This is a genomic window from Streptomyces flavofungini (assembly GCF_014650815.1).
In the GTDB taxonomy this organism is placed as follows: Bacteria; Actinomycetota; Actinomycetes; order Streptomycetales; family Streptomycetaceae; genus Streptomyces; species Streptomyces flavofungini.
Genome location: NZ_BMVR01000015.1, coordinates 173,015 through 230,685 on the forward strand (window position 1 = coordinate 173,015; position 57,671 = coordinate 230,685).

Consider the following 57,671-nt stretch of genomic DNA (forward strand, 5'->3'; position numbering starts at 1 on the left):
CCCCGCCCTGGAGGCGGAGCTGTTCGACGGCTCCGCCGCGCTCGACGTGGTGTGGCTGGGCCGGCGCTCCATCGTGGGGATCGAGCCGGGGCGCCGCCTGATCGCGTCCGGCCGGATCTCCATAGACCGCGGCCGCAGAGTGCTCTTCAACCCCAAGTACGAACTCAGACCGCTCGGACGGGAGTAACCGGTGACGTCAGTCGACAAGCCGACCGACCAGGCCGTGGGCGACCGCCCGCAGGACGCGGCCGCCGCGCAGGCGGCCCAGGACGCCGAGACCAGGGCGCTGACCCAGGCCGCGCTGTTCGACGCCTTCGGCGGCATCCGGGGCACGGTCGAGACGATGGTGCCGGGCTTGCTGTTCGTGCTCATCTACACGATCAACAAGGACCTGCACCTGTCGGCCATCGCCGCCCTGGCCGTGGCGCTGATCCTGGTCGTGGTCCGCCTCGTCCGGCGCGACACCGTCAAGCACGCCTTCAGCGGCGTCTTCGGCGTCGCCTTCGGCGTGGCCTTCGCCATGTTCACGGGCAACGCCAAGGACTTCTATCTGCCCGGCATGATCTACGGCACCGGCCTCGGCGCGGCCTTCTTCCTCTCCGCGCTCGTCGGCTATCCGCTGCTCGGGCTGCTGCTCGGCCCGGTCTTCCGCGAGAACCTGTCCTGGCGCACCCGTAACCCCGGCCGCAAGAAGGCCTACACGAAGGCGTCGCTGGCCTGGGGCCTGATCTTCCTCGCCAAGTACGCCATCCTCTTCCCGCTGTACTGGTGGGCCGACACCGAGCAGCTCGGCTGGGTCCTGATCGCCCTCAAGCTGCCCCCGATGGTCCTCGCCGTGTACTTCACCTGGGTGTTCCTGGCGAAGGCGCCGCCGCCGATCGATGTGTTCGCGGAGATGGAGGCGGCGGAGAAAGCCGAGAAGGCGGCCGCTGAGCAGCGGCAGCGCCAGGGTTAGCCCTGTCCCGCGTGCGCGTCCCGTGCGGGTGGGACAGTCCGCCGCCGATCGCGCTGCGCGCTCGTTCTCAAACGCCGGACGGGCTGGATACGTGCGGGGGCGGGCTCAGAGGCACCCAGCGGGGCGAGGCGTTTCGGGCCAGAGGGTGCCGGGCTCCTGGTGGCCCCGAGGGAAGGCTGGGCGGGAGATAGCCCGTCCGGCGCTTGAGGACGAGGCCCGCCAGGGCCGATACGGCGGTCACGCAGGTGGGGGGCGCCCGGAAAGATCCGGGCGCCCCCCACCTGCGTAGAGCCCAGGGGCTAGCCGGCGCGGCGAGCCGACAGCAGGTCCTCCAGCTGCTCCTCCCGCGCCTGCGCGGCCACGAAGAGGAGCTCGTCACCCGCTTCGAGCGAGTCGTCCGGCGTCGGCGCGAGAACGCGCGTACCGCGGATGATGGTGACGAGGGACGTGTCCTCGGGCCACTGGACGTCACCGACGCGGGTGCCCGCGAGGGTGGACTCCGGCGGCAGCGTCAGCTCGACGAGGTTCGCGTCGCCGTGGCTGAAGCGCAGCAGCCGTACCAGGTCGCCGACGCTGACGGCCTCCTCGACGAGCGCGGACATCAGCCGCGGCGTGGACACCGCGACGTCGACGCCCCAGGACTCGTTGAAGAGCCACTCGTTCTTGGGGTTGTTGACGCGCGCGACGACCCGCGGCACGCCGTACTCGGTCTTGGCGAGCAGCGAGACGACGAGGTTGACCTTGTCGTCGCCGGTCGCGGCGATGACGACGTTGCAGCGCTGCAGCGCGGCCTCGTCCAGCGAGGTGATCTCGCAGGCGTCGGCGAGCAGCCACTCGGCCTGCGGGACGCGCTCGACGGAGATGGCCGTCGGCGCCTTGTCGACGAGCAGCACCTCGTGCCCGTTCTCCAGGAGCTCACCGGCGATGGAACGGCCCACCGCGCCCGCTCCGGCAATGGCGACCCTCATCAGTGACCGCCTTCCTCGGGGCCTTCGGCGAACGCGGCCTCGACCTTCTCGACCTCGTCGGTGCGCATCATCACGTGCACCAGATCGCCTTCCTGGAGCACCGTCTGCGACGTCGGCAGGACCGCCTCGCCGAGCCGGGTGAGGAACGCGACGCGCACGCCGGTCTCCTCCTGCAGCTGGCTGATCTTGTGCCCGATCCAGGCGGCGGACGCGTGCACCTCGGCGAGCTGTACGCCGCCGGTGGGGTCGCGCCACAGCGGCTCCGCGCCGGACGGAAGGAGGCGGCGCAGCATCTGGTCGGCGGTCCAGCGGACCGTGGCGACCGTGGGGATGCCGAGACGCTGGTAGACCTCGGCGCGGCGCGGGTCGTAGATACGGGCCGCGACGTTCTCGATGCCGAACATCTCGCGGGCCACGCGGGCGGCGATGATGTTCGAGTTGTCGCCGCTGGAGACGGCGGCGAAGGCACCGGCGTCCTCGATGCCGGCCTCGCGCAGGGTGTCCTGGTCGAAGCCGACGCCGGTCACACGGCGGCCGCCGAAGCCGGAGCCCAGACGGCGGAATGCGGTGGGGTCCTGGTCGACGACGGCGACCGTGTGCCCCTGCTGTTCCAGGGTCTGCGCGAGAGCGGAACCGACTCTCCCGCAGCCCATGATGACGATGTGCACGTCGTTACCCCGCGCTCCTCATGGCCCTCGTGACCTGCGTAAATGCCCTACTCATGACTCTCGCCCTCGAATGTTCCCCGTGCTTGCTCGAGTCCACGTTAACGGCTTCTTCACCCGGGTCGGATGCCGCGGGACGGTCCGGGGCCGCGGGCGGGCCCGGAGCAGGGCCGTGGGCCCGCTCAGGACGAGGCCGCGGGCGCGCTCACTCGACGGCGCGCAGCATGCTCTCCATGGCCTGGACCCGGACGTTCAGCTCGGTGAGCTGGGTCCGTATGGCTTCCTGCTGGGCCGCGACCGAGTCCAGCGACTTGCGGTAGCCCTCCATCGCCTGCGCGTACTCGACGTCGCGTTCGCGGCTGCGCTGCGTCTGGAACTTGGCCACGATCACGATTGCGCCGGCAAGGATCAGGAAGAAGGCGATCGGGATGATCGCGTCGCTCATTGGGGCGTCCCCTTTGGTGAGTGCTTTCCGGCTTCGCCCGTCCCGTCCGGCGGGGCGTCCGCCCCGCCGAGGCGGGCAGCCGCGAGAATCGTATCCACGTTCAACTGCACGTCAAAGGGTGCGAGTTCGAAGTACTTCAGGGCCTTGCCGTCGTCGGACAGCTCCAGCCTGCCGATCACGAGACCGGCTTTCTCCAGGCGTTCCAGATGCATGTACAGGAGCGGCCGGGAGACGCCGAGGCGGCGGGCGAGTTCGCTGACGTACAAGGGTCCGCCGGCGAGCTCCGTGATGATCCGGATGCGCTGGGCGTGGCCCACGGCCGCCAGAAAGGCCAGCAGCTCCTCGCTGTTCATGGCCTGCATGGCCCGCCTTCGCGCCGTCCCGATACCCGTCGGCCAAGGCTTACGCATGGCTTGAACCACTGTCAAACCCTCCGTCGATCGGACTCTTCCGTTCCTGCGTGCCTGCTCACGCGTGCCGACTCGCTCCGGTGCGTGCGAGGTGGCCTGCCCGCTCTCGCTCGATCCTGACAGTTGACGTCTTCGACCTTCACCTGTCAGTCTCAACTTACACATGAAGGACGGGAGAGTCGCTATGGCAGCGAGGGGGCCGGACATGAGGCGCGGCACAAGGCGGTCGATGACGGTGCGGGTGGCGCGCTGGAGCGCGCTGCACCCGTGGCGGGCGATCGTCGGCTGGTTCGTGTTCGTGGTGCTGTGCCTGGCGGCGGGCATCACGGCCGGGATGAACCAGGCGACATCGGCGGACTTCCGCGTCGGCGAGGCCGGACGTGCGGAGGGACTGGCGGCGCGGGGCGACCTCCAGATCAAACCGCTGGAGCAGATCCTGATCAGCGCCCGGCCGGGCCGGCGCCTCGAAGGCCGCACCGCCGAGGCGGCCGACGCGGCCGTCCGGGACGTCACCCGGCGCATGAAGGCCCTGCCCGAGGTCGACGAGGTCGCCGCGCCGGTCCGCTCGAAGGACGGCCGGGTGCTGCGGGTGCCCGTCACCCTGAAGGGACCGGAGCAGGAGGGCAAGAAGAACGTCGTCCCGCTCCAGGCCGAGACCGAGAAGGTGAAGAAGGCCCACCCGGACGTCGTGGTGGAGGAGACCGGCGCCGCGTCCGTCAGCAAGGGCGTCAACGACCAGCGCGGCAAGGACCTCGCGTTCTCCGAGACGATCACGCTGCCCGTCACGCTGATCACGCTGGCCCTGGTGTTCGGCTCGGTCCTGATGGTCGGCGTACCGCTGCTGCTCGCCATCACCTCGATCATGGCGACCATGGGCCTGGCGATGCTCGCCTCGCACCTGCTGCCCGACACCGGCGTCGGGATGAACATGATCCTGCTCATCGGCATGGCCGTCGGCGTCGACTACACGCTCTTCTACCTCAAGCGCGAACGCGAGGAACGGGCCCGCGCGGGCGGCAGGCTCTCCGCGGAGGCGCTGGTCGAGGCCGCCGCCGCGACCGCGGGCCGGGCCATCGTGATCTCCGGGCTCGCCGTGATCGTCTCCACCGCCGCGCTCTACCTGGCCGGTGACGTCATCTTCGACTCCCTGGCCACCGGCACCATCCTGGTCGTCGCCGTCGCCGTGGTCAGCTCCGTGACCGTGCTGCCCGCCATGCTCGTCAAGCTCGGCAGCCGCGCCGAGCGCCGCGCGGACAAGCGCCGCGCCGCGGGCAAGCCCGTGAAGTCCGACGCCGACAAGAAGCCGGGCCGCGTCTGGAACGCCCTGCTCACCCCCGCCCGCAAGCGCCCCGCGCTCACCCTGTGCCTGGCCGTCCTCGTCCTGCTCGGCCTCGCGGCGCCCGCCGTGACCATGAAGCTCAAGGACCCGGCCCGGGACAGCTTCTCCCGCGAGATCCCCGCCATGCAGGGCTACGACCGGCTGCTCCACGCCTTCCCCGACCTGCGCATCCGCTACCAGGTCGTGGTCGCCGCCGAGCCCGGCCGGGCCGGTCAGGTCAAGGACGCCCTGCGCGACCTCGACCGCAGGGCCGCGGCCGACCCGCTCCTCGCCCGCCACGACCGCCCCGTCATCAAGACCTCCGCCGACGGCCGCGTCAGCACCCTGGACCTCGGCGCCCGCCACGCCACGTACTCCGACGAGGCCGCCGAGGCCCTCGACCACATCCGCGACGACTACCTACCCGCGACCGTCGGCAAGCTCGACGGCGTCGAGAGCGGCGTCAGCGGTGACGTGCCGCGCGGCGTGGACTATGTGGACCACCAGAACCAGAAGCTGCCGCTGGTCCTCGGACTGCTGCTCCTGATGACGTTCGCGATGACGGTGTACGCGTTCCGGTCCGTCGTCCTCGGACTGCTCGGCGTCGGCCTCAACCTGCTGTCCGCCGCGTCCGCGCTGGGGCTGCTCGTGCTCGTCTTCCAGGGGGAGTGGGCCGAGGACCTGCTGTCCTTCGTCTCCCTGCACGGCATCTCCTCGCGCGTGCCGCTGTTCCTCTTCGTGATCCTCTTCGGGCTCTCGATGGACTACCAGGTGTTCGTGGTCAGCCGGATCCGCGAGGCCGCCCTGAACGGCGTGCCCACCCGGCAGGCCGTGATCGACGGGATCGCGGCGTCCGCCAAGGTCGTCACCAGCGCGGCCATCGTCATGGTCACCGTCTTCGCCAGCTTCGTGATGCTGCACATCCTGGAGATGAAGCAGATGGGCTTCGTCCTCGCGGTGGCCGTCCTGCTCGACGCGTTCGTGATCCGCGTCATGATCCTGCCGGCGGCGCTGCTGCTGCTCGGCCGGGCGACGTGGTGGCCGTCGAAGGCGGTGGCGAAGGCCGAGGAGCGGATCACTCGCGGGTACGCGGCTCCGCTGGACGAGAGCGCGGAACCGCAGGTGGCGGGGGCGGGAACGGCCCCCGGGAGGTGAGCGGGCGCGCGGCGAGCGGCCGCGCGCGATGAGCGGGTGGGTCGGGCGGTGCCAGCACACCGGCCTACCCATCCGCCCGTCGCTTGAACATTTCTTTAATCTTCTGGCAAGCAGCTCTTGACAGGTCCGGGGTACTGGGTGGGCGACAGGCTGACGCAGCGCTTACGATCCTCTGCGTGTCCAAACTGACCGACGTGCCCAAACGGATCCTCATCGGGCGCGCACTGCGCAGCGACCGGCTCGGAGAAACGCTCCTGCCGAAGCGCATCGCCCTCCCCGTGTTCGCGTCCGACCCGCTGTCCTCCGTCGCGTACGCGCCCGGCGAGGTGCTGCTCGTCCTGTCCGTCGCGGGCGTGTCGGCCTACCACTTCAGCCCCTGGATCGCCGTCGCGGTCGTCGTGCTGATGTTCACCGTCGTCGCCTCGTACCGGCAGAACGTGCACGCGTACCCGAGCGGCGGCGGTGACTACGAGGTCGCGAACACCAACCTCGGCCCCAAGGCCGGACTGACCGTCGCGAGCGCGCTGCTCGTCGACTACGTCCTGACCGTGGCCGTGTCGATCTCCTCGGGCATCGAGAACCTGGGCTCGGCGGTCCCGTTCGTCGTGGAGCACAAGGTGCTCTGCGCGGTCGCCGTCATCGTGCTCCTCACCCTCATGAACCTGCGCGGCGTGAAGGAGTCCGGCAAGCTCTTCGCGATCCCGACGTACGTCTTCGTGGCGGGCGTCTTCATCATGATCGCGTGGGGCGCCTTCCGGGGCTTCGTCCTCGACGACACCATGAAGGCCCCGACCGCCGACTTCGAGATCAAGGCCGAGCACGAGGGCCTCGCCGGCTTCGCCATGGTCTTCCTGCTGCTGCGCGCCTTCTCCTCCGGCTGTGCCGCGCTCACCGGCGTCGAGGCGATCAGCAACGGCGTCCCCGCCTTCCGCAAGCCCAAGTCGAAGAACGCCGCGTCGACCCTCGCCCTGATGGGCGCGCTCGCCGTCACCATGTTCTGCGGCATCATCGGCCTCGCCATGGCGACCAACGTCCACATGGCCGAGAAGCCCGCCCACGACCTCCTCGACAACGGCGTCCCGCTCGGCGGCGACTACGTCCAGAACCCGGTGATCTCCCAGGTCGCCGAGGCGGTCTTCGGCAACGGCAGCTTCCTCTTCATGGTCCTGGCCGCGGCCACCGCGCTGGTCCTGTTCCTCGCCGCCAACACGGCGTACAACGGCTTCCCGCTGCTCGGCTCGATCCTCGCGCAGGACCGCTACCTGCCGCGCCAGCTGCACACCCGCGGCGACCGCCTCGCCTTCTCCAACGGCATCGTGCTGCTCGCGGGCGCCGCGGCCATGCTCGTCTGGATCTACGGCGCGGACTCCACCCGCCTGATCCAGCTCTACATCGTCGGCGTCTTCGTCTCCTTCACGCTCAGCCAGATCGGCATGGTCCGGCACTGGAACCGCCATCTGTCCACCGAGCGGGACCCGGGCAAGCGCCGCCACATGATCCGCTCCCGCGCGATCAACACCTTCGGCGCCTTCTTCACCGGCCTGGTCCTGATCGTCGTCCTCGTCACGAAGTTCACGCACGGCGCGTGGGTGGCGCTCCTCGGCATGGTCATCTTCTACGCGACGATGTCCGCGATCCGCCGCCACTACGACCGGGTGGCCGACGAGATCGCGGCGGCCGACGGCCCCTCCGACGACAGCGTGCGCCCCTCCCGCGTGCACTCCATCGTCCTCGTCTCCAAGATCCACAAGCCGACGCTGCGGGCCCTCGCGTTCGCCAAGCTGATGCGCACGGACACCCTGGAGGCGCTGAGCGTCAACGTCGACGCGGCCGAGACCAAGGCCCTGCGCGAGGAGTGGGAGCGGCGCAGCATCAGCGTCCCGCTGAAGGTCCTCGACTCGCCCTACCGCGAGGTCACCCGCCCGGTCATCGAGTACGTGAAGTCCCTGCGCCGGGAGAGCCCCCGCGACGCGGTCAGCGTGATCATCCCCGAGTACGTCGTGGGCCACTGGTACGAGCACCTGCTCCACAACCAGAGCGCACTCCGCCTCAAGGGCCGCCTCCTCTTCACCCCCGGCGTGATGGTCACCTCCGTCCCCTACCAGCTCGAGTCCTCCGAGGCCGCGAAGCGCCGCGCGCGCAGGCGCCAGGAGTGGAACGCGCCGGGCTCGGTGCGGCGTGGACCGGTGGAGAAGCGGGCGAAGGAGACGAGCAAGAAGGGGTGAGGGGCGCTGGCGCTGGGCCTGGGGGCGGGGGCTGCGCCGGACGGGTCCTGCGCCGGGCGGGGGCTGCGCCGGGCGGAGGCTGCGCCGGGCGGGGCTGCCTCCGACTGGTCCTGTGCCGGACGGGCCCTACGTCTGACTGGTCCTGTGTCTGACGGGTCCTGTGCCGGACGGGTCCTGCGCCGGGCGGGGTCTTCGCCTGACGGGTCCTGTGCTGGACGGGGTCTTCGCCTGACGGGTCCTGTGCTGGACGGGGTCTTCGCCTGACGGGTCCTGCGCCGGACGGGGTCCTCGTCTGACGGGTCCTGCGCCGGACGGGGTCCTCGCCTGACGGGTCCTGCGTCTGACGGGGTCCTGCGTCTGACGGGTCCTGGCGGGCGGCGGGGGCAGGTCAACGTAGACTGGTGGGCTGGCGTCCGGCCGTCCGTTTTTCCCGATGTTCTCGACGCCGTCGACCACCGTCCTTCCTTACCTCTTACGTTGTGGAGTCACCCCGCCATGCAGGCTGAACCGAAGAACTCACTGGTGGGCGAGGAGTACGAGGTCGAGGTCGGGCCGGTCGCGCACGGCGGCCACTGCGTCGCCCGTACGGCCGAGGGGCAGGTGCTCTTCGTACGGCACGCGCTGCCCGGCGAGAAGGTCGTCGCGCGGGTGACCGAGGGCGAGGAGGGCGCGCGCTTCCTGCGGGCCGACGCGGTGACGGTCCTCGACCCGTCCAAGGACCGCGTCGAGGCCCCGTGCCCGTACGCCGGACCGGGCCGCTGCGGCGGCTGCGACTGGCAGCACGCGAAGCCGGGCGCGCAGCGCCGCCTCAAGGGCGAGGTGATCGCCGAACAGCTCCAGCGGCTGGCCGGGCTCACGCCCGAGGAGGCGGGCTGGGACGGCACGGTGATGCCGGCCGAGGGCGACAAGCTCCCTGCCGGTGAGGTTCCGGCTTGGCGCACCCGAGTCCAGTACGCGGTCGACGCCGAGACCGGCCGGGCGGGCCTGCGCCGCCACCGCTCGCACGAGGTGGAGCCGGTGGACCACTGCATGATCGCGGCCGAGGGCGTCACCGAACTCGGCGTCGAGCGGCGCGACTGGCCCGGCATGGCCTCGGTCGAGGCGATCGCGGCGACGGGTTCGCAGGACCGCCAGGTGATCCTGACCCCGCGCCCCGGCGCCCGCCTGCCCCTGGTCGAACTGGACAAGCCGGTCTCGGTCCTCCGTGTGGAGGAGAAGGACGGCGGTGTGCACCGCGTCCACGGCCGCCCCTTCGTCCGCGAACGCGCCGACGGCCGCACGTACCGCGTGGGCAACGGCGGCTTCTGGCAGGTCCACCCGAAGGCGGCGGACACGCTGGTGACGGCGGTCATGCAGGGCCTCCTCCCGCGCAAGGGCGAGACGGCGCTCGACCTCTACTGCGGCGTGGGCCTGTTCGCGGGCGCCATCGCCGACCGCGTCGGCGACGAGGGCGCCGTCCTCGGCATCGAGTCCGGCAAACGCTCCGTCGAGGACGCCCGCCACAACCTCGCCTCCTTCGACCGCGTCCGCATCGAACAGGGCAAGGTCGAGTCGGTCCTCCCGCGCACCGGCATCACCGAGGTCGACGTCATCGTCCTCGACCCGCCCCGCGCGGGCGCCGGCAAGCAGACGGTCCGCCATCTCGCGGGGCTCGGGGCACGGCGGATCGCGTATGTGGCTTGCGATCCGGCGGCGTTGGCTCGGGACTTGGGGTACTTCCGGGAGGGCGGGTACAAGGTGCGGATGCTTCGGGCGTTTGATTTGTTCCCCATGACGCATCATGTGGAGTGCGTCGCGATCCTTGAGCCTACTGAGAAGGGGCGCTGACCTGCGGTTTCGCCGAGTGTGCGTTATGTGTGCTGTGGGCGTTACGGGCGATATCTTGACGCGTATTCGACGCACGTGAGGCCATTCTGACGCACGTTTGACGCACGTTCTGATGAGGCGCCAGGCGGCCGTTTTTGCAGGTGACGGTGAGTCGGGTGGGGCCTGTCGGGCTCCTTCTTTGCTATCTCTTGGGTCAAGGGCCGTCGGTTATGGCCCGGTTTGGGGATCAGTAGAAGCGGGGTCCGTACGGGCTCCAGTGGCCGAGGAAAGGCTTGAGGCCGTCGCCGCTGGGCTTCGGTGGGGAGGGCAGCTTCGGCGCTGCGGCGGACTCGGCGAGGTGTTGGAGGCGGGCATCCGCGAAGGCGAGCCACGCCTCGATCTCGGCCCCTTTTCTGCCCAGGTGGCAGTGATGTGGCGTGATCGCGCACCGCTGTGACGTATTCGGTCAGGCGCTTGGTCTGGTGCCAGGCGTCTGCTTGTTCTTCGAGGTGTTTGACGCGATAGGCGTGGCCCTGATCGCAGCCCAAGGCAGGTATGGACGCTACGAGGTCAAGTACGTAGGCAAGTGCGTGCGCGGCCGCAGGGCGGCAGACTTGGTGAAGCAGTTGCGAGTTACGTATGTTCGTCTTCTGTAAGTTCCGGTGCCGTTGTCTGTGAGCTGCCCCGACTTTCGTAGAGTCCGATCTTGATGGTTCAGGCGGACTGCGGGGCTTGCTCCTGGCTCGCCAGAAGTCATGTTCGTACTCGGCGGGTGGTACGTAATCGAGCGCGGAGTGGAGGCGTTCTTCGTCGTACCACGTGACCCACTGGAAGATCGCCCGCTCGACCTGTTCGCAGTCCCGCCAGGGGCCCTGCATCTCGATCAACTCGGCCTTGAAAGTGCCGTTCAGCGCCTCGGCCATGGCATTGTCGTAGCTGTCCGCGACGGAGCCGACCGGCGCGGAAGCGCCGATGTCCGCGAGCCGATCGGTGTACCGAATCGACACATATTGGGCAAGTTCAAGCGGTCGCTGTGATGAACCAGCCCGGAGTCCTTCTTGATGCGGCGCCGCCACAGGGCCATCTCCAGTGCGTCCAGGGGGAGTTCGGTCTGCATGTGGTTCGCGGCCTGTCGGGGCCGTCGGCGGTGAAGTCTCGGTCGACCAGGTCCGGCGGCCTTGGTGCCGACGGCTCGGGGATCGTGGTGCGGCGCCGCCGGCCGCGGATGACGCCCTCGATGCCGAGCTCGGCCATGAGTCGTTCGACGGTGCAGCGGGCCACGTCGACGCCCTTGCGATGCAGAGCGCGGGTGATCCGGCGGGCTCCGTAGGTGCCGCCGGACTCGGCGTGGATCTCCTCGATCGCGGGCATCAGCTGTTCGTCCCGCAGCCGCCGGGAAGACTTCGGCCGCTTCTTACGGGCGAAGTACGTCGACGGCGACAGACCCAGCTCCCGGCAGACGGGATCGACCCCGAGGCCCTTCTGGCGCAGGTGGTCGATCACCTGCTCGGCCTCGTCCGGGGACGGGTGATCTCCTGGGCAAAAAACACGGACGCGGCCTTGAGAATCTCGTTCGCCCGCTTCAACTCCGCGTTCTCCTTGCGGAGTTGCTTCAGCTCGTCCCGCTCGGCGGTGGTGAGCCGGTCGTCGCGTTCGCCGTGGTCGGCCTCGGCCTGGCGGACCCAGCCGCGCAGGGCCTCCTTATGGATGCCCAGGTCCTTCGCGACGTGCGCGATCGGACGGCCGGTGGTGCGGACCTCACGGATCGCGCGCTCCCGGAGTTCGTCCGGGTACTACGTGGTGCAGGCGTGGTGCTCGTGGATCTCCTTCGCCAGGATCGTAACCCTGACATCAGGAACTCCACGAAAATCAGTGCAGCTCAGTTCGGCGAGCCCGCAGTCTCGCATCCCGGCGTAACGAAGGTCTGGGCCGACAGCGGCACCAGCACAGCGTCTTCCAGCACGGAGTCGCCCGAGGATTCGACGTCGAGGTCGTGAAACGACCCGCCACCGTTGGTGCGGGGTGCCGTTACGCCGCGGTGGTCCGAGCGATCTCGGCTGCCGTCGGCACGGGAACGACCTCGATACTTACCCCGCGTGTGGTGAGCTCCCTTGCTGTCTGGTGGAGCGTGATTTGGGAGAAGGCGAAAAGCGAGTCGGGCGTGAAGGTGGCTCCGGACTTGTGCCGGACCGCAAGGACCAGCCGACGAGGTGTGAAGTCCTCGGCCAGCATGATTCTCCCGTCGCTGTCCCGTGCGACCCGGCGGACGAACTGGCAGCGCGCTTCAGGTGAGTTGACGAGGAGTTCGACGGCGACCTGCGCTTGCCCGAGGAGGTGGCTGAAGGAGCCGGAGGAGCCGGACTGCTTGACCAGGACAAGGGCGCCGTCCGGAGTCAGCAGGTCGCAGATTTCGACCCGGTCGGTGCGCTTGAGGGGGTTATTGATGAACTCGCCGTCGAGGAACAGCCATTCGGGCCGGGCCATTGAGACCGCTCGGTTGTAGGCGCGTTCGCTCGCGCCTTCGGGCCAGGGCGGCAGGCCGTACACAGCGGCATCGGTGAACAACTGTTGCAGGTTGTCTCGGACGGAGTCGATGTAGCAGGCGCCGAGCTCGTACCAGTCGCCGTCCAGAAGGCAGTACGTCCGTGGACCGAGGGAGACATCGGCCTGGATCCAGTCCAGGGCATGGGTGGTTGCCAGCGGGACGGAGGATCTGGGCGAGGGGTCACGGTGGAGGGTCACCGTGCCGTCGCGCAGGGCGGCGATACGGGTGCCGGGGCGGTGGATCCTGGCCCGAGTGAGGACGTACTCCAGGTCGAAGTTGTCGCAGAGGTAGACCTCGGTGCTGCCGATGCAGGTCCGGTATGCGGTGGCCTCGGCGTACGTCTCGTGCAGGTCGAGGGGTACGGAGAACGAGATCCGTCCGTCGGCGGGGGCGCCGAGCAGGCGGTCCAGGGCGGCTTCGAGTGCGGCGCGGGTGACGGTGTCGGTGACCGGGACGATGTGGTCGACGAATTCCAGCTCGGGGTGCGGGATGTCGTCCTGGCAGACCCGGGTGATCGTGCGCAGGTCCTCGACCAGGTCGGCCGGCTCGATGCCGAGCGGGAGCCGCAGGCCGACACCGCCTTGGGCGGTGCAGGCCCGGCCGTTGGCGTGGCGGCTTCGGGTGAGAGGGACGTCGTCGAGGTGGCCGCCGAGGTGGCGGACCACCCGTGCCTGGTCGCGGATGCCGAGTGCCGGGACCGAGGTGCCGGCGGCTACCAGGGAGATGTCGGTGCGCGGCCGGCCGAGCGCTTTGGTGACGGCGCCGCTGATGTGCCGGGGGTCGATCATGCGGATGGCGAAGCAGAGGCCGAACCGCTTGTCCTTGAGGGCGTCGGGAACCAGGCGGTAGCCGTTGCCGCAGGTCACGGCGTAGACCTGGCCGTCGACGGCGAGGAGCAGCAGGGCTCCGGTGCGGCGGACGGGTTCGAAGACCGGGATTCCGGTGGTGCGGGCGTTGGGGGCGCACCAGGTGTCGGCGGCCTCCTCCTTGCCGTAGGTGAGGTAGACCGCGGGCACGCCGAGGACCACGGGGTGATGCAGTTCGGCTCCCAGCCGGTCGAGCTGTTCGTGGTCGAGGGCCTCGAACATCGCCTCGGGGGTCGGGGAGACGGTGGGGAGCCGATAGACGGTGCGGACTGCGGTGTGGGTGGCCATGGGAAGTTCTCCGAGCGTCTGCGGGGGTGCGATGCGAGAAGGCTGACGAAGTCTCATCTGTATACGCAGAACGATGACAGCAATCTGTGTACGCTGTCAACGCGATTGTGGTGCTCCCGGGGTCGGGCCACTGCGTGTACGGTGGCCGCATGTCGGACCAAGCTGCCCCCGCCACCGGCCCCCTCGTCACCGGATCAGAGATCGCGAGGCTGGCCGGCGTCACTCGCGCCGCCGTGTCCAACTGGCGGCGCCGCTACGACGACTTCCCCGCCCCCTCGGGAGGCGGTGCGAGCAGCCCGCTGTTCGCGCTGGCCGAAGTTCAGGCGTGGCTGGAGAAGCAGCGGAAGGGGCAGGAGGTCTCGGTCGAGGTCCAGGTCTGGCAGGAGCTGCGGGCCGCCTACGGAGAGGACATGGTCGCCGGTCTCGCCGATGTGGCCGAGCTGCTCACCGAAGGGCACGGTCGACGCCTGCCGGGGTTGCGCCTGCCGCGAGAAGCCGTGGCGCGCGTTCGTTCACTCGCTGAAACCGAGCGGCCCGTTGACGTCGTGAACGCACTGACCGAACGGTTCGCCGACGCCGTACGCCGCGCCGGCTCGGATCAGGTGACGTCGACCCGCCTGGCCCGCGCCGTACGCCACTTCGCGCCGCCGCTGCCGTCCGGGGCGACGGTCTTCGATCCTGCCTGCGGCATCGGTCTGCTGCTCTTCTCCGTCGCCGGGCAGACCGGGGCACTCTGCCGCGGGCAGGAGGCCGATGCCGACTCCGCGCGGCTCGCCAGGCTCCGTGCCGCGCTGTCCTCGATGCCCGACACCCGGATCGAGACAGGCGACTCGCTCCGCGACGACCGGTGGCCCGACCTCCGGGCCGAACTCGTGGTCTGTGATCCTCCGGTGGGCGTCACCGGATGGGGCCGCGAGGAACTCCTTCTCGATCCACGCTGGGAACTCGGCACCCCGTCCAAGGCGGAGGGCGAACTCGCCTGGCTGCAGCACGCCTACGCACACACCGCGCCGGGCGGGCACGTCGTGATCGTGCTGCCCGCCTCGGTCGCCTACCGCAAGGCCGGGCGAAGGATCAGGGCCGAGCTGGTCCGCAGGGGCATCCTCACCCAGGTTGTCGCCCTGCCGCCGGGCACGGCCTCCTCGCACGCCCTCCCCGTTCACCTCTGGACTCTGCGTCGTCCCGGGCCGGCCGACGTCCCCCCGGCCATGGTGCGGATGGTGGACCTCACCGCCAACGATCCCGACGGCAGCCTCGCCCCCCGCCCCGAGCAGACCGTGGACGTCCCCTCGATCAGTCTCCTCGACGACATGGTCGACCTCACCCCGGGCAGCCACCTCCAGGCCGTGCACCGCGACTACTCGGGCGAGTTCACGGCCCTCCGCGGCGATTTGGAGGAGCAGCTGCGCCGACTGGCCGCACTGCTGCCTCAGCTACGGCCCGGTACGGGGGCAGGCTCGCTCGACGGTGCCACGGCGGGCGTCGCCGAACTCCTCCGGGCAGGCCTCGTGACCTACGAAGGCCCGGAGCCGGTCTCCGCCAGCGACCAGCTCGACACCGATTACCTCCAGGGCTTCCTGCGCAGCCCGGCCAACATCCGCCGTGCCACCAGTGCCTCCGGCACCTACCGGCTGGAGGCCAAGGGCGCCAGGATTCCGCAGCTGGCCATCGAGGAACAGCGCCGCTACGGTGCGGCCTTCCGGGAGCTCACCGAATTCGAGGCGACGATGCGGGCCGTGTCCGAGCTCAGTCGCCGGTTCGCCGAGCTGGCCCGCGACGGACTCTCCACCGGCGCTCTGGCCCCGGAGGACTGAGGACATCCGGCGGGGCGGCTCCGGGGGAGGGGCGGCGCCGCCGTGGTCCCGGCGCTGGGGTCCGCAGTCCCGGAGCCACCCGTTCACACCTGGGTCGGCAGGAACTCGCTCGGACTTCCGGTCCAGCTCACGCTCAGTGCCTCGCGCGCCCTGGTGCAGGCGACGAAGAGCAGGCAGCGCTCGCGGAGGAGGTCGGCTTCGTGCTGCGGTGCGTCCGTCTCCAGCGGGGTGATCTCGCGGGCGAAGGGCACCGTTCCCTTCGTGACCCCGAACACGGAGACCGCCCTGAACTCCAGCCCCTTCATGGCGTGCATCGTGGCCAGCCGGACCCCTGGCGTCTCTGCGGCGACCTGCCCCTTCACCCGCACCACCGGGATCCCGGCGTCCTTCAGCCGGGACTCCGCCGCGTCCAGTGCCAGGTTGAACCGGGCGCACACCCCGATCTCGTGCGGTGCGAGCCCTTCGCCGATCCACGCCCGCACCCGGTCCGCGAGGGCGGCGTACTCCTCCGGCTGGGTGGCGTACCCGCGGGTCTCGGGTCGGCGGCCGCGCAGCAGCGAGCGGTAGCCGGCCAGGGAGTCGGTTCCGTCGCCTTCCAGGGCGTCCACGCTGACCGGTGCGAGCAGGCGCGCCGCCCAGACCAGGATCTCCTCGGTGGAGCGGTAGTTGAGACGCAGCCGGAAGCTGCGGCCGGCGGTGGCGATCCCCAGCGAGCCGAGCGACACCCGGGAGTCGTAGATCCGCTGGTGCGGGTCGCCGGTGAGGAACAGATCGTCGGGGCCGGGGGTGACGGCGGCCCGGAGCACCCGCCACTGCGCGGGGTGCAGATCCTGTGCCTCGTCCACCACGACATGGTCGTACGGGGCCGGGCCGACGGCGAGCAGATCGGCCGCCCGGGCACAGACCCGCAGGTGGGTGGTGGCACCGCGCTCCAGCAGCAGCTTCTCGAACCACTCGACGCCGTTCCACACGAGCCCGCGCCTGGCCGCTCCGAGGCCGGTGCCGCGTCCGCGCCGGCTCGCCGCGAGATAGCCGTCCAGATCACGGATGTCCTGGCCGAGCACCACGTGACGGTACTCCTGCGCCAGGAAGCGGGCCTGGAACGGCAGATCCAGCTGCTTGACCGCCTTCTCCCAGAGCTGCCGCTGGTCGCGGTCGCCCACCGGCTTCGGGGTGACGCCGGTGTGCTGCCGCACCACGCTGTTGGCATAGGCGTCGACGGTCGTGACATCGACCCGGGAGAGGAGCAGTTCGTCGCCTTCGAGGAGAAGACCGAGCATGTCGCGCAGTCCGGCGGCCAGCGCGTTGGTGTACGTCGTCAGCAGGATCCGGCTGTCCGGCGACCGCCCCAGCAGGTGCCGGACCCGGTGCAGCGCGGCCACCGTCTTCCCCGTCCCCGGGCCGCCGGTGACCTGCACCGGACCGCCGTACGAGGTGCGGTGGGCGACCCGCCGCTGGGAAGGGTGCAGGAAGACCCGCCAGGCCGCGAACGGTTTCGCCAGGATCTCCTCCAGCTCCTGCGGGCCGGTGACGAGACGGATCCGGGCGGTGGTGTTGCTGATGACGGTGGCCAGGTCCTCGTCCGGCTCGGGCGGTGCGTCCACCGGGCGGCGTACGGCCACCACGTCCCGGTAGACCTCCTCCGGCGAGAATCCTTCCGCGAGGTACTGGAGGACCTCCAGCTGGTCCTCGGGCAGCAGCGTCGCGAACGCCTCCAGCTGCGCCTTGTCCGCCATCGAGCGAGCCGCACGCAACACCTGTGCGTCGATGCCCAGTTCGCGCAGGACTCCGTCGGAGACGCCGGAGAACAGTAGCTTCGGCGCCTTGCGGGACGCCGTCTCGTACAGCGGTGTCAGCTCGTCCAGTGCGACCGCGTCGCGTACCTCCAGGCCGCGGGTGGCGCTGTTCGTGCTGTACAGGCGTTTCGCCGCCCAGGTGTACGCGTCGTCGTGCGGCAGCACATGGACGAGGAGGAAGAGATCGCTGCCGTCGTCCGGCGCGAGGACCACACCGCGCCAGAAGTCGGTGATCCGTATGGTGCGCATCCGCCGGTCACGGGCGTTCTCCACGGATTCCAGATGCAGGCCTTTGTCAGCGTTGAGCTCGGCCACGGTCAGGGCCTGGAACTTCGTCATGGCCTTGCGGACGCCGGCTCTGACCGGCTTCTCCAGGGTGTCGAATCCGTCCCAGAAGCTCTGGGCGAAGGCGAGTCGGGGCATGGGCCGTGGGTCCCCTTTCCGTGGGTGTCAGGCGGTGGGCCCGGCCAGGCGGGCGGCGAGTTCCCGGAAGGTACGCAGCAGCGCCGCGGGTTCCGAGGTGAGGTCGAGGCTGTGCTGGAACAGCCGCAGACCGCCGGTGCCGCGGACCTCGGTCGTCCGCTCGGGCAGGCGGCCCGCCGCGTACACCAGATGCGCCTCGCGGAGGCCGAGCACGGTGGCGTAGGCGAGCGCCTGGTACAGGTCGGCGTTCGGGTAGCCGTGGGCCCGGTGGGACTTCTCGGTCTTGTACTTGGCGTCGACGACGGCGACAGGTGTACGGCCGTCCGCGCCGTACACCACCAGGTCCGGCTTCATCCGGACCTGGCCGCCCGGATCGAGAGCGTGTACGTCCTGCAGCCGCGCCGTCAGGCCGTACTCCCGGAGGGCCTCGCGCAGTGCGACCGTCACGAAGTCCTCGAAGAGCTGGTTCATGTCGAGCAGGAAGCCGTCCAGGGCGAGCGGGCCGGTCCTGTGCTCGGGCGAGGTGGAGCGCAGTACGGCCTCGGCGAGCCGCAGGGCGGGCTGGTAGCGGGAGTTGAGACGGGACGGCTGCCAGTGCGGCAGGTCCTGGCCGCGGACCAGGGGACCGGCGTCCGCGAGGCGGACGCGCTGGTGGGCGAGACGGCGCCGTACCGGCCCGGGAACGGACGGCAGCCGCAGCAGCCGTTCCACCGCGGCGCGCAGGATACGGTTCTCGGCGGTGTCGGCCGTGTACGCGTCGTAGACGATCTCGGCGGGCGGCATGCGGCCGAAGTGGCGCCGGATCTGCTCGGCCTCCCGCAAACGGCCCCGGACCACCAGGGCGGACTCCGCGGTCTCCCGGTAGCCCTGGCGCACCCCTTGCCGCAGCGCCGCGTCGATCTGCCGCTCCACCGCGTACGCGAGCGCGGGTACCACGTCGTCGTGCGCGCCGGTGCCAACCGTGCCCTCACGGCTGTCGCGCCAGACGCCACCCGGGTCGAGGCTGAAGCCGAGCAGGAAGAACAGCCGCCCCACCGGCGTCTTGGGCGCTATCCGCAGCACTGTCCCGCCCGGAAGCCGGACCGCACCGACCTGGTGGCCCGCACGCAGCCTCCAGTGTCCGGGCCGCTCGGGGTCCGGCGCGGCGGCGTCGAGGAACCGCGCCGAGACGAGGGCCCGCCCGGTGGCCGCGTCCAGCGGTACGGACAAGGCGGCGCCGTACTCCCGCAGCATGATGTCGCCCGGGACGTAACTGCGTGTCGGGCCCGCGCCGTCTGCCGCGTCGCCGTCGGCGGTCGCGGCCGGGATGTCACCGTGCGCCGGGGCGGCGCCGCCCGCCGCGTTCCCGCTCATGACCGCCGGGTCCGCTCGCGCAGCGCGTCCAGGCCGTAGCGGGCGGCGATGTCAATGCCCTCGCCGTAGTGGTGCTCCTCAAGAAGGGGGAGGATCTTGGTGCGCCAGGTCCGGTCGAGGCCGCCCTCGCGGTAGACGCCGGGCTTCATCAGGTAGGACGGGCCGATGGCGAAGTCCGTGTCGTTGATCGCCGTGTTGAGGGCGTCGAGCAGGCGGGCCGGCTCGGGGTCCTTGCCCTCGCGCTCCAGCCAGCGGGTGAGGAGGCCGGCAGTGGGCTCCACGCGGGGGGAGAGCTCCACGAACGCGAAACGGCGCCGCATCGCCGCGTCCACCAGCGCGATCGACCGGTCCGCGGTGTTCATGGTGCCGATCACGTACAGGTTCGGCGGCAGCCCGAAGTCGTCCCCGGAGTAGGTCAGTCGCACCGAGCGCTTGCGGTACTCCAGGAGGAAGTACAGCTCGCCGAAGACCTTCGCCAGATTGGCCCGGTTGATCTCGTCGATGATCAGGAAGTGCGGCACATGCCGGTTGCCCTCCCGGGAGGCGGTGTCGGCGAGCTCCCGCAGCGGTCCCGCCGTCAGCCGGAAGGCGACCTCCCGCGTCTCGGGGTCCTCGACCGGCCGGAAACCCTCGAAGAAGTCCTCGTACGCGTACGACGGATGGAACTGGACGATCTTGACCTGCTCCGGGCCGCCACCGAAGTACTCGGCCAGCTTCAGAGCCAGATACGTCTTTCCGGTGCCGGGCGGCCCGTAGAGGACCATCTGCCGCTCGTCGAGAAGGAGTTCACGCAGTTCGTCGAGGAAGGAGCGGTCGTGGACGAGGAGTTTCCGGGCGAACTCGTCGGTGACCTCGGGGAAGGTCAGGACGCGCTGCTCGGAGGATTCCAGGACCTGCCCGGCCTGCTCCGGCGCGGCCCCCGGGCCGCCGGTGAGCGCGGTGAGCTGTTCCAGGACGGGGGTCAGGTCGACCACGTCGTGCTGGGCGGAGAGCTTCTGCTGCACCTCCTCCGGCAGCTCCTCGTACGGATGGGCGGCCTCTTGCCAGGCCACCGGGCGCCGTAGGTTGGAGAGCCCGCCGGGGGAGCCCGACTGCACCAAGTCGCCGGTGATCCGCCCGAGGTGGAGCAGGCCGTCGCTGAGGGTGGCGACGGTGTCGCCGATCCGCATCTGGGTGAAGAAGGCGTGCAGTTCGTCGACGAGACCGCGCTTCTGGTGGTACGTCGCCGAGCCCTCGTAACCCTCCTCGACGAAGCGGCGCAGCACGCTCTTGGTCGGGTCGGGCTCGTCCACCTGCGGCAGGTGGGGTGCGTCGAGCGAGACGAGGCCCTCCTTCAGCCAGAGCCGGCGGACCAGGTTGTGGCCGGAGACGTTGTTCCCCCGCACCAGCCAGGCCTTCTGCGGGGCCCGCCAACTCTGTGGCAGGAAGTCCCCCAAGCGGTGCCCGTCCTCCGTGCTGCGCCAGGTGCCGGGGCCGGTGGCTCCGTAGCCGAGGACCAGGGAGGCCGCGGCGGACGGCGAGTTGCACACGATGTCGCGGGACGCGGTCCAGGCGCCGGGGCGGGGGCCGTCGACCAGCGTCCCGTTCTCCCGCAGCCCGGAACGGAGCCGACGGGCGAAGTCGCTCAGCCCCGGCCAGTCCTCCGCCGACACCGCCGACCCCGCGCTCACCAGGAACTTGTGCGAGCCGTTGTCACCGATCTCGGTGAGCAGGAAGCCGAGGGCCTCCCCGGTGTCCTTGGGCAGAGTGATCCGGAAGTCCGGGAAGCCGGGAAGACGGTCGGGGAGCTGCGGCATGGGGACCTTCCGGGACGCGGGTGGTTCAGGTGGCACGAAGTGCGTTCAGCCTACGTGTTGACGGTGTCAAACGGTATGTGCCGTGTGTTGGACGCTCACTACGTCCGTTCGGCTACCGGCGCTCGGGGAACACCTGGGCGCTGTCCCTCCGCTTGCGCGCCGCCGGGACGGGCGCCTGCGAGTGACCGGCGAGCTCGTTCAGTTTCATGTGCAGCGCGTCCTGTGCGACGTAGTCCCCGCGAGAGGCCGCGGCGCGCAGGTCGTCCCAGGCGGTCAGGATGGGACGGCGTACGGACTCCGGGAAGCGGCCGAGCTCGGCGTCGTGGGCGGCGAGCATGGACCGCCAGGTGGTGGTGTCGAGCTGCCGCCACAGGCTGCGGGCGTGCTCCGTCGCTGCCCGCATCGCGGGCAGGTCCAGCCGCTCGCGTGCCGCGTCCAGGGCGCGCCGTGCGTCGGCAAGCTCTTCGGCCGGCGCCGCGAGGCCGAGCTCTCGGCCCCGGCGTGCGGCGACGGACGCGTTGGCCGTCCAGCCGCGGGCGTCCCGGCACGTCTCCACCGTGTCGCGAGCCTCGTCGAGGAGACCGTCGAGGGACTGGCCGAAGGGCTCACCGCGCACGATCGCGGTGAGCTGTTCTGTCAGTTCGGCGAAGCGGCCGTGCTCCGCCTCCGTCAGCTCGCCGCCGAAATGGGCACTATGGGTACGGATCTCGTCGAGGAGCCGAGAGGCGGCGCGGCCGATGCCGTCGGCGACGGCGCTGCGGCGCAGCCGCGCGCCCAGCTCCTCGCCGTCGCCGATGCGGTAGGCGAGGTTCACGGTGCGGTTCTCGTCCAGCTGTACCCGAAGTGTGAGCCGCTCCACGCTGCCGGTGCTCCTGTCGAAGACATGCGTGTGCTCCCCGCAGAACTCGTTGCGGGCATGGGACTTCTCGTGCGGCCCTTCGACGATCCGGAAGGTCAGTGCGCTGGTGCCGGCCGGCCGGATCTGAAGGTTCTCGATGTTCTGCCAGTCGGTCGGGTACGGCGTTCCGGCGGTGAAGAGGACTGCGACGGTGCCGTCGTCGAGTGCCAGTCCCAGGTTCTGGGCGGTGACCTGCTCCGGCTGGTCGGTCTGGAACAGCGCGTCGCAAGCCGAACACGCCGTCAGGCCAGTGGCGTTGACCATCTGACAGCGGGGGCACTTCAGGCCGCCCGCGTCCAGCGGCTGGTCGCAGTCCTGGCACAGGGTGGCCGAGGTGGAGTTCTCCGGACAGCCGCAGTGTGGGCATGCGGCGCGGGACGCGACGGGGGCGGTCGCCCGCAGCCCCGAAAGGCTGACGGCACAGACCGGACAGCTCGTGGTTCCCTCGGCGGCGGGCACATGACAGCCGGGGCAGTCGACCGTCGCCATGCCGAGCAGAGAGGTGCCGCAGTCGGGGCAGGCGCTCTCGGTGAACGGGATTCCGGTGGTCAGGCACGGCTCGGAGGGGCAGGCGAGAGTGGACGCGAGCCCGGCCTCGATGCCGGCGCCCAGCGCGACGGCGGACATGGGGTCGATTCCGCTGTGCACCTTCTCCTCGCCGAACATTTCGGCCAGGCGTCGGCGGACCATCGGGATACGAGTCGAACCGCCGATGAGCAGGACTTTGTCGATGTCCTCGGTCTTCCTGGACGCGCCGCGCAACACGCCGTGGGTGAGCTCCAGGGTGCGGTCGATCTCGGCGCCGATCAGCTCCTCGAAGTCGTCACGGGTGACCTGTCCCGTCCAGGAACCGCCGTTCTTTCCGAGCGGCGCGAGAATGATCTCCGCTGCGGTGACATCCGAGAGTTCGATCTTGGTGCGTTCGGCGGCGGCGCGGATCCGTGCCGCGTCGCCGGTCCCGGAGCGGTCACGGTCGCCGAGTCGCTTCTCGGTGAGCATCCGGCACAGAGCGGAGTCGAAGTCGGCCCCGCCGAGCGACTTGTCCCCGCCGAGCTTGTACACCTGGAAGTACCCCGACCCGATGATCAGCAGGGACACGTCGAAGGTACCGCCGCCGAGGTCGTACACGAGCACCGAGCACATGTCGTCGTCATCCTCGACGAGGCGCTCCACCCCGAAGGCGTGGGCCGCCGCGGTCGGTTCGGGCAGGATGCGTACGACGGTGAAGCCCGCAAGCTCCCCGGCTTCCCGCACCGCCGCGTACTGCGGTTCCGTGAAGTACGCCGGGACGGTGATCACGGCTCGCGGGAAGGGCTCGCCGGCGGTGTTCTCGGCGTCCGTGCGCAGCCGTCGCAGCAGGATCGCCGAGATCTGTACGGGCGTCAGCCAGTGGGCGCCGAGCCGGATCTCGACCCCGCCGTCCGCGGACTCCCGTACCGGCGGGGCGTCCGCGGGCCGCTCGTCGAGCAGCCGCTGGACGTCGGCGTCGACGTGGCGTCGGCCGATCAGCCGCTTCACCTCGGTGATCACGGAGCCGGGCAGGCGGTCGCGCACGCCGAGCGCCTCGCTGCCCACCAGGAGGGATCCGTCGGCACCGGTACCGACGGCGGACACCGTGGCCTGCTCGCCGTGACGGTTGGGGAGGACCACCGGAACGCCGCCGTCCATCCAGACGGTGACGGAGTTGGTGGTGCCGAGATCGATTCCGAGTGTGCGGTACGGCATGAGTTGGCCTTCGGGTGGCAGTGACGGGAGGGGTGGTGTGGGGCGGGTTCAGCGGCGGCGCTTGGAAGGCTTGCCGGGCAGCGGCTGCCGGCGCCGGGCGCGGCTGGTGCGGCGCGGCTGGTTCCGGCGCCCCCGCGTGGCCCCGCCGTCGGAGGGCCTGGCGGGTGCCGCCTGTTCGGCGGCGGGCGCGGGCCCGGGTACGGCCAGGACGACATCGGCACGGCGCAGGCAGTCGGTCCCGTGGCGGAAGCCGGTGACGGTCTCCCGCAGGACGGTTCCCTCGGGGGCGGTCGGATGCGGTTCGACGCCCGTCGCCCGTGCCTCCACCGGGTCGGGGATCTTCCCGACGAGGTCCATGGGATGTACGCCGTGGCGCGCGAGTTCGGCCCGGAGCATCCGGTGGGCGGCGTCCGTCTGCTCTCGCACGGCGGCTGCGAGCTGTCCGGTACGGCCTGCCCCGGAGTGGCCGAACTGCTCGGACCGGTGTGCCGTGTCGGCGAGGAGATCGTCGAGTGGCAGCAACGCGGCGAGGAGATCGGTCAGTTGGGCCACGGCCTCCTCGCGTTTGCGGGAGAGGGCCGCGACGCGGACGCGCAGCTTGCGCAGTTCGTCGGGATCGGACGGGGGAGTGGTCACTTCGCTGCGGGCCCTTTCGGCGCGGCGGACGGCGCGAGGGGAGGGGTGAGCAGTTCGCTGACGAGGGTGTCGGCCGGGGTGCGGGCCGCGTCGTGGACGGCCTTCAGGGCATGCTCGCGGTCTGTGTCCCGTGCGCGGCGGGCCCGGGAGACCGCCGCGCCCACCGCCTTCGCGAGGTCTCCCTGGCCGATGCCCGGCCGGGCATGCGGAAGGAGCTCGAACACGGTAGGGCTGAAGGAGGGCATCGGTGTGCGGGAGTGTGCGGTCACAGGGTCTCCTGGATGTACGGCGGGTCGTCCGGGTCCGGTGGTCCAGGTGAGTCGAAGAGGCTGGGAAACATCACCGGTTCGAGCGGGAGGGAGGTCTGCCAGCCGGTCGTCAACCCCAGGGCGGACGCGGCACGTTCGTCGCGTACGGCACCGGCGAGGTCGCCGTCGGCACGGCGGTCGCGGGCGCGCCGGTGGTACGCGACGGCGACGAGCTGGTCGTACTCCGCGGAGCGACCCGGGGTGATCAGCAGCCTGCCCTGGAGGGTGATCAGCTCGGAGAAGCGTCCGGAGTCAACCAGTTCGGCGGCGCACGGCAGGACAGTCTCCAGCGCCTGCCGCTCGGCCTCCGCCCCGGTGAGCTGTGCGCAGGACGCGGCGGCGGAGAGCAGCAGAGGGACCTGCCGGGTGTAGTCACCGGACCGTGCTCCGAGCTGCCGGACGGCCGTGTCGAGCAGGAGGCGGGCGATGTCACCGTCGTCGGCCTGTTCTCCCCGCTCGTCCTCGGAGGCACGGACCTCCTCCAGTTGCCGCAGGACCCGACAGGCCTCGCTCTTCTTCCCGGCGAGCGCCTTCCGCACGGTCCGTTCGATCATCCGGTCGCAGTACCAGGAGTACACCTCGTGCAGATCCTCGGCCGGGTTCTCCGCACGGAAGCCGCGGTGGAGAAGTTCCCCGACCCGTTGCAGGCCGGGCTGCCTGCCCGGCCTGTTTCCCGTGACGACGGAAGCGATGTCGGCGAGATCCAGCGCGTCCAGCGCGTCCTGTGCCACCGGATCGCCGGGGCGTACGCACAGCGCCCGCTGGAAGCGGGCACGACCCTGATTCCTGTCCTCCATCCCCAGCACCTCCGTGCCACGCCGGACCAGGGCGGCTGCCAGCTCCTGGGCGAGGGCGGTGTCATCGGGAGCGAGCGCGTGCGCGGACTCCAGCCAGAAAATGCGCTCGACGAGCGTGGCCCGCTGGTAGCCGTTGCCGTTCCGGCCTGCGCTCAGTCCGGCTTTGCGGGCCATCTCGTGGTGGCGACGGTCGAGTTCGAGGCCCAGGCGGGCGGCCGAGGTGAGGTCGGTGAGGGCGTCCTGCCACTCGCCCTTCGCGAACTGCTCGCGGGCCCTGGTGGCCAGGGCACTGGCGAGGTGCGGCGCGGAGGCCCGGTGGGTGTCGGAGTCCGCCTGCCAGGTGGCGGGTTCGCCGTGACGGCGGGTGTATGTGGCGAGCAGGGCGCGGTGTTCACCGTATGCCTCCAGCTGCTCGGCGGCGGTGTCAACGATGACGGGGGAGCCGGTCCAGGGGCGGCCGCCGAGCAGCAGCCCCAGGCACGGGGGAGCGGTGTCGGGGGTGGGTGGCTGCCAGGTGTCGACGTCGCACTGGCAGCCGAGACCGCCATCCCAGTCCTCGTCCCAGAAGTCGAGCTGGTCGTTGGCGCATTGGCCGAAGCATCCCTCGGTCCGGAGGTAGGCGCGTTCGCCGCGGACGAGTTCGCCGCTGTACTCGTACTCCTCGACGTTCCAGACGGTTTCCCAGGCGTCCAGTACGTCGCGGCCATCGCGTTCGTCGACTGAGTGGAACGCCGTACGGATCCGGCCCCTCAGGGTGTCGCACGCGGACTGCCAGTCCTCGGCGTCGAGGGGAGCGCCGCGCCGGGCGGTCAGCATGTCTTCGAAACCGAGCGGGTCCTCGTCGTCGAGCAGCAGGTGCCAGACGGCGATGGCGAAGACCGCGTGAGCCGGATCGACCTTCTCGCTCTGGGCGAGCGACCTCAGCGTGCCGACCGCGAGCGCGTGCACCAGGGCGGTGCGGCGGTTCCCGGACGGGTCGGGGACGGCGTCGAGGACCTCGCCGATCGCGCCCCGGCGGGCCGCCTGCCACACCAGGCGCCACAGCGCGTGTGCCGGGCAGCAGAGGCAAGGCGTCTCGCCGGACGTGGCGTCCGGGGCGTCGAGTACGGTGCGGACGTCGCAGTCGCAGCCGAGTTCGCAGGGCTGGTCCTCGCCGCTCGCGGGCGGAGTGGTGCCGAACACCGCGAGCCAGCAGTGGACCGCCTCGGGCCAGTTGCCCGCGCGTTCGGCGAGCAGGGCGCGCAGTGCGTCGTAGGAGGCGCGGTCGTCCACGGGGAGGCCGGGACGGTCTGTGGAGATGCGGTCCAGCAGGTTGAGCGTGTGCGCGAAATTACCAGTGCCGTAGGCGTGTTCGGCCTGACGGAGCATGCGGGTGGCGTCGGTGGTGTTCAAGCAGGTCCCCCATGTGCACGTGGTGCACGGTTGACCTTATGTAGCGCCTGTTGGCTCGGTCAACGAACCGTCAGATACCGGACCGAGTGGCCAGTTCCGCTCGTACGGTCTTGCCGCCCGGCGGGCGTGGCACGGTCTCCCAGTGGTCGGCGAGCAGAGCTACGAGGGTCAGGCCCCGGCCTCCGGTAGAGAGGTCGGGGTCCTCGCCGGCGGTTCGGGGGAGGCGGTCGCCGCGGGCGTCGGAGACCTCGATCAGGAGGCGGCCGGGGTGGGGCAGGGGGGTGTAGGTCAGGGCGAGTTCGAAGTTCCGGCCCGGGACGCGGCCGTGCAGGACGGCGTTGGCGGCGAGTTCGGCGACGACGAGTTCGGCACGCTCCGTGAGGTCCGGCGGGAGGACCCAGGTGTGGAGTTCGGTGACGGCGAGGAGCCGGGCGAGGCGGGCGCTGCGGCGGGAGGAGGCTAGCTGTTGCCTGAACGTCCGCGTAGAAGACGTGAGTTGGGGTGCGGTGTGGTTCATGGGGTCAGCGTGGCCCGCGCGGGGGTGGGGCGGCGAGAGGTGCGCCCCGTACGGGGGGTCACCGTACGGGCACGGAGGGTGGACAGTACGGGGCGTACGCCGTCACGCTGAGTGCGGGTGGCTGTGTGGTCGTACGGGAGGAAGGGGCGGCGGATGGTCAACGTAGGAGAAGGGGCCGGTGCGTTCTCGGAGGGGGAACGGGAACCGCATCCGTCGGACAGTCTGCGGACGTTCGGGGCGGTCGTGCAGGCGCTGCGCGAGCATGCGGGGCTGAGCCGGGTGGAGTTCGGGGAGCGGGTGCGGTTCTCGAAGCACACCGTGGAGTCGGTGGAGTTGGGGCGGCGGATGCCGGACGAGTTGTTCGTGGAGCGAGGAGAGGAGGCGACGGGGAACACGGGGGCGTTGCGGAGGGCGGCGCCGTATCTGTCGCGGGGGGAGGTGGGGCTGGCGGCGTGGTTCCGGGAGTGGGCGCGGTTGGAGCGGACGGCGGTGAGTCTGTGTACGTATGAGTGCAGGCTGGTTCCGGGGTTGTTGCAGTCGGAGGAGTATGCGCGGGCGGTGTTCGAGGGCACGATTCCGGTGGTGACGGACGAGCGGCTGGACGCGCTCCTTGCGGCGAGGGCGGAACGGCAGCGGATGCTGGTGGAGCGGCCGACGACGTTGTTCAGCTTCATTGTTGAGGAGCATGTGTTCAGGCGACGGTTCGGGGGTGACGAGGCCATGCGCGAGATGCTTGATCACGTGCTGGAGCTGACGTCCCGGCGGAACGTGACGTTGCAGGTGGTGCCCTTGGATTCGGCGCTTCATGCGTGCCTGGACGGTCCGGTGCGACTGCTGGAGACGCCGGAGCGGCGGAGGGTCGGATACGCCGAAGGGCAGCAGAGCGGTCGGCTCATCTCGGACGCGAATGAGGTAAGCCTCCTCCACCAGCGCTATGACACACTGCGCTCGCAGGCCCTCAACCACCAGAAATCCAGGGCCCTTTTGGAGAGACTGCGAGGAGAACTATGACGAGCGGTGCGGCGGATCTGTTCTGGTTCAAGTCCAGCCACAGCGGCAGCCAAGGCGATGACTGCGTCGAGATCGCGATCGCCGAACAGGCCGTCCACGTACGGGACTCCAAGGATGTGACCCGTCCGTCCTTCGCTGTCGGTCGAGACGGGTGGGACTGGTTCGTACGGTTCGCGTCGGAGCAGTGATACGTCGAAGGGGCGCCGTCCGCTGAGTAGCGGGTGGCGCCCCATCGCATTGTCCGGACGTCAGGCGTCCTGCCGGGCCGGGTGGCGCGGGCCCTGCCCCGGCGGCGGGGTGAGAGTGGACCGGTACGTGCCGGAGTCGCTCTCGTCGAGCGGGGTCTCCAGGGTGAGGCCGGCGGCGGCCATGCGGTCGTACTCGGCGAGGATCAGGTCCTTGGTGCGGTAGGTGCCGTGGGCCGCCTCGTCCTTGCGCTTCACGATGGGGAAGGTGTCGAGGATGTACGACACGTCGTCACGATCGATGCCATATAGATGGAAGAAGAGGGCGTCGAGTTCGGCGCGGATGACGGCGCGGCGGTCATCGTTCCAGCGGAAGGGGGCACCGGTGTCGCCGAGGTCGCGAGCGAAGTGGGCCATGTCATGGGCGCTGTAGGTGAGTTCTAGGAGGCGTGGGGCGACAAGTGCGAGGTGCGGATCCAATTGTTTTGGAGAGAGGAAGGGTAGTTGGTAGGTGATGAAGAAGTTCAGGTGAGTTCCGCCAACCTTGAACCGAGCGATGAAGTCAAGGGCGAATGACGAAGCACAGGCTCCCAACGCGCCGATCGCACGGACGTTATCAGTTTGGAAGGTGGACACGGGCAGGCTGTTTGCTGCCGCAGACTTGGGCAGGAAACCGACAATCGCTGTGCGCTCGTTCGTGGAGCTCGTGATGTCACGCCACCCAAGCAGCCAATTGTGGTTCCACCCCTTTGTGCGGAGTTTCGACTGCACGCCATCGGCAGTGATCTCTAGATCCTGACGGTTCCGCGTTCCGGTTGCAACATCGGACTCTGGGGCCCAACTGGAAGGCATTGCCTGGCGATCCGGGTTATCCAGGTTGCCTGCATCGAGATAGGCAGGCTGATTCTGTCGCTGCACCGCCGTCGCGCTCTTCACTACATCGGCAGCGCGGTGATTGAAGAAGTCGAGCATCTTCGCCTCGTACAGCGGAAGTAGCCGCTCTTCCCCGCGTACCAGCACGTTCCCGTCGAGTCGCCAGCCATCCGAGAGCATCGACTCAAGCGTCTCGCCGTTGGCGGTGGAGGGGCGGAAGAGGTGGGAGTCGTGGGACATGTCGAACATGCGCAGGAACGACACGCCCCACGGGTTGCCGTTCGCCTTGTCCGACTCCTTGAGGAGGACTGGTACCCGGCGGTAGATGCCGAGGGTGATCTCGGCGTCGCGGCGGGTACGGAACACCGGGCAGGTCCCGGTGTTGGGGTTGAGCAGGGTGATCTCCTCGGGGGTGAGGGTGAAGACCTTGTCGGGGGCCTCCAGCTCCGCCGGGTCATGGGCGAAGAAGGCGAATCGGGCGGCCGGTTCACGCAGCGAACGGCCTGCGAGGGACAGCACGCAGAACTTCATGCGAGAGTCCACCGCCGGGAAGAGCCCGCCGCGGTTCTCGAAGTCGAACAGCGCCGTCAGCGACCCCGCCGACACCAGGTCCTTGAAGAAGTACTGCGTCCGCGCGTCCGTCGCGATACCCGTCGGCACGATGACACCGGTACGCCCCCGGGCACCGGTCAGAATGCGGTCTGCCTCGGCGAACAGCGCGTACAGGTTGAGGTTTCCCTGCCCCGTCAGGGGATAGCGGCCGGAGATGCGCAGGAAGTGGCTCTCGCCGTACACCCTGCGCTTGGCGGCCTCGTACTCGTTGAACAGCCCGACGGTGTCGGCGTCGTCCCCGAGCGCCTGGATCTTCTTCTTCCGGGCTGCTGTGTTGTTGGTCGCCGCGATGTCCGGTGCTCGTACTGCGAAGAACTCCGTCTCAGGGAAGTTGATGCTGTCCCACGGCGGATTCCCCACCACCGCGTCGAACCCCCCGGCCCACCCCGTCGCCGGATCGACGCCCGCCCCTGTCTCCGGGACGGCGAACACCTCCGGGAACTCCAGATGCCAGTGGAAGAACCGGTACTGCTCGCTCAGTGCGAGCACCTCCGTGAGTGTCGCGTCGTTCACCGACGCCGTGTCCCCGGCGAGAAGGCTCCGTACGACGTCGTGCGTCGGTGCCTCCGGTGCTCCCGTCCGCTTCGGCCAGACGAACGCGGCACACCACGCGTCCGCGGTCTCGCGGTCCCGCGTGTACGCGGTGGAGTTCACGTACGCCTCGTACGCCGCCTCCTGGGCATGGACCTGGCCCAGATCGTCGGCCGGCGCATGGGTGATCCGGCTGAGCTGCGCCGCGAGCCGCGCATTGCTCGGCACCGTGACCTCAGACTCGGCGAACAGGTCGCCCTGGCCCCCGCGTTGGGCCTTGTTGCGCTTCTTGAGCGCGGCTGCGTACTTCTTGTCGTCGCCCTCGATCGCGTCGAATGCCTCGTCGGGCACTCCACCCGCGAGGAGTGACGGCGTCGTGCCGAGCAGCGCGTTGCCGTGCCGGACGTGCGCGTCCAGGAACCCCAGCGCCTTCCCCGGCTCCATCGCCTCCAACCACAGTGACACCTTCGCCAGGTCCACCGCCATCTCGTTGAGGTCGACGCCATAGATGCACCGCGCCACGACCTCCCGCAGCGCGTGCCGTACCGCGTCCACCGTCGGCTCCGGGTTGTGCTCGCGCACCGCCGCGACCCGCTTGGCGATCCGTCGCGCCGAGGCGACCAGGAAGTGCCCGGAGCCGCAGGCCGGGTCGCACACCGTCAGGCCCAGCAACTCCTCGACGATGTCGTCCCTCGGGTCCGGGCGTCCACCTGCCGAGGCCCGCTGTTCGCCGCGCTTGACCGCGTCGTCGATGACCGGGTCGAGGGTCGTGTCCAGCAAACACTCGATCAGCGACGACGGGGTGTAGTAACTTCCCGTCGTCTTACGGCTGTTGCCCGCCACCTCGACCAGCTCGAACGACCGGTCCGTCGCCGAGTGCTTCGGCTCCAGTTCGAGCAGCGACTCGTACACCGAGCCGAGCTCCTCCGCGTCCAGGTGCCGGTAGTCGACGGCCCGCCAGCGCCGAGCCCCCGGGTCGTGGACCTGCGCCAGGTGCCGGACGGCCGTGAGTAGCGCCTCGTTGGAGAGCTTCAGGCCCTCCAGCGGCGCGTCCGCATCCGTACGGGAGAACAGGCCGCCGAGTCCGGGCAGCCCCAGCTCGGGCCGCCCGCCCTCCGTACCCAGCGCGTCGAGTACGAGCCGCAGTGCCTCGTACTGGTCACCGTGCGCCGTGCCCTGGCGCCGCCGAGCCCGCCTGCGCAGCCGGTCCGAAGAGAAGTACTTCGCGTACGCGTCCTTGGCGGCCTCGTCCGCCGCCGGGTCAAGGAGCGCGTCCCGGTCTTCGGCGACGAAGACGAAGAGCAGCCGGTATACGAGGCGGAGGAGCGCCTTTCGCAATGCCTTCGGGGCGATGTCCTCGCGCAGCCGCCCGTTCTCCGGATGCCGCAGGAACCCCGTACCGAGCACGGTCAGCGCCTGCTGGACGCCAAGCCGCAGCTGGTCCAGGGCGCGGGCGCCGGAGGTGACGGCCTCGGTCCGCCACTTCTCCAGCCAGCACCCGGCCGCCGCCGCCCCCTCCGCCACCTCGAACCGCGACGCGTGCAGCACGCAGTACAGCAGCACGAACTCGCTGAACAGCTCACCGTCGAAGATCGCTTCCAGGTCGAACTCGACGTACGCGGCCGTCGCGAACGACGACGAGTCGCGAAGCAGCCGCAGCGTCCGCCCGTTGGTGAGGACCCCCCACAGGTGCGCCTCGGTCCGGTTGAGGCAGTCCTGGACCAGGGACTGCGGCGGCACCTGCCCGGCCGCCGGCCGCTTGTCCGGCTCCTGGTTCCAGGGGATCAGGTGGAGCAGCGCGGGCCCGTGCCGGTGCGAGATGCGGAACCGGGTCTCCGTATCGGAGTCGGCGGGGATGCCCTCCGGGCCGACCTCCGTCAGCGCCCCGAAGTCCAGCTTGCGGAAGAGCTGGGAGAGCCAGTCGGAGGAAGCCCGGCCCGTCGGGTCGGCGGCGGGCGCACCGGTCTCCGGGTCGGCGGGCAGCGCGGCGCGCAGTTCGCGCCAGAGCGGCTTGAGGTACTCCCAGGCGCGTTCGGCCTCGTCGCGGACGGCGACCGAGCCCGGCAGCCCGTAATCGGCGGACTTGGTGCCCGGCAGGTTCCGCGCCTCGGCGATACGGACGAGCATGTCGCCGGGGAGCAGCCCGCCGACGGTGGTGACGGCGGTGAAGACCGGTGCGGTGCGGGTGGCGGCGGACATCAGGCTTCGGCTCCGGTCACGAGAGGGGCGGATGCGGCGGCGGGCTGCTGCGGTAGATACACGTACACACCGAGGACGTCGGCGGGCTCCTGGGGGACGACCTTCAGGCCGCGGACGATCTCGGCACGGTCGCTGGTGTCGGCCTTCCGTACCCGCCGGTGCGAGGCGTCGAGATCGGCGGCGAGCGTGACACCGTACTCGGCGATGTGGCCGGTCAGTTCGGGGAGTCCGTCCAGGGTGCGGGTGATCTGGTTGCGGGCCAGCTGCTCGTGGGTGTTCGCGGCGGCCCGCGCCCCGAGGAGCGCCGACGCCGCCTCGTCGTCGAGCCAGCGGGCCCGGGACGGCAGGCCCTCGAAGGCGAGCAGCCGGGCGTCCTCGGCGACGATCTGCCGCTCCCCGGTGCGCGATGGCAGCGTCAGGTGGAAGCGGTAGCGGACCAGGAGCAGGGTGGTGCGGATGGTGACCGCGTCCGTGGTGACGACGCCGCAGCGGCGGGCCGGGCGCGGGCCCGGAGTGTTCGCGTCGAGGGCCGAGTCGAGGACGTACGAGGCGAGCGCGCCGACCGCCGGGTCGGTGCGGACCAGGGCCGCCTCGCCGCGCCCGATCGCCGGGGAGGTGCGGAACGGGATCTCCCGGTCCTCCTCCACGATCCGTCCGCCGAGGACCGCCGCGAGACCGTCGCGCACACCGGCCGGCGTACCGCCGACCTGCGCGGCGAAGTCGCCGGAGCCGTCGCGGGGGTCGCGGACCTGGGCGTCCAGGTCGCGCAGCGCCTCCAGGACGAAGTCGCGGACCTCCTCGGAGCCGCCGAGCGCGGCCCGTACGGCGGTGACCTCGCGGGCCACCTCCTCCGGGTGGATGGCGCGCTGCGCGTACTTCGAACGGGAGGTCCGCTCGCGCTCGGCGGCCGAGTTCCACTCCCGTTCCATCCGGACCAGGGACTCCTGGTGGCCGTCGAGGTCGAAGAGCCCTTCCTGGGTGCCCTGCCTGCCGTGCAGGAGCAGCCATTCGACCACCGCGTCGGTGACGCCCGAGGCCGTCTCGTCCGGGACGGAGACAGAGATGCCGAGGTCCTTCTTGATCTGCCGGTGCTTGGCGAAGAGGACTTCGAGGACCTTGCCGTCGATGCCGTTGTCCTCGCCGAACATGGTGATCACGCGGACCTGGTCGCGCTTCTGCCCGTACCGGTCGACGCGGCCCTCCCGCTGGTCGTGCCGGGTCGGGTTCCACGCCAGGTCGTAGTGGATCACCGCGTCGAAAGCGTGCTGGAGGTTGACTCCCTCGGAGAGGCAGTCGGTGGCGATCAGGACGCGTCGGACAGCTGGGTCCTCGGCATCCTCGGCGGCCAGCTTCTCGATGCGCTCCAGACGCTGCTGCGGAGAGAGCGTGCCGGTGACGGCGGCGATCCGCGTCTTCGTCCCCAGCTTCTTCTCCAGGTGCGTCGCCAGGTACTCGGCGGTGGGGATGTAGCGGCAGAAGACGATCGGGCTGTAGCCGTCCGCGATCAGCGACTTGAGATGCGCGGTCAGCGCCTTGAGCTTGGCGTCGGACGCGGGGCCGTACAACTCGGCTGCACGAACGGCGAGTTCACGAAGCCGCGGGTCGCCCTGCTCGCTCTCCGCCGCGCCCGGCGCGACGTCCATGCCCTCCAGCCGGTCACTGTCCGAGGAGTCACGGGTCAGCGGGGCGCCGAGGGCGTCCGCCTCGACGGCGGTCCGGGCGGCGGCGGACTCGGAACGGGTCTCCAGGGTGCGGGCGGCGGCGGCCGGCGAGGACACCATCGAACGGAGCAGCGCGATCACCGACCACCAGGCGATCCGGGCCTCCCGCTTGCCCTGTAGACCGGCGGTCTCCACCCGGTCCCGGGCGTAGGCGATGGCGTCGTCGAGCAGCGCCCGGTAGGCGGGGGTCAGCTTGTACGGCTCGTCCTTGGTCCACCGGTCGGAGGGGAACGCGGTCCGCTCGACGAGGGAGTCGTCGGCGAGACCGTCCTCCTTGGTGAGGTACTGGCGCACGTCGGCCCGCTTGCGGGCGACGAAGTGCTCGGCGAGACGGGCCCGGCCCGCGGGGCTCTCCAGATCGACCGTGGCCAGGTCAGGCCGGACGAGACCGAGCAGATTGCGGAACGCCGACTCTTTGCCGGAGTGCGGGGTGGCCGTGAGCAGCAGCAGATGCCGGTCCTCGGCAGCGGCGACCCGCCGCAGCAGCTCGTAGCGGAGCTGACTGGTGGACGAGGAGGCCGGGCCCTGCGCGTCGTCGGCCGCGACGCACGTGTGCGCCTCGTCCACCACCACCAGGTCCGGACAGTGCCGTACGAAGTCCTCGCGGTGCCGGGTCGACTTGATGAAGTCCGTCGAGATGATCGTGAACGGGTGCCGGGCGAAGAGCGACTGCCCCAACTCCAGGCCGCGCTCCAGACGCGACACGGTGGAGGCGAGGACCAGCTCGGCGTCGATACCGAACTTTTCCCGCAGCTCCCCCTGCCACTGCTCGGCGAGCGAGGGGGAGCAGAGCACCGCGAGGCGGCTCGCCTCGCCCTGCGCGAGGAGCTCCTTGACGATCAGGCCGGCCTCGACGGTCTTGCCGATGCCGACGTCGTCCGAGATCAGCAGCCTTACGGTGCGCTGCCGCAGCGCCATGAGCAGCGGCACAAGCTGGTAGGCGCGCGGCTCCACGGCGATCGACGCCAGCGCGCGGAAGGGCCCGGCCCCGGAACGGAAACCGATCCGCAGCGCGGTCCGCAGCAGGCCGGCCGCCCGCTGGTCACCCAGGTCGGACGGGCTCGGCGCCGCGAACTGGGCGGGCCGCACCTCCTCGAAGGCGGGAAAGACCGCCGCGACGTCGTCCTCGCCGCCGCCCAGCGGGCGCAGCACCAGCATGCCGGAGGCGCTCTCGGGGAGCACCACCCATTCCCGGCCGCGGGCGTTCACCAGCGAACCGGCCGTGTACGTGGGGCTCATGGGTCTCTCGGTTCCTTCGGGGTCGGCGGGGCGGAGTGGTCGGGGTGGGACCGGGGCGGTGAGCGTAAGGATCGGCGGGGAGAACGTAACGGTCAACGGGTCTGGAAATACGTCGCATTGTCGTCCGCCACGGCGTCCCAGTCGGTTCCGGCCCGGAAGCGCAGAACGTCCCAGCCGGCCTCCTCCAGGCGGTACCCGGCCTCGCGGTCCCGGGTGGAGTCGGCTGCATGGCCGGGAAGGTCGACGAAGACGGCGAGATTCGCGCCGTCCATGCGGAACACCAGATCCGGCTTGGCGGCGGCGCCCGGTACCAGGACGTCGACCTCGTCCGGCAGCCGGTAGCCCTTGGCCTTCAGCCAGCCGAGGAGATCACCCGAGGCGATCAGGGCTTCGAGGTCGGCCTCCAGCGGAGTGGGCGTGGCGAGGCCATCGCTGCCGGTCCGGGCGGGGCTGCCGGACCCGGTCGCGGCGGGTGCCGCCAGCCGGTGGTACTGCTCGCTCCGGGATTCGCCCCGGTCCTCGCGTTCGGTCTGCGAGCCCATGAGGCGCAGCAGCAGCGGGCGGGCCGCGAGGCGGCTCAGCAGGCGGTGGTGAGTCTGATTGCCGTACGTCAGCAGACAGGCGTAGCAGCCGCGGGCGCACTTCTCGCCGCCCTCCGGGCCGCCCAGGTCCTCCTCGGTGTCCGGGTCGAAGTGGCAGATCTCCAGGGCGGCGCGGGCCGCCTTCGCCAGCGCCCCTCGCTCCTGGCGCAGGCGGCGCAGCACACCGGCTCCGCCCTCCGCGGCCTCGGTGAAGAGCAGCCTGCGGCGCGGTCCCTCGGGCGGCGGCAGAAGTTCGGCCGTCAGCTCGGAGTCCTCCAGCTCGAAGGCGGCCTCGATGCCCCGCTCCAGGGCGTACAGGACGGAGAACGCGACCGGCTCCGGCAGCGGCTCGTCCAGCGTCGCCACCAGGATGTTCCGCCGGTCCTCCACGTACGGCAGGACCCGCTTCCGGCGGCGCTTCTCGTTGCCGTCCTCGTCGACCACCGGCATCCCGGTGCCCTCCACGGCGTCTGCGGCGGCCCGGTCGTTGAGCCAGCGGCCGTCGCCCAGGTCCAGCCAGTAGCCGTCCTGCACGTCCTCCTTGTCGCGGACCCGGCCCAGGTTGGTGATCCGGACCGTGGCCGAATCGCCGTAGTCGAGGGCGAGGACGGCAGCTCCTTCTCCATCCGTCACCTGCGAGGTGAGACGGCCCTTGCGGGCCCCGTGGTCCTGGAAGGCGTACGAGGTCTCCAGCCGGAAACCGGCCCGGCGCCGCTCCTCCTCGTCGGAGGAGATCCGCTCGCGGGGGGTGGTGTAAACGGTGTGGAGATGGATCAGGCCGGTGCGCTTCCCGGTCAGCTCTGTACGGCACATGGCGCAGCGGTCGAGGCCGGGACGGACCGGGTGGTGGTAACCGCAGGTGTCGCAGCGGCGTGCCTCCGCCGTCGCCAGATCGCCGGAGGCGTCCGGCGGCAGCTGGATCCGGGTCACCTGGTAGCGGGCGCCCTCGTGGTAGATCAGCGCACCCGGACCGAACTCGCGGATCGCCAGGAACCGCGGCCGCTGGAGGTAGTCGCCGTCGGCGTTGCGCCGGTTGCCCGAACGCGGGATGTACGCGGCCAGCGGCAGGCGCGGGAAGCTGTAGCCGGGGAGGAAGCCCTCGGAGGCCAGATAGCGGTAGGGGTTGAAGTCGCTCATCACCGACTTGCTGTCCGTGGAGCGGTTGAGCAGCAGATTCGTCTGCGTCTCGGCCTCCCGGCGGCGGGTGCGGGCGCGGCCCTGTTCGCCCTGGCTGAGCGTGTGGTCCACCACCCGCTTGTTCTGCTCGTACTGGTCGAGCACGGCGGCCCGGAACAGATCGCGCCACCGGTCGAAGGACTCGTCGAACCTGTCCGCGGCCCGCGCGACACGGTCCTCGATCCACTCGTCGTACCACCAGGTCGTGTCCTGGAAGTCCGAGATCAACGGCGCGAGCACACTGTGCGCGGCAGTGACCGCGCGGCGCCGGGCCCCCTCGTCGAGCGACCTGTCACGGATGTGCGTGTGCAGCGGCAGCACCATCCGGGGATCGGGCCGGTCCCCGCTCTCCGGGTCGTACGCCACGTCGACGACGTCAGGTACAGCCGTACCGAGCTTCATCTCGGTCTCCGCCAGCCAGATGCTCTGAACGTGCGAGCGGACCAGGTCCTCGTTGGCGAGATCGAGGCGGGGCGGCGCGACCTGGCCGGAGACCATCGCCTCCGAGCGGCGGAAGTAGTACTGGTCATGGCTGTTGCCCGTCGCGCAGTACGTGGTCACCAGCGCCGGCTGCCCCGAACGGCCCGCACGGCCGGAACGCTGGGCGTAGTTGGCCGGGGTCGGCGGCACGTTGCGCATCATCACCGCGTTGAGCGAGGAGATGTCGACGCCCAGCTCCATCGTCGGCGAGCAGTAGAGCAGCGGCAGTTCGGCCGTGCGGAACTCCTCCTCGCGCAGCAGCCGGTCCTCCGGCGGGACCTGCGCGGTGTGCTCGCGGGCGTAGAGCCCCGCCAGCTCGGTTGCGGCGTCGCGGTACAGATCGCGGAAGAAGGGGTTGACGCGCGGCCCCTCGCCGTGGCTGTAGGTGCGGGTCAGCGGGTCGATCGCCCCCGTCTCCCCACTTCCGGCCCGCCACACGATCGCGGCGGCCGACACCCGGTACCCGGTGCGCTTCTCCGCCGCGCGCCGACGGAACGCCGGCCCCGAACGCTCCGGGGTCGCCTCCACCTCGCGCACCAGGTCGGCGTCGCGGAGCACGGTGAGCAGAGTCTCGATCACCCCCTGCACATCGTCCTGCGGGGCCTCGCGCAGCGCGGGCACGTTCCGGCGCAGATACTTGCCGAACTTCCCGCGCGGCGACAGGAACAGAGCGGTGCGCTCCATACCGGGCTTGGAACCGTACGGGTAGGCCGTGCCGACGTTCGGCTTGTCGCTTTCACCGAGGACCCACGGGCCGGTCAGCCGCTCCTCGCTGGCGCCCTTCAGCGCGTCGAAGTCGTCCCGGAAGTACTGCACATCGATGGCCAGGCCCCGGCGCAGGAAGTCCAGGAGGGTGCGGGCGATCTCGGCACGCAGCTCCGCGTCGATCTCGCGGAGCACTGGGTGCGCCGCTTCCCAGCGCTCGGCGCGGGCGGCCACCCACTCCAGGTCCTCGTAGTCGATGCGCAGCAGACCCGTCTGCTCCAGGTTGGGCATGGTGATCCGCCAGCCGCGCTCCAAGTCGCGGTAGAGGCGGTAGCCGACGACGTCCCGGAAGGTCTTCGTCGCCCGGCGCTCCATGGACGGCGGCTGATCTGCGACACCGGTGTACTCGCGCGGTGCGAGGCCCATCACCTCCGTCACCGCCAGAGTCAGGTCGTCGTGGCGTACCCCCTCCTCACCGGAGCGCACGACCGCCGCGTACAGCGCCCCGCGCAACTGGGTGACCTGCGCGAAGTCGTTGAAGTGGCCGGCCTGCAGCGAGGCGTCCTGACGGTTGTCAACGAAGGTGAGGAGCTTGCGGGCCTCCTTGTCCAGGCTCTTCTCCGGCACCGCGCGCAGCGACTTGAGGATGGAGGCCGAGATCAGGGAGGTGGCGGAGGAGCGGCCCTCCTGGTCGAGCGTGGCCAGCTTGGCAAAGTCACGGCCGCGGGTCTGCTCGTACGACACCTGGCAGTGCACACAGAACAGGAACGGCGCCGGGACGAACGCGGCCTCCAGGCCCTCGCCGCCCTCCGCGCTCTCCGTGCCGAGGGAGTCGACGACGACGCGCCTGGGCACCCGCTCCCGGTAGGTCTTCCTCACCACCGTCAGACCATTCGCGTCCTGCTCCAGCCAGGACTCCGGGAGCCGCCGGTCGTCCACGGCCCGCTGCGGATCGGCGGGCCAGACGTAGTCCTCGCCCGGCACCCCGACGTACAGACAGCCCTCGCCCTCGCGGCCACCGGAAGCCGAGGTGCCACGCCTTGGCTCGTAACGGAAGATGCCGTCCCGGCCCTCGGTACGCCACACCGTGAGGTACTCCTGACCGCACTCCCGGCAGAACGACAACGGGTACAGCGGCATGCCGCCACTACCCGGCTGCTCCAGCTGGAAGGTGCGAGTAAGCGGGCGGGTGAGCGGGTTCTCCAGGGTCGTGTACACGGTGTCGCCCTTGGAGAGGAACTGGTGCAGGCGGAAGGCGAAGAGGGGACGCTCGGTCACCGGGTGCTTGGCCTGGGAACCGGCCTCCAGGGTGGCGCGGATCGCCTCCCGGACCTGGTCGGCGGGGACCCCGGAGCCGGTGGACAGTTCCTCGGCGGCCGACTCGATGGTCCGCGGCGCACAGCGGCGCAGCCGCTCGGTATCCGGCTCCTCCTCAAGGCCGAACCGGGACTCCACCCAGCGGGCGAGGGGGTCCCGGGTGAGTGCCTCGTACGCGCGGGGCGCCGCGGGCATCCGCAGCCGCTCGGGGGGAACGGCCGCCGGGGGCTGATCGGTGGCCCGGACCAGCGTCTCGCCGATCACCCGAGTGGGCAGCACCGTGGTGCCGAAGAGCCGGCCCGCGACCCGGGCGACCTCCCGCCGCTGGTCCTCCCAGGTGCCCTCGGTGGACATGGTCGCCGAGGTGCCGATGCACTGCAGGTTCTGCCCCGCACGGCATGCCTCGCGGACCCGGCGGATCAGCAGCGCGACGTCCGCGCCCTGCCGGCCCCGGTAGGTGTGGAGCTCGTCGAAGACGAGGAACTGTAGGCCTTCGGCGTTACGGATCAGACCGTCGCGGTCGTCCGGCCGGGTGAGCATCAGCTCCAGCATCACGTAGTTGGTGAGCAGGATGTCCGGCGGATTCCGGCGCAGCTCCTTGCGCCGCTCCTCGTCCTCCTGGCCCGTGTACCGGGCGAAGGTGACCGGCTCGCGGCCCTCCCCGAAGCCGTGCCGCAGGTACTTCTCCAACTCCTTGAGCTGGGAATTGGCCAGCGCGTTCATCGGGTAGACGACAATCGCCCGTACCCGTCGCGGAGCCCCCGGAGCGGCCGCGTCCCGCTCCTTCAGCACCTGGTTCACGATCGGCACGATGTAGGAGAGCGACTTGCCGGAACCCGTGCCGGTGGTGAGCACGTACGAGTCGCCTTCCTGGGCCGCCTCGATCGCCTCGCGCTGATGGCGGTGGAAGGTGAGCGGCCGGCCGTCCGGACGGCGGGCGTCCTCCTTCTTGCCGGCCTGGAAGATCTCGGCACAGCGGGGATGCAGAAGCCCGTCCCTGACCAGATCGGTGACCTGGCCACCGTCGGCGAAGAACGGATTCAGCGAGAGCCAGGGGTCGGGCCACTGCGACTTCGAGGCCAGGTCGTCCTCAACGAAGTTCTCGATCCGGGCGTCACGTATGACGGTGGCGCTCCGCGTGAAGCTCTCGTACTCCTCGATCAGATTCTTGTGGATGCCGAAGACGTCCATGGTGTCCGGCAGGCGGGGCGAACGGCGCGGTACCGGGGCCGGCTTCACGGCAGCGGGCTGCGGCAGTTCGGCGCGGAGCCGGGCCACCGGGTCCATGGCCGTCCACTCCGGGGCCAGCAGGTCGACCGTCGCGTCGGGGGCGAGCGCGTGCGGGATCAGGGCCTCGCGGACCAGGGTGGCGTTCTCCGGCCGGTTCTCCGGCTCCTTCTCCAGTAGCCGGGAGACCAGGCGCACCAGGGCCTGCGGCAGATCGGGCCGGACGATGGTCAGTCGCGGCGGCGGGTCGTACTGGTGCTGCACGGACAGCTCGTAGGCGGTCCGTGCGGAGAACGGGGGGCGGCCGATCAGCATCTCGTAGAGGACGCAGCCGAGCGCGTACAGATCGGCCGCGGCGGAGGCCGGTTCGGCGCGGAACTGCTCGGGCGCCATGTACCGTGCCGTGCCGACGCTCACGCCGGTGCTGGTCAGCCGCGTCTGGTCGGGGTCGTCGACGATCGAGCCCATGCCGAAGTCGAGGATCTTCACGGTGCCGTCGCGGAGCAGCATCGCGTTGGCCGGCTTCAGATCGCGGTGGACGACGCCAGCCGTGTGCGCGGCGGCGAGGCCGGAAGCGATCTGCGCGCCGATCGCGGCGACCCAGGAGACCGGGAGCTGCGGCTCTTCGTCCATCAGCAGGCCCAGGGTGTGGCCGTCGAGCAACTCCATTGCCAGATAGGGGAGACCGCTGGCACCCGGTGCGTCGTCGACTCCGCCTGCGATCAGATGGGTGAGGTTGGGGTGACCCTGGGAAAGCATGCGCATGATCTTCACCTCGCGGTGGAAGCGCTGTGTCTCCTTGTTCCCCTCCGCTGCCTCGACCAGCAGGCCGGTGCGGTTGCGCAGCACCGTCTTGAGCGCCACCTCGTACTGCGTCGAAGCGGGTGCGGCTTCCAGGTCCACGGCTCGGTGCACCTCGCCCATGTTTCCGCGCCCCAGTTCACCGGTGATTCGGAAACGTCCACCGACCTGCTCCAGTGCCACTGCTGCTCCCCGTCACTCACGTCGTGGTGGAAGGTAAGTATCTCGCGGGGAGTGTACACCAGAAGTGATGGTATGGGCTGTGAAGTGCTGTTGACCATGTCAACATGCCTGGCTCCGGCTCGGGCTGCGGCAATGAATGGAGGGGGCGGTGGTGGCGATTCGGTCCATGACCGGCAACGGTGTGCCAGATGGCCTGCGGGCCAGGGCGACGCTTCTGGCCGGCCTGCGGCAGGCGGCGGTAGGTGGAGTGGTGTCCAAGGCGGCGCTCCGGGTGCAGGTGGGAGCACTGGTCCTCGACGGGCATGCGCAGTAGGGGGAACGGGGGAAACAGCGGAGGCTGGATGCCAGTAGGGCAGGCGGTGGTGCATACCGAAGTCGACCCTTCAGCCTCTAAAAAAAGTTGCACGGCCTCATGGGGGAATGTGTGCGACGGGGTGGAGTTCCCGTTCCCGGACGCCGCGGTGAGTTGTTGCTCGCGCGATACAGAGACAGCGAGGGGCAAGTGTGGCTGAAGTATTAGACGTTGTCCTATGTGGTGAGGCGGAGTAGTCGTTTGTAGCAGCAGAGGGTGGCTGCCAGGCCGAGGAAGGCCAGGTAGTTGGAGGGGTGGCGTTCGTAGCGGGGGCTGAGGCGGCGGTAGCCGGGTCAGCCATGACAAGGTCCGCTCGATCACCCACCTGCGACGCCCCAGTCGTTCGCGGGATTCGATGCCCTTGCGTGCGACACGGACGCCGATGTGTTTGCCCCAGAGCCATCGCCTCAGGGCGGGGACGTCGTAAGCCTTGTCCGCGTGGAGGCGTTGGGGCTTGAAGTAGCGGCCGCGATGCGGGTCGTGTTGCGTGTGGAGTCCCGCCACCATCGGCTTCAGTCCTTCGCTGTCGTGGACGTTCGCCGCGGAGATCCCGACGACCAGGGGCAGTCCGTTCGCGTCCGACAGAACGTGCATCTTGGAACCCGGCTTGCCCCGGTCCCCACGGGGCTCGGACCTGTGTGTTCGCCCCCCCTTAGCGCGGACGTGGGTGGTGTCGAGCACGACGCGGGTGACGTCGATGAGGCCGGCGTCATCGAGTTGGTGGAGCACGGCCTGGTGCAGCCGGCCCCAGACGCCGGCTCTGGACCAGATCAGGAACCGGCGATGAGCAGTCGACTTCGAGATCCCAAAGCAGGGCGGCAGATGCCGCCAGGCGCATCCGCTGACCAGCACATAGATAACGGCGGCGAATAGCGTCTCATCAGGCGTATCCGGTGTCCCGCCACCCTGGGGTCGCACTCTCGACGGCGGGATCAACGGCTTCGCGATCTCCCACAGCCCGTCCGGAACGATCCAACTCCACGTCCCCTGGCCCATGGTGAGGTCCTACTCTTAGTACGGTGACTGTGTCTGGAGGCCGGTTCGGAACCGCGCAATGTACGCGTTACCGGCGCAACATGCCCGTCAATACACAACATGCGCCTGGAAGTTGTCTGTTGTGCGCAGACGGTGCCGGTCACCCGCACTCCTGGGATCAAGGGGCCGCAGGCTCGAACCCTGTCGTCCCGGCCAGCGTTTCACGCCGGTCGGAGGTCGTCTTTTCGGACATGAGGCAGCGGCCTTGAGCGTTTCGGGCCCGTGCTGGCGACAACCCACTCGGCATCCACGAGAGGCGCGCGTGCCTAAGCGGCCGTGTTGTCGGCGTCCACGGCAGCGGAGAGGCCAAGGCCGTCGCCCTCGATGTGTGGCGCAGAGACTTGGTCGCCGCTGCTGAAGCCCGGCAACCGGGAGCCCTCGATGCGTCAGAGCGACAGCAGATCGAGCAGGGAGTCGCCAGCCGTCGAGTCCAGCTCACCGCTCAGCGTAAGGCTGTTGAATCCGAGACTGACTCGTCGCGTGCGAAGGCGCGGAAGCAGATGGAGGACGACCAGAAGCGTCTTACCCGAGAGAGCACCCTTGCGGGAGATCGGATTCGACAGCAGCGACGGGAGTTCAGCCGGCGCGCGGTCGCACTCCAGCAGAACAGGGCGCTCCATGAGACGCTGGGTGCCTCCGTCGAGGCTGCCAAGCTCCGGCGGCGCGGATTGTCGTTCGCGTGCTACTTGCGATTCCTCTATAGCGGTCGGTGACGGAATGTTCGGCCGCCGGGGACAGCAGTGTGAAAAGTCGTGACGACGTTGACCAGCTCACCGCACTTGGTTCGATGTGTCTGGCATGGCCGGTCGACGCTCAGTGGACGCGGCAGTTGGGCGTGGGGGCGCGGATAGAGAGGGCGTCCGAGCGAGCAGTCGGTGAAAAGGTGCTGCACCGTGGGCGAGGCGGTCCACCGTTCCAGATGCGGGTGCGGGAATCCAACGTGTTCAGAGAAGGTCAGACCTTCTCTGTTGCAATCCGCGCATAGTCATTGGTGATCATGGTGATGTCCTCGACGTCCGAGGTCAGGATCGTGATGCGGCCAGGGTGAGCGAGGGCAGTGGCGCAGAGCATGGCATCGATGGCGTACTTGTGGCCGTGCAGCCCGGCCGTGCGTAGCAGGGTGGCGGCGGACTGGGCGATGGCCTGAGTGACCGGCTCTACGCGTAGTCGGGACAGCGTCCATCTCAGTGCCGCGTCATTGATTTTGGGGTGGATCACCTCGACCAGCACTGCGGCGGAGGTGACCACCGGCAGGTCGGCGTCACGGGCGGCGGTGAGCCACTCGTGGACCTCGCGGTCGCGTTGAACGGCCTTGGCCAGGCCCTCACTGTCGAGGGCGAGGGCGCCGCTCACGCAGCAGCCCCGGTGCCGGAAGCGGGGGTGGTTCCCGTGAGCTTGGCCCGCTTGGCAGCCACAGCCTCCGGGTCGGCCGGACCGTTGGCCTGGTCGAAGTCAGCGATCAGCTCGTCCAGGTTGTCGCGCTCGATCTGGCGTTGGGCAGCCTTCTCCAGGTACGCGGATACGCCGCGCTTGCCTACCCGCTCGCGAATGGCCTGCAGGGTGCCGGCGGTGAGGGAGACGGAGATCCCGCTGCTGGGGCCATCGCCGGGGAAGAAGTTGCTGTCGTCGTCAGCCATGATGCAAGTATGGCATTTCTAATGCCATAAGGCGACCTCCTGAGCCGGAACGTGCGTCAAGAGATCGCACGTAGTGCCCATAGCGCACGCAATGCACGTTGGCCATGAGCTCAAGTTGCCCCTGATGCGCCGCTGACCTGCAGTTTTCTTTCACATGTTTTTGATTCACATGTTCCCGATGACGCATCATGTGGAGTGCGTGGTGATCCTTGAGCCCGTCCAAAAGGGTCGCTGACCTGGCCGCTCGCCCCGTGCGGCGCACTGAAGTCGCGGCTTCGGGCTGCGACGATGCCCAGCGTGATTGCTTCGATCATTGTTGTTGGTGCCACGCTTGTTGTCTGGTCGCTGCTGGCTGAGAAGTTTGAGCGGTGGCGGTTTACCGCGCCGGTTGTTGTGGTGGTGGCGGGGGTCGTGGTGGGGCTCACGGTGCGGGACAGTGTGGGGGAGACGCTCAATACACATGCGGCTTTGCGGGCGGCTGAGATTACTTTGGCTGTGTTGTTGTTCGTTGACGCGGCCGATGTGCGTGGGGGGATGCTGGGGCGGCATCCCGGGGCGGTGCTGCGGGTTCTGTTGGTCGGGTTGCCCTTGAGTTTGGGGTTTGCCGTGGCGGTGGGGGCCTGGTTGCTGCCGGGGGTGGGGTGGCCGTTGTTGTTGGTGATCGCTTGTGTCGTGGTGCCCAGTGATTTCGCGCCCGCGCAGGCGATTCTGCGGGATCGGCGGCTGCCTGAGCGGGTGCGGGACGTGCTCAATGTGGAGGGTGGGTACAACGACGGGGTCGTGTCGCCGGTCTTTCTGTTCGCGTTGGTGCTTGCCGGGCACGCCACGGATGACCGGTCGCCGGGGGACGCGTTGGGTACGGCCGGGCCTTCTGCGTTGAAGGCGGTTCTGGTGGGGCTTGCGCTCGGGGCGGTGCTGGGGTTTCTGGTGAACCGGGCCGAGTCGGCCGGGTTCATGAATGCTCAGGCCAAGCGGTTGGTCCTTGTCGCTGCGCCGTTCTTGGCCTATGGCTGTGCCGTGGGTATCGGTGGGAACGGGTTTGTCGCTTCGTTTCTGTGCGGACTGGTATTCCATGCGGTTCGGCGTACCGACGAGACGCATCGGGAGATGCAATTGATTGACGACGTCGGGTTTCTTTTCGGGGTCGTCATGTGGTTTGTCTTCGGTACTACGGCTGTGTTCGCTCTGTGGGGCGGTGTGGACTGGAAGCTGGTTGTTTTCTGTGTTGCCGCGTTGACCGTGGTGCGGATCGTGCCGGTCGTGTTGTCGCTGGTCGGCTCGGGGGTGCCTGTCAGGGAAGGGCTGCTCATCGGGTGGCTCGGGCCGCGGGGGACGACTTCCATTGTGTTCGGGCTCTTGGCCTTCAATGAGTTGGATCGTGATGAAGATTCCGTGATCGTGCTGACGGTTCTTGTGGTGGCTGTGCTTGGCAGCGTTGCGTTGCATGGGCTGGGGTCGCCCGTTACCGCCCGGAAGTATCGGCAGGTCTAAGCGTTCCGGTGGTGCGAGTCGTCGGCTGTTGGGTGAGTAGAACGGGGTGACTAGAGCGAGTGGTTAGAGCGGGGTGGTGTCGTCCGGGGTGAAGGGGGCGCCGTGGCCGGGGACTATCAGGTCCGCGGTGTGGTGTACGCGGGTGCGTGAGGCGCGCAGGATGTCGCGGTCGGGGGCTACCGGGTCGTCCGCGGGGCCTGCCGAGTGCCACCACAGGTCGCCTGCGAAGGCGATGACGCCGGTGTCGGTGCCCGCGAGGAGGGTGATGTCCTCGGGGCTGTGGCCGGGGGTGCGGATCAGGCGGAGGGACGGGGTGAGTTCGTGGCCTTCGGCGTCGCGGTTCGTCCAGGTGTTGTGCTGGTATTCGACCTTGTGGTCGTGGATGCGGGCCTGGGGGAAGAGGCCGGCGTTGAGGGTGTTGTCGGGGTGGTGGTGGCTGAGGATGACGTCGGTGATGTCGTCGGGGGTCAGGCCGAGTTCGGCGAGGGGGCCGAGGATGTCGTCGCGGCTCGCGACCATGCCGGGGTCGAAGATGATGTGGCGGTCCGCGTCGGTGATGTAGGAGACGGTGGCGGCGACGCCGGGGCCGGTGGAACCGACGTAGCCGGTGGTCAGGACCTTGTAGGTGGCGGTGCGGGCGAGCTGTGTGTGCGTCATGGCTTTGATTCTTCCGAGCCCCGTCATGCCCGACGAGTGGCACGTCTGCCTGTGATCGCGGGATTCGTGCCAGCGGGAAGGGTGAGGTCAGGGCGGGCCGACCGCCGTCCGGCGGACGGTCTCGGCGCTCGTACCGAGGAGAGCTGCTGCCTGTCCAATGCTGTACGACCGCACAGCGGCACTCCACGGGGAGCGCGCCACTCCGACCGCTGACCGGAAGTAGAGGTTCCGGTTGGATTCCGGGTGTCCTCCGAGCCTCTGCTTGCGTGTCCGCCGCAACCCCGCCCGGGTGCCCTCCGCGCCCCCGCCCCGCGGTCCGAGTGCGGCTCGGCCCGGCCGCCCGAGCCGCGCTGTCCCGGCGACGGGACACGGCAAACCACCGGGCGTCCGCGGGCCGGACGGTGACTGCTTCGCGGAACGCGGTTCTGCTTCGCGGCCGTCTCCGATATCGGCGCGAGTGTTCCGTGCGGCGCTGTTCCGGGTGGTGCAGGCCCGTACGGGTGGCACTGCCGAACGAGCGGCGCGGGTGCTCGGTCGCGTCGGTGAACAGGGTTTTCGCGCCCTGTCATGCGCGCGCTCGCCGCTCGGCCTCCGTGGCGCGGGTCGATCAATGATCCTGGCTTGAGGTCCAACGTCTAAACCACTGTGGGGGATGGTCGCTTTGTGCTCTTTTGGGCGGGGTGCGTCGGAGGAGGAGCTCAGGGGCGGAGAGGCGCCGGTGCCGGTGGGGACGATTCCTGAACTGTTCGAGCGGCAGGTCGTCGCGGTGCCGGACGCGACCTCTGTGGTCTTCGGCGACGCGTCGCTGAGCTTTGCCGACCTGGACGCGCGCGCGAATCGTCTCGCGCGGTTTCTGATCGAGCGCGGCGTCGGCGCGGAGACCGTCGTCGCCGTGGCGCTGCGCCGTTCGCCCGAGTGGTGCGTGACGGTGCTGGCCGTGATGAAGGCGGGCGGCGCCTACCTCCCGGTGGACCCGGCCTACCCCGCCGACCGCATCGCGTACATGGTCGAGGACTCCGCGGCCGTCCTGGTCCTGGTCGACGAGGACACCGCCGGTCTGCTGCCCGAACTGCCCGCCCCCGTCGTGCGGTTGGACGACCCGGAGGTCACCGGCGCCGTCGCCGCGCACGCCGCCGGTGATGTCGGCGACGCCGAGCGCGCCACCCCGCTGACCGTCGCCAACGCCGCGTACGTCATCTACACCTCGGGCTCCACGGGCCGCCCCAAGGGCGTCACCGTCACCCACACCGGCATCGCCAACCTCGTCGGCGCCATGCTCGACCGCATGAACGTCACGCCGGACAGCAGGATCCTGCAGTTCTGCTCGCCGAGCTTCGACGTGTCCGTGGGCGAGCTCGGCATGTCGCTGCTCTCCGGCGCCACCCTCGTCATGGCCGACAAGGACGCCCTCGCCCCCGGCGCCCCGCTCGTCGAGACCGTCAACCGGCACGCCGTCACCCACGCGGTGCTGCCGCCCGCCGTGCTCGCCGCCCTGCCGACCGGCTCGCTGCCCACCCTGCGCAGCCTCGCGGTCGCCGGTGAGGCGACGGCACCGGAACTCGTGGCCACCTGGGCCGCCGACCGCCGGATGATCAACGGCTACGGCCCCACCGAGGCCACCGTCGGCGTCACCCTGAGCGCCCCGCTGGCCGGTGACGGCCAGGTGCCGCCGATCGGCGCGCCCCTGCCCAACACCCAGGTGTACCTCCTCGACGACGACCTGAAGCCGGTGCCCGAGGGCGCCCCGGGCGAGCTGTACATAGCCGGGGCGCCCCTCGCCCGCGGCTACCTCGGCCGCCCCGGCATGACCGGCGAGCGCTTCGTGGCCTGCCCGTTCGGCGAGCCCGGCGCGCGGATGTACCGTACCGGCGACCTCGTGCGGTGGGGCGCCGACGGCCAGCTCGTCTTCCTCGGCCGCGCCGACACCCAGGTCAAGATCCGTGGCTTGCGCATCGAACTGCGCGAGATCGAGGCCGCGTTGCTCGCCCACCCGCGCGTCGCGCACGCCGTCGTGGTCGTCCACGAGGGCCGGGGCACCGGCAAGCAGCTCGTGGGCTACGTCGTCCCGGCCGGAGCCGGTGACGCCGAGGCCGCGCGCGAGGACGCCGCCAGGAGCGGCGGCACCGGCCACATGGCCTTCGACTCCGGCTTCCCCACCGGCGAGCTGCGCACCTACCTCGGCCGGCGCCTGCCGGACTTCATGGTGCCCGCGACGGTGATGGTGGTGAACCGGCTGCCGTTGACGACCAACGGGAAGGTCGACAAGAAGGCGTTGCCGGAGCCGGAGTTCAAGGGCGGCGCGTACCGCGCGCCCAGGACGCCGGAGGAGGAGGTCCTTGCGGGCGCGTTCGCCGCGGTGCTCGGCCTGGACCGGGTCGGGATCGACGATGACTTCTTCGTCGTGGGCGGGGACAGCATCCAGTCGATCCAGGTCGTATCCCGCGTGCGCGCGGCGGGCCTTGAGATCAGCGCGCGGGAGGTCTTCGAGGCCCGCACGGTGGCGCGGCTCGCCGAGGTCGCGGCGGCCAACAGGCTGGCGGACGCGCCGGTGGCGCTGGCGGAGCTGGCGGGCGGGGGCGTCGGGTGGATGCCGCTGCTGCCCGTCGCGCGGTTGCTGCGGGGGTGGGGGCCCGGGTTCGACCGGTGGCTGCAGGCGATGGTCCTCGACCTGCCCGCGGGCATCGGTCACGACCAGCTGACGGCCACGCTGAGTGCGGTCGTCGACCGGCACGACCTGCTGCGGGCACGCCTGGTGGCGTCGGACGGGGGCGGGCTTCAGGTCGCCCCGGCGGGATCGGTCGACGTGGCCGCGCTGGTGCGGCGGGTGGAGTGCGACGGGGCCTGGGACAGCGAGGCCTGGCATGCCTCGCTGCGGGCCGAACTCGAAGCGGCTGCCGCCTCGTTGGACCCCGGGGCGGGCGCCATCGCGAAGTTCGTCTGGTTCCGGCCCACCGGCACGGACGCTCCCGGGCGGCTGCTGGTGGTGCTGCACCACCTGGTCGTGGACGGCGTGTCCTGGCGCATCCTCATGCCCGACCTCGCCCTGGCCTGGAAGCAGGTCCGCGACGGCCGTACCCCCGAACTCCCGCCCGTCGCCACCTCCATGCGGCGCTGGGCCCATGCCCTGGCCGACGAGGCGGCCACCGAGAAGCGGACCGCCGAACTCGCCCTCTGGCGCGGGATCGTGGACGGCCCCGACCCCGTCCTCGGCACCCGCCGTCTGGACCCGGCCCGCGACGTCATCGCCACCCTCACCGAGACCCGCGTCCGGCTCCCCGCCCCCGTGACCGAAGCGCTGCTGACCACCGTCCCGGCCGCCTTCCACGGCGAGGTAAACGACGGCCTCCTCGCCGCCCTCGCCCTGGCCCTGGCCAAATGGCGCCGGATGCGCGGCACCGACGAGCCGTCCTCCCTGATCCGTCTTGAGGGCCACGGCCGTGAGGAAGCCGCCGCCCCCGGCGCCGACCTCTCCCGCACCGTCGGCTGGTTCACCAGCGTCTTCCCCGTCCGTCTCGACCTGACCGGCACCGACCTCGACGACGCCCTGGCCGGCGGCCCCGCCGCCGCCCGCGCCCTGAAGGCGGTCAAGGAGCAGCTGCGGGCGATCCCCGACAAGGGCATCGGCTACGGCCTCCTGCGCCACCTCAACCCCCGGACCGCCGACGTCCTGTCCGCCTACGGCCACGGTCAGGTCGGCTTCAACTACCTCGGCCGCTTCTCCCCCCACACCGACATGCCCGCCCACGCGCAAGGCCTCGGCTTCACGCGGGCCGCCGACGTGGCGGAGCTGGCGGAGCTCGACGCCGCGCAGGACCAGGCGATGCCCGCACCGGCCGAGGTCGACATCAACGCCGCCGTCACCGACACCCCCGAAGGCCCGCAACTTGGCGCCCTGTTCACCGCCCCCTCCGGCATCCTCACCCAGGACGACGTACAGGAACTCGCCGACCTCTGGCGCACCGCCCTGGAAGGCCTCGTCCGGCACACCGCCCGGCCCGGCGCCGGTGGCCTCACCCCGTCCGACGTCCCGCTGGTCGACGTCGCGCAGAGCGACATCGAGGGCTGGGAGGAGCGGTTCCCCGGCCTGTCGGACGTGTGGCCGACCTCGCCGCTCCAGTCCGGCCTGCTCTTCCACACGCTGCTGGCCGACGGCGCGGAGTCGTCGTTCGACGCCTACCAGGTGCAGTACGCACTCCAGCTCTCCGGGAACGTCGAACCGGCCCGGATGCGCGCCGCCGGGCAGGCCGTGCTCGACCGCCACCCCGCCCTGCGCACCGCCTTCGTCCACGACGCGGCCGGCGGCCTCGTGCAGCTCGTCGTCGACGGCGTCGAGCTGCCCTGGCAGGAGGTCGACCTCAGCGGCACGCCCGAGGGCGAACGCGACGCGGCGTTCGAGAAGTTCCTGGCGGACGACCTCTTGGCCCACTTCGCGGTCACCGAGCCGCCGATGCTGCGGCTCTCCCTGGTCAAGCGCGAGGCCGAGCGGTTCGAGCTGGTCCTGACGGCGCACCACGCGCTGTTCGACGGCTGGTCCCTGCCGCTGCTCGTCCAGGACGTCCTGCGCTGCTACGGCACCGGCGGCGACACCACCGGCCTGCCGCCCGCCCGGACGTACCGCGACTACCTGGCCTGGCTCGCCCAGCAGGACCCCGAGGCGTCCGCCGAGGCCTGGCGCGCGGAGCTGGACGGCGTCGACGAGCCGACCCTGCTGGCCCCCGGCGCAGAAACCGGAAGCCGCAGTACCGGCATCGGGCAGGTCGACGTACCACTGACTCCGGCCGAGGCCACCGGGCTGACCCGGAGCGCCGCCGACCTCGGCGTCACCCTGAACACCCTCGTGCAGGGCGCCTGGGGCCTGCTCCTCGGGCAGTTGACGGGGCGCCGGGACGTGCTGCTCTCGGCCACGGTCGCCGGGCGTCCGCCCGCGCTCGCGGGGGTCGACGGAATCGTCGGCATGTTCCTCAACACCCTGCCCGTACGCGTCCGGTGCGCCCCCGGCGACACCCTCGCCGACCTGCTCACCGGACTCCAGGACCGGCAGGCGGCCCTCCTCGACCACCACCACTACGGCCTGACCGAGATCCACCGGACCACCGGTCTCAAGGCCCTGTTCGACACCCTCGTCGGGTTCGAGTCGTTCCCGCTGGACCGCGGCACGATCAGTGAGGCCGGCGCGGCCGCCGGGATCACCCTCACCGGGATCCGCGCGTTCACCGCGAGCCACTACCCGGTGACGGTCTTCGTCTACCTGGACGGGGAGTACCCGCGCCTGAACGTCCAGTATCAGCGGGACGTGTTCGACCAGGACGAGGCGGGCACCCTCGCCGCGCGCTTCGGCCGGATCCTCGCCACCCTCGCCGCCGACCCGCACCGGGCCGTCCGCGCCGTCGACGTCCTCGACGCCGCCGAGCGCGAACGGCTGATCGTCGGGCTCAACGACACCGCCGAGGCGACGCCCGGGCTGACGATCCCCGGCCTTTTCGAGGAGCAGGCGGCGCGGACCCCGGACGCGGTCGCCGTCGTCTTCGACGAGCAGCAGCTCACGTACGCGGAACTCGACACCCGCGCCAACCGGCTCGCCCGCGAGCTGATCAAGCAGGGAGCGGGCCCCGAGACGATCGTCGGCCTCGCCCTGCCGCGCTCCGCCGACCTCGTGGTCGGCATGCTCGGCATCCTCAAGTCCGGCGCCGGATACCTGCCGATCGACCCCGCGTACCCGAGCGCGCGCCTCGGTTCGATCCTCGCCGAGGCCGCCCCGCGGTTCGTGCTCACCGACTCCGCGACCACCGGCGTGCTGCCCGCCTCCGAAGTGCCGCACGTGCACCTCGACGCGCTCGGCCTCGACGGCGCGCGGGGCGGACCCGTCACCGACGCCGACCGGCTCGCGCCGCTGCGCCCCGACGGCATCGCCTACGTGATGTACACGTCCGGCTCCACCGGCACCCCCAAGGGCGTCGTCATCACGCACGCCAACGTCGTCAACGGCGTCACGCGGCTCGCGCGGCGGGTCGCCGGGGGGCCCGGCTCCCGGATGCTCGCGGGCACCTCCGTCAACTTCGACGTGTCGGTGTTCGAGACGTTCACGACGCTGTGCTCCGGCGGCACCGTCGAGGTCGTCCGGGACGTCCTCGTCCTCGCCGAGCGCGACAGCTGGTCCGGCAGCGTGATCAGCACCGTGCCGTCCGTCTTCGACGAACTGCTCCCACAGATCGCGGCCAGGACCAAGGTCGAGACGCTGGTGTTCGCCGGTGAGGCGCTGCCCGCCGCGCTGGTGGGCCGCATCCGCGAGGCGCTGCCCGGCGTGCGGGTCGTCAACGCCTACGGCCAGAGCGAGACCTTCTACGCCACCACCTTCGCCCTCGCCGCCGACGAGCCCTGGTCCGAAGCGGCGAGCGCCCCCATCGGCACGCCGATCGGCAACATGCGCACCTACGTCCTCGGCCCGGGCCTCACCCCCGTACCGGCGGGCGTGGTCGGCGAGTTGTACGTGGCCGGGAACATCGGCCGCGGCTACCACGGCCGTGCGGCCCTGACCGCCGACCGCTTCGTCGCCGACCCCTACGGTCCGGCGGGCGGCCGCATGTACCGCACCGGCGACCTCGCCCGCTGGAACGCCGATGGCCAGCTGGAGTACGTCGGCCGCGGCGACGCGCAGGTCAAGGTGCGGGGCTTCCGCATCGAGCCCGCCGAGATCGAAGCCGCCCTCACCGCGTTCCCCGCCATCGCGCAGGCCGCGGTCGTCGTCCACGACGGCGGCGGGAGCGTCGGCAGGAGGCTCGTCGGCTACGTCGTACCCACCGCGCCCGACGGCACCGTCGGTGCGGGCGGCGCCCGGAGCACGGGGCGCGCGGTCGACATGACCGAGCTGCGCGACTTCGTCATGGGCCGCCTGCCCGAGTACATGGTGCCCGCCGCGGTCGTGGTCCTCGACCGCTTCCCGCTGGCCCCGAACGGCAAGCTGGACCGCGAGGCCCTGCCCGAGCCGGAGTTCGCGGGCGCGGCCTACCGCGCGCCGCGCGACGAGCGGGAGGAGACCCTCTGCGCGCTGTTCGCCGAGGTCCTCGGCGTGGAGCGGGTCGGGATCGACGACGACTTCTTCGACCTGGGCGGGAACTCCCTGCTGGCCACGCGGCTCACCAGCCGCATCGGCAAGGCACTCGGAGTCGGTGTGCCGATCCGGGCGGTCTTCGCCTCGCACAGCGTCGCCGAACTGGCGCGCACGGTGCGGAACGCCACGGCGTCGCGCCGGCCCAAGCTGCGCAGGATGAACAGGAGCGGACAGTAAAATGATCCCCTTGTCTTTCGCACAGCGGCGGTTGTGGTTCATCAGCCGCTTCGAGGGCCCCTCGGCGACGTACAACCTCCCCTTCCTGCTCCGCTTCAGCGGCGAGCTGGACACGGCCGCCCTGGAAGCGGCGGTCCGTGACGTGGTGGAGCGGCACGAGAGCCTGCGCACCCGCATCGTCGAGAACGCCGACGGCGTCCCGGCGCAGGAGGTCCTCGCGCTCGCCGACGCCCGCCTGGAGATGCCGCTCGTCGAGGTGGCGCCGGACGCCCTGGAGGCGGCCATCGCCAAGGAGGCCGCGTACGTCCTCGACCTCGCCACCGAGATACCCCTGCGCCCGACGCTGCTCAAGTCGGGCGAGCGCGAACACGTCCTGGTGCTTCTCATCCACCACATCGCCAGCGACGGCGAGTCCATGGGCCCGCTGGCCCGCGACCTCGCCACCGCCTACCGCGCCCGCCTCGCGGGCACCGCGCCGGACTGGGAGGAACTCCCGGTCCAGTACGTGGACTACACGCTGTGGCAGCGCGAACTGCTCGGCGACGAGAACGACCCCGAGAGCGTGCTCGCCGCGCAGGTCGACTACTGGCGCGACGAGCTGGCCGGCGTCCCGCAGCCGCTGCAGCTGCCCGCCGACCGCCCCCGCCCGCCCGCCGCCGGCCACCAGGGCGACGGCGTCAGCCTGGGCGTCGACCCCGACCTGGTCGCGAAGGTCGAGCGGCTCGCGCGCGAGCGCGACGTGACCGTGCCGATGGTCATGCAGGCCGCGCTGATGGTCACCCTGCAGCACCTCGGCGCCGGTGAGGACATCGCGCTCGGCTCCACCGTGGCGGGCCGCACCGACGACGACCTCACCGAACTCATCGGCTTCTTCGTCAACACCTGGGTGCTGCGCGGCGACCTGTCCGGCGCCCCGACCTTCGAGCGGCTGCTCGCCCAGGTCCAGGACAAGGCGCTGGCGGCGTACGACAACCAGGACGCGCCGTTCGAGCGCCTCGTGGAGATCCTCAACCCGGAGCGCTCCACCGCCTACCACCCGCTGTTCCAGGTCATGTTCACCTGGGAGACCGAGGTCGGCACCGAGCTGGCACTCCCCGGCCTGACGACGCGGCTCGAAATGCTGTCGACCACGACGGCCAAGTTCGACCTGGAGTTCGACCTCTTCCACGACCCGGCCAAGAAGTCGATGCTGCTGTACCTGGAGTACGCCACCGAGCTGTTCGACCGGCGCACCGCCGAGGCCGTCGCCGAGCGCTACGTCCGCGTCGTACGCCAGCTCGTCGAGAACCCGACCGCGCCCGTCACCCGCGTCGACGTCCTCCAGCCCGGCGAACGCGAGCTGGTCCTCGGCCAGTTCAACGACACCGCCGTGGCCACGCCCGCGCTCACCGTGCCCGGCGCCTTCGAGAGGCAGGCGGCGGCCACCCCGGACGCCGTCGCCGTCGTGCACGAGGAGCGGGAGTTCACGTACGCGGAGCTGAACGCCCGCGCGGGCCGGCTCGCGCGCGACCTCATCGGCCGCGGCGTCGGCCCGGAGAGCGTGGTCGGCCTGTGCCTGCCGCGCTCCGCGGACCTCGTCGTCGGCATGCTCGGCATCCTCAAGGCGGGCGGCGCCTATCTGCCGATCGACCCCAAGTACCGGGGCACCCGCCTGGACTTCATCCTCTCGGACGCCCAGCCGCACCTGATCCTCACCGACGCCGACACCGTCGGCATACTGCCGGGGGACAGCGAGGGCGCGGCGCCACGGCTCCTCCTCGGCGACGTGGACCTCGACGCCGCCACCGCCGCCGACGCGGAGCTGACCGACGCCGACCGGATCGCGCCGCTCAGCCCGGACCACGTCGCTTACGTGATGTACACCTCCGGCTCCACCGGCACGCCCAAGGGCGTCGCCATCACCCACGGCAACGTCGTCAACGACATCACCGGACTGGCGTCCGCGGTGGGCGTCCAGGCCGGTTCGCGGGTGCTCGCGGGCACCTCCGTCAACTTCGACGTCTCGGTCTTCGAGACCTTCACCGCGCTGTCCACCGGCGGCACCCTCGAAGTGGTCCGCGACGTCCTCGTCATCGGCGAGCGCGGCGGCTGGACCGGCGGCGTCGTCTCCACCGTCCCGTCCGTCTTCGCCGAACTCCTCGACCAGGTCGACGGGAAGATCGACGCCGACGCCGTCGTCTTCGCCGGTGAGGCGCTGCCCGCGGCCCTGGTGCGGCGCGTGCGCGAGGCCATCCCCGGCGTCCGCGTCGTCAACGCCTACGGCCAGAGCGAGAGCTTCTACGCCACCACCTTCGCGGTCTCCGACACCGCCCCGTGGCACGGCACCAGCAGCGCCCCCATCGGCAGCCCGCTGGGCAACGTCCGCACCTACGTCCTCGGCCCGGGCCTGCAGCCCGCCCCCGTCGGCGTCGCGGGCGAGCTCTACGTCGCGGGCGTCGTCGGCCGCGGCTACCAGGGCCGCCCCGACCTCACCGCGGACCGCTTCGTCGCCGACCCCTACGGCCCGGCCGGGTCCCGGATGTACCGCACCGGTGACCTCGCCCGCTGGAACGCCGACGGCCGCCTGGAGTACGTCGGCCGCGGCGACGCGCAGGTCAAGGTCCGCGGCTTCCGCATCGAGCCCGGCGAGATCGAGGCCGCGCTCACCGCCCACCCGGGCGTCGCGCAGGCCGTCGTGACCGTGCACCAGAACCGCGGCGGCAAGCAACTCGTCGGCTACGTCGTGCCCGTGGGCTCCGACGACGGCGCCGTCGGCTCCGGTGACGTCGACAGCCTCGGCGAACTCGACGTCGACCTGACCATGGTCGTCTCCTCCCGCGAGCTGCGCCGCTTCGTCGCCACGCGCCTTCCCGAGTTCATGGTCCCGTCCGTCTTCATGATGCTGGACCGCCTCCCGCTCGCCCCGAACGGCAAGCTGGACCGCAAGGCCCTGCCCGAGCCGGAGTTCACCGGCGGCCGGTACCGCGCCCCGCGCACCCCCGCCGAGGAGGTCCTCACCGGCGTCTACGCCGAGGTCCTCGGCCTGGACCGGGTCGGCATCGACGACGACTTCTTCGCCGTCGGCGGCGACTCCATCCGCTCCATCCAGGTCGTGTCCCGGGCCCGCGCCCAGGGCGTCGAGGTCAGCCCCCGGCAGATCTTCGAGTGCCGCACCGTGGCCGAGCTGGCCGACGTCGCGGCGGCAGGCGGCCAGGCCACCGTCCTGGCGGAGCTGGCGGGCGGCGGCGTCGGCTGGATGCCGCTGCTGCCCGCCGGGCACTTCCTGAAGGAAC

35 protein-coding genes (2 of these 35 running past the window's edge) are annotated in these 57,671 nt (G+C 70.5%); 11 read left to right on the forward strand and 24 right to left on the reverse strand.

Annotation, left to right across the window (positions count from 1 at the left end; genetic code table 11):
• On the forward strand, positions 1–187 hold the end of the coding sequence (locus IE274_RS32055) for an OB-fold nucleic acid binding domain-containing protein (protein WP_190119441.1). 224 nt of this gene lie to the left of the window's left edge; 187 of the gene's 411 nt are visible here — the last part of the coding sequence; the start codon falls outside the window, past its left edge; the stop codon is at positions 185–187.
• Between the two features lie 3 nt (positions 188–190).
• Positions 191–955, forward strand: a complete 765-nt coding sequence (locus tag IE274_RS32060; RefSeq protein WP_190119442.1) for a DUF3159 domain-containing protein — start codon at positions 191–193, stop codon at positions 953–955.
• A gap of 299 nt (positions 956–1,254) precedes the next feature.
• Here the strand turns inward: IE274_RS32060 and IE274_RS32065 are convergent, their stop codons facing one another.
• From IE274_RS32065 to IE274_RS32080, 4 genes are all read right to left on the reverse strand, one after another.
• Positions 1,255–1,923 (reverse strand): potassium channel family protein, encoded by a 669-nt coding sequence (locus tag IE274_RS32065; RefSeq protein WP_190119443.1) that lies wholly within the window; start codon positions 1,921–1,923, stop codon positions 1,255–1,257.
• Positions 1,923–2,591: a potassium channel family protein gene (locus IE274_RS32070; RefSeq protein WP_030357311.1), complete on the reverse strand. Its 669-nt coding sequence runs from the start codon at positions 2,589–2,591 to the stop codon at positions 1,923–1,925. The genes IE274_RS32065 and IE274_RS32070 overlap by 1 nt, the downstream gene beginning before the upstream one ends.
• 202 nt (positions 2,592–2,793) lie before the next feature.
• Complete coding sequence (locus IE274_RS32075; protein ID WP_190119444.1) at positions 2,794–3,033, reverse strand: hypothetical protein; 240 nt, start codon at positions 3,031–3,033, stop codon at positions 2,794–2,796.
• Entirely contained in the window at positions 3,030–3,386 is a 357-nt protein-coding gene (locus IE274_RS32080; protein ID WP_190119445.1) for an ArsR/SmtB family transcription factor, read from the reverse strand. Before IE274_RS32080 ends, IE274_RS32075 begins: the two co-directional genes overlap by 4 nt.
• Positions 3,387–3,648: 262 nt before the next feature.
• On the opposite strand from IE274_RS32080, the gene IE274_RS32085 reads away from it, so the two are divergent.
• The 3 genes from IE274_RS32085 (at position 3,649) to IE274_RS32095 (ending at position 9,968) form a co-directional block, all read left to right on the forward strand.
• Entirely contained in the window at positions 3,649–5,916 is a 2,268-nt protein-coding gene (locus IE274_RS32085; RefSeq protein ID WP_229909949.1) for an MMPL family transporter, read from the forward strand.
• 176 nt (positions 5,917–6,092) lie between these two features.
• Entirely contained in the window at positions 6,093–8,141 is a 2,049-nt protein-coding gene (locus IE274_RS32090) for an APC family permease (protein ID WP_190119446.1), read from the forward strand.
• Between the two features lie 495 nt (positions 8,142–8,636).
• Complete coding sequence (locus tag IE274_RS32095) at positions 8,637–9,968, forward strand: class I SAM-dependent RNA methyltransferase (RefSeq protein ID WP_190119447.1); 1,332 nt, start codon at positions 8,637–8,639, stop codon at positions 9,966–9,968.
• A gap of 41 nt (positions 9,969–10,009) precedes the next feature.
• Here the strand turns inward: IE274_RS32095 and IE274_RS40470 are convergent, their stop codons facing one another.
• From IE274_RS40470 to IE274_RS32105, 4 genes are all read right to left on the reverse strand, one after another.
• Positions 10,010–10,870, reverse strand: a complete 861-nt coding sequence (locus IE274_RS40470) for an integrase core domain-containing protein (protein WP_372447179.1) — start codon at positions 10,868–10,870, stop codon at positions 10,010–10,012.
• Positions 10,871–10,967: 97 nt separating this feature from the next.
• Entirely contained in the window at positions 10,968–11,450 is a 483-nt protein-coding gene (locus IE274_RS40475) for an IS3 family transposase (RefSeq protein ID WP_372447175.1), read from the reverse strand.
• On the reverse strand, positions 11,447–11,713 hold the full coding sequence (locus tag IE274_RS40480; RefSeq protein WP_372447180.1) for a transposase: 267 nt from the start codon (positions 11,711–11,713) through the stop codon (positions 11,447–11,449). The genes IE274_RS40475 and IE274_RS40480 overlap by 4 nt, the downstream gene beginning before the upstream one ends.
• Positions 11,714–11,975: 262 nt before the next feature.
• Entirely contained in the window at positions 11,976–13,646 is a 1,671-nt protein-coding gene (locus IE274_RS32105) for a TIGR04141 family sporadically distributed protein (protein WP_190119448.1), read from the reverse strand.
• A gap of 149 nt (positions 13,647–13,795) precedes the next feature.
• Here IE274_RS32105 and IE274_RS32110 point away from each other — a divergent pair, with 149 nt between their 5' ends.
• A complete protein-coding gene (locus IE274_RS32110; protein ID WP_190119449.1) occupies positions 13,796–15,460 on the forward strand; it encodes an N-6 DNA methylase in 1,665 nt (554 codons plus the stop codon).
• An 83-nt stretch (positions 15,461–15,543) separates the two neighbouring features.
• On the opposite strand, the gene IE274_RS32115 is transcribed toward IE274_RS32110, so the two are convergent.
• The 8 genes from IE274_RS32115 to IE274_RS32150 all read right to left on the reverse strand — a co-directional run bounded on the left by IE274_RS32115 (position 15,544) and on the right by IE274_RS32150 (position 27,101).
• Positions 15,544–17,679, reverse strand: a complete 2,136-nt coding sequence (locus IE274_RS32115; RefSeq protein ID WP_190119450.1) for a UvrD-helicase domain-containing protein — start codon at positions 17,677–17,679, stop codon at positions 15,544–15,546.
• A 27-nt stretch (positions 17,680–17,706) separates the two neighbouring features.
• On the reverse strand, positions 17,707–19,032 hold the full coding sequence (locus IE274_RS32120; RefSeq protein ID WP_372447176.1) for an McrC family protein: 1,326 nt from the start codon (positions 19,030–19,032) through the stop codon (positions 17,707–17,709).
• A complete protein-coding gene (locus tag IE274_RS32125) occupies positions 19,029–20,828 on the reverse strand; it encodes a DUF4357 domain-containing protein (RefSeq protein ID WP_190119451.1) in 1,800 nt (599 codons plus the stop codon). The genes IE274_RS32120 and IE274_RS32125 overlap by 4 nt, the downstream gene beginning before the upstream one ends.
• 112 nt (positions 20,829–20,940) lie before the next feature.
• A complete protein-coding gene (locus IE274_RS32130) occupies positions 20,941–23,451 on the reverse strand; it encodes an Hsp70 family protein (RefSeq protein WP_190119452.1) in 2,511 nt (836 codons plus the stop codon).
• 48 nt (positions 23,452–23,499) lie between these two features.
• A complete protein-coding gene (gene grpE, locus IE274_RS32135; protein ID WP_190119453.1) occupies positions 23,500–24,087 on the reverse strand; it encodes a nucleotide exchange factor GrpE in 588 nt (195 codons plus the stop codon).
• Positions 24,084–24,356, reverse strand: a complete 273-nt coding sequence (locus IE274_RS32140; RefSeq protein WP_190119454.1) for a hypothetical protein — start codon at positions 24,354–24,356, stop codon at positions 24,084–24,086. Before IE274_RS32140 ends, grpE begins: the two co-directional genes overlap by 4 nt.
• Positions 24,353–26,584, reverse strand: a complete 2,232-nt coding sequence (locus IE274_RS32145) for a hypothetical protein (protein ID WP_190119455.1) — start codon at positions 26,582–26,584, stop codon at positions 24,353–24,355. The genes IE274_RS32140 and IE274_RS32145 overlap by 4 nt, the downstream gene beginning before the upstream one ends.
• Before the next feature lie 70 nt (positions 26,585–26,654).
• The gene (locus IE274_RS32150) at positions 26,655–27,101 is read right to left on the reverse strand and encodes an ATP-binding protein (protein ID WP_190119456.1); all 447 of its coding nucleotides are present in this window, start codon (positions 27,099–27,101) and stop codon (positions 26,655–26,657) included.
• 153 nt (positions 27,102–27,254) lie between these two features.
• Here IE274_RS32150 and IE274_RS32155 point away from each other — a divergent pair, with 153 nt between their 5' ends.
• A complete protein-coding gene (locus IE274_RS32155) occupies positions 27,255–28,112 on the forward strand; it encodes a helix-turn-helix domain-containing protein (protein ID WP_190119457.1) in 858 nt (285 codons plus the stop codon).
• Entirely contained in the window at positions 28,109–28,300 is a 192-nt protein-coding gene (locus IE274_RS32160; protein WP_190119458.1) for a DUF397 domain-containing protein, read from the forward strand. Before IE274_RS32155 ends, IE274_RS32160 begins: the two co-directional genes overlap by 4 nt.
• A 60-nt stretch (positions 28,301–28,360) precedes the next feature.
• Here the strand turns inward: IE274_RS32160 and IE274_RS32165 are convergent, their stop codons facing one another.
• The 7 genes from IE274_RS32165 to IE274_RS32195 form a co-directional block, all read right to left on the reverse strand.
• Positions 28,361–32,512, reverse strand: coding sequence for an Eco57I restriction-modification methylase domain-containing protein (locus tag IE274_RS32165; protein ID WP_190119459.1), 4,152 nt, complete (start codon positions 32,510–32,512; stop codon positions 28,361–28,363).
• Entirely contained in the window at positions 32,512–35,472 is a 2,961-nt protein-coding gene (locus IE274_RS32170; RefSeq protein WP_190119460.1) for a DEAD/DEAH box helicase, read from the reverse strand. The genes IE274_RS32165 and IE274_RS32170 overlap by 1 nt, the downstream gene beginning before the upstream one ends.
• A 92-nt stretch (positions 35,473–35,564) precedes the next feature.
• The gene (locus tag IE274_RS32175) at positions 35,565–41,882 is read right to left on the reverse strand and encodes a protein kinase domain-containing protein (RefSeq protein WP_229909950.1); all 6,318 of its coding nucleotides are present in this window, start codon (positions 41,880–41,882) and stop codon (positions 35,565–35,567) included.
• Between the two features lie 76 nt (positions 41,883–41,958).
• A complete protein-coding gene (locus tag IE274_RS40485; RefSeq protein WP_372447177.1) occupies positions 41,959–43,290 on the reverse strand; it encodes an IS5 family transposase in 1,332 nt (443 codons plus the stop codon).
• Positions 43,291–43,715: 425 nt separating this feature from the next.
• A complete protein-coding gene (locus IE274_RS32185) occupies positions 43,716–43,949 on the reverse strand; it encodes a hypothetical protein (protein ID WP_190119463.1) in 234 nt (77 codons plus the stop codon).
• Positions 43,950–44,283: 334 nt separating this feature from the next.
• The gene (locus IE274_RS32190; protein ID WP_190119464.1) at positions 44,284–44,682 is read right to left on the reverse strand and encodes a type II toxin-antitoxin system VapC family toxin; all 399 of its coding nucleotides are present in this window, start codon (positions 44,680–44,682) and stop codon (positions 44,284–44,286) included.
• Complete coding sequence (locus IE274_RS32195) at positions 44,679–44,966, reverse strand: hypothetical protein (protein WP_190119465.1); 288 nt, start codon at positions 44,964–44,966, stop codon at positions 44,679–44,681. Before IE274_RS32195 ends, IE274_RS32190 begins: the two co-directional genes overlap by 4 nt.
• Before the next feature lie 297 nt (positions 44,967–45,263).
• On the opposite strand from IE274_RS32195, the gene IE274_RS32200 reads away from it, so the two are divergent.
• A complete protein-coding gene (locus tag IE274_RS32200) occupies positions 45,264–46,457 on the forward strand; it encodes a cation:proton antiporter (RefSeq protein WP_190119466.1) in 1,194 nt (397 codons plus the stop codon).
• Positions 46,458–46,520: 63 nt separating this feature from the next.
• On the opposite strand, the gene IE274_RS32205 is transcribed toward IE274_RS32200, so the two are convergent.
• A complete protein-coding gene (locus IE274_RS32205; protein ID WP_190119467.1) occupies positions 46,521–47,114 on the reverse strand; it encodes an MBL fold metallo-hydrolase in 594 nt (197 codons plus the stop codon).
• Positions 47,115–47,838: 724 nt separating this feature from the next.
• Here IE274_RS32205 and IE274_RS32210 point away from each other — a divergent pair.
• Both IE274_RS32210 and IE274_RS32215 read left to right on the forward strand, forming a co-directional pair.
• Positions 47,839–54,399: a non-ribosomal peptide synthetase gene (locus IE274_RS32210; RefSeq protein ID WP_190119468.1), complete on the forward strand. Its 6,561-nt coding sequence runs from the start codon at positions 47,839–47,841 to the stop codon at positions 54,397–54,399.
• A 10-nt stretch (positions 54,400–54,409) separates the two neighbouring features.
• Positions 54,410–57,671, forward strand: part of the annotated coding region (locus IE274_RS32215) for a non-ribosomal peptide synthetase (RefSeq protein WP_190119469.1) (this coding region is incomplete at its 3' end). The annotated region continues 4,256 nt past the right edge of the window; 3,262 of its 7,518 annotated nt are in view.

Bases quoted from the DNA above. Each gene is read 5' to 3' on its own strand.
- IE274_RS32085 (WP_229909949.1), top strand. From the start codon at position 3,649: ATGAGGCGCGGCACAAGGCGGTCGATGACGGTGCGGGTGGCGCGCTGG.
- IE274_RS32175 (WP_229909950.1), bottom strand. From the start codon at position 41,882: ATGGGCGAGGTGCACCGAGCCGTGGACCTGGAAGCCGCACCCGCTTCG.
- IE274_RS32185 (WP_190119463.1), bottom strand. From the start codon at position 43,949: ATGGAGCGCCCTGTTCTGCTGGAGTGCGACCGCGCGCCGGCTGAACTC.
- IE274_RS32095 (WP_190119447.1), top strand. From the start codon at position 8,637: ATGCAGGCTGAACCGAAGAACTCACTGGTGGGCGAGGAGTACGAGGTC.
- IE274_RS32065 (WP_190119443.1), bottom strand. From the start codon at position 1,923: ATGAGGGTCGCCATTGCCGGAGCGGGCGCGGTGGGCCGTTCCATCGCC.
- IE274_RS32165 (WP_190119459.1), bottom strand. From the start codon at position 32,512: ATGTCCGCCGCCACCCGCACCGCACCGGTCTTCACCGCCGTCACCACC.
- IE274_RS32170 (WP_190119460.1), bottom strand. From the start codon at position 35,472: ATGAGCCCCACGTACACGGCCGGTTCGCTGGTGAACGCCCGCGGCCGG.
- IE274_RS32075 (WP_190119444.1), bottom strand. From the start codon at position 3,033: ATGAGCGACGCGATCATCCCGATCGCCTTCTTCCTGATCCTTGCCGGC.
- IE274_RS32160 (WP_190119458.1), top strand. From the start codon at position 28,109: ATGACGAGCGGTGCGGCGGATCTGTTCTGGTTCAAGTCCAGCCACAGC.
- IE274_RS40470 (WP_372447179.1), bottom strand. From the start codon at position 10,870: ATGGCCGAGGCGCTGAACGGCACTTTCAAGGCCGAGTTGATCGAGATG.
- IE274_RS32080 (WP_190119445.1), bottom strand. From the start codon at position 3,386: ATGAACAGCGAGGAGCTGCTGGCCTTTCTGGCGGCCGTGGGCCACGCC.
- IE274_RS32150 (WP_190119456.1), bottom strand. From the start codon at position 27,101: ATGAACCACACCGCACCCCAACTCACGTCTTCTACGCGGACGTTCAGG.
- IE274_RS32110 (WP_190119449.1), top strand. From the start codon at position 13,796: ATGTCGGACCAAGCTGCCCCCGCCACCGGCCCCCTCGTCACCGGATCA.
- IE274_RS32205 (WP_190119467.1), bottom strand. From the start codon at position 47,114: ATGACGCACACACAGCTCGCCCGCACCGCCACCTACAAGGTCCTGACC.
- IE274_RS40485 (WP_372447177.1), bottom strand. From the start codon at position 43,290: ATGGGCCAGGGGACGTGGAGTTGGATCGTTCCGGACGGGCTGTGGGAG.
- IE274_RS32130 (WP_190119452.1), bottom strand. From the start codon at position 23,451: ATGCCGTACCGCACACTCGGAATCGATCTCGGCACCACCAACTCCGTC.
- IE274_RS32125 (WP_190119451.1), bottom strand. From the start codon at position 20,828: ATGCCGCAGCTCCCCGACCGTCTTCCCGGCTTCCCGGACTTCCGGATC.
- IE274_RS32120 (WP_372447176.1), bottom strand. From the start codon at position 19,032: ATGAGCGGGAACGCGGCGGGCGGCGCCGCCCCGGCGCACGGTGACATC.
- IE274_RS32155 (WP_190119457.1), top strand. From the start codon at position 27,255: ATGGTCAACGTAGGAGAAGGGGCCGGTGCGTTCTCGGAGGGGGAACGG.
- IE274_RS32195 (WP_190119465.1), bottom strand. From the start codon at position 44,966: ATGGCTGACGACGACAGCAACTTCTTCCCCGGCGATGGCCCCAGCAGC.
- IE274_RS32115 (WP_190119450.1), bottom strand. From the start codon at position 17,679: ATGCCCCGACTCGCCTTCGCCCAGAGCTTCTGGGACGGATTCGACACC.
- IE274_RS32105 (WP_190119448.1), bottom strand. From the start codon at position 13,646: ATGGCCACCCACACCGCAGTCCGCACCGTCTATCGGCTCCCCACCGTC.